The organism is Pseudoflavonifractor capillosus, assembly GCF_016899775.1.
GTDB lineage: Bacteria > Bacillota > Clostridia > Oscillospirales > Oscillospiraceae > Lawsonibacter.
In genome coordinates, this window is the sequence record NZ_JACJJE010000012.1 from 1 (window position 1) to 53,921 (window position 53,921).

Consider the following 53,921-nt stretch of genomic DNA (forward strand, 5'->3'; position numbering starts at 1 on the left):
CCGAACACGGAAGTTAAGCTCGCTTCTGCCGAAAATACTTGCCTGGAGACGGGCCGGAAAGATAGGTAGTGCCAACACAAAAGGTCTGATTTTAAATCGGACCTTTACATGCCTCCTTAGCTCAGTCGGTAGAGCATGCGGCTGTTAACCGCAGGGTCGTTGGTTCGAGTCCAACAGGTGGCGCCAAAACGCGGCTTGCCGCCAAGTTGTTTGACGGCAAGCCACGTTCTTTCCGAACGTAACGTGTGACGGCTTATGGGCCTTTAGCTCAGTTGGTTAGAGCAGCCGGCTCATAACCGGCCGGTCCACGGTTCGAGCCCGTGAAGGCCCACCAATGTAGGGGTATAGCTCAGCTGGTAGAGCAGCGGTCTCCAAAACCGCGTGCCGAGGGTTCGATTCCTTCTGCCCCTGCCAGAGTATTACAGAGCAATCTGTTTTCATAGTTACTTGTTTTAAATGGCTCGGTAGTTCAGTTGGTTAGAACGCCGGCCTGTCACGCCGGAGGTCGAGGGTTCAAGTCCCTTCCGAGTCGCCATTTAAATGTTCCAGCCGCTTGGCTGTTTGGATAAGCCACCGGGGTTTTACCCCCGGGCCAGGAAGATTCCAGGCTTGGCCTGTTCCAAATAGTTCCCATTTGGGAACACATTTGCTGCTATAGCTCAGTCGGTAGAGCGCATCCTTGGTAAGGATGAGGTCCCCAGTTCAAATCTGGGTAGCAGCTCCACGAAAACCCTTGAGCCGCAATGGTTCAAGGGTTTTTCTTTTTCCCTTATCTTGGAGACAATTCTGGTTTTAGCGTCCATTTAGCGTCCATTTTGACAAGGCGATACCACAGAGCACAAAAGCAGCGGCCGGAGATCTATTCCCCGGCCGCTTTTTTCTTGTTCTCTAATTCCGCCGGATCGACGGCTGTCTGCCCTGCTACAACATCGTTGAACCGGTCAAAGGTCTGCATGGCCCTGGCCTGGGCAGAGGCGATAGCATGGGCATATATGTTGGCTGTGGTGGATGTCTGTGCGTGGCCGAGCTGACGGGAGACGACCACCAGCGGCGTGCCGTCCGCGATCATCAACGAGGCGTAGGTGTGCCGCAGGCTGTGGACAGTCACCTTTGGGAGTCCGCTGCGGGCCACGAAAGTGCTGAACCACTGCGTCACACTGTCTGGGAAAATAGGGGCGCCCATATCAGTGGTGAACACCCGGCCGTCCCGATCCTCCCAGGCGTCTCCAAGTTTCTCCCGTTGGGTGTTCTGCCAGTGCTTATACTCCAATAGTATCATCACTGCAGCGGTGGAAATTGGCAGAGGCCGGACGGAGGAGTCGGTTTTTGGAGCGCCTATATAGACACCCATCCCCGACAAATAGTTTGAGGTCTGCCGAACGGTGATGGTGTGGGCATCCAAATCCACATCCTGCCATCGGAGCCCCAGCAGCTCCGCCCGGCGCAGGCCGGAGAGCAGGTCGAAAGTGATGACCGCCCGCCAGCGGATGGGCTCCTTCTGCAGCAGTTCCAGGAGCCGCCGGGCGTCGGACTCCTCCAAATAAGCGGCCTCCCGGCGGCCAAGGGCGGGCTTCTCCGCCGCGTCCGCCGGATTACTCTGGATATATCCCCATTTGACTGCCCGTGAGAGGATGGAGGATAGGGTACGGTGATAGGAGATCACGCTGGCCGGGGCCAGCGCCTCCCTGTGGGTGGTCACGGTGAATGCTTTGTTGAGGGGCATTCCCAGAGCCGCCGCGATAGCTTCGGCGGACTTCTTATTCACTGGCTTCCCCGCTATGGCTTGGTTGATAGTGGCCCGGCTGACGCCGGCCTTGCGGGAGAAGGCGGCCAGAGCGCCGCGCTGGGTGCCGATCTGGGGGCGAAGATCCAGCTTGCAGACAGCGGTGACACGGTTCCGGACGCCGCTCTCCTGGAGGTTGCGGTAAAAGCTGTTGACATGCGCTGTGCGGAGATCGCAGAGCCGGATGTGGCCCATAGCCTGGTTGATCCGCACCAGGTTCTCTGTGTAGGTGCGGACGGTCTTGGGCTTCAGGTAGAGCTTGGCATACTCGGCCATATACTTGGCTGCGAAGTCAGCGAAGCGGATGTTGGCGTTGGCGGAGCTCCCGGTCTTAACCTGCTCCTCGAACAGCACGGCCTGCCGCTCCAGCTCCTTTTTGACCTGCCGCTCCGTCATACCCGGCTCTGGAACCCAGGTCATGTACTGCCGGATGCGCTTGCCATTGTAGTCATAGCCTTGGGAGACGGTAATTTTATAGCCCTTCCCCTGTTTTTGAATGGTCGCCATGGGTATTTTGCTCCTTTCGCTTGCCCACAGCACCCTTCTATGATACAATAAAAGAGCGCTGTGGGTGGGCCTTTATCTGGCCCATGGTAATTCTGCTTTCGTAGTGGTTGGTGGGATTATATACATATGCGCTGCCGTCCTTGGTGCTGGTGACACCGGGGGCGGCTTTTTTTATTGTTGCTTTTGGCGGTAGGCGGTTGGCCTCTCCATCCCGGAGGGGACTTCTTGCCCCCTCCAGCAAGAGGGGGTGGTGCACATGGTTACATACTCAGACCTGTTTCAGTTCTGTCTTGTGGTCATTGGCATTGTCGGTCTGGTTATCCAGATTACAAAAAAGAAGTAACCGCCCTTCAGCTCCCCAGCTTAGCGGTTACTTCTGTGACCTAGCATAAGAGGGGCTGACCGTCTGCCGGCAGCGCCTTTTATGCTTTCTTTTGTACATTCAGTATAACCGCCCATATCTGAATTGTCAAGCCTCTGCCTGGCGCTAGCGTGCTGGGTGGGGGCTATTTATTTTATTGATAATAGTGCATCCAGCATCTGAGTAGTAGCAGCAAGTTTGTTAGTTGGGATGGAAAATACCTTATCGATCAAAGACCACATAGTCTCTTTGACTTGATCTGGGCAAGTGTATTTCTTAGATTTTCCATCTGACCCAATGATAAGAAAATCAGGGTAGAGGGTTTGACCTGGTCCTAAAGTACGAACCTGGGGAACAACAAAGGGAAAATTCGTGCGAAACATAGCAGCATCGGTACCCGGCTCCTCATCGTCGATTAAATAGGATACAGGGACATCAAATAACTGTGCTAAGGCTTTAATTTTGCTTGCTGGTATATCATCAACTCGACCGCACTCCCATTTGCTGACTGCGTTTTTCTTTACACCCAGTCTATCTCCTAGCTCTGTTTGTGTCATCTTTCGGCTTTTTCGGAGGGCTCGAATTTTATTTCCAGTCGTCATAGGAGAATCCTCCTCTTAGAAATTGGTATCTTTATAATACCACAAATTTTCTAAAAAATCAATATTAGTATCTTGACGGCGAGAAAAAATAGGTGTATAGTAACAGTATCCTGAAAAGGTGACTTTTGAGTGTTACATACGAAAGGAGGGGGTACACCATGGAAACGAATGGCCTCAAAGCCAAAATGGTTGAGTATGGCGATACCCAGGCCAAACTTGCTGAAGCCGTCGGAATCAGCCTGTCTAGACTGAATGCGAAGTTAAACGGAACCGATGGCGCGGAATTCACATTAGGCGAAATCAAGAAAATCAAAAAGAGATACGGCCTGGATGCAACTCAAATTGAGCGTATGTTCTTCTGAAAAAAGTATCTTAAAAGGGTGCTTTTTGATTGCGGTTATTGAAGGGAGGTGAGGAAGTTGGATGACAAAGATCCCCTTTATAGGTGGCGTTTCCTGATCTGGTTTATCGTCGGCTGCTTTGCGGGAGTGTTCATTTTGAAAGCCATTCTAGGATAAGACCGCCGATGACAGTAACGGCGACGCCAGAGACGAAGCCGAAAATGCGCTCCTTCCAGCGCTCTATCGCGGTCAACCGCCGGAACTCTTTGTAGTGAAGCCCCTCGTGTTTTAGGGTAAAGGCGATATTGACACGGCCCTTGCTGGAGTTGAGGCCCCAGTAACGGGCGACGCCCTTGGTCACAAGGTAGTCAACCGCCGCCAAGATTTCGCCCTTACCGGCTTCCACGGAGGAGCAGAGCTCTGAGAGCGGGATGTCTGCGTAGCTGTCCCAATCCTCAGAAATAGAGCACCGAGTTTCCGCCCCCTTGGGGGCCATGAATTTTAAGATTCTTTTTGTCAGTTTATCAGGCATTGCAACCACTCCCTTCACGCCCATTGTACCACCGGGGAGGAGAGGGGACAACCCACCAACCACCACTACCGAAGGAGGTATCACCATGTCAGACAAATCCATCCCGCGCATGCGGACTGCGGCCAAAATTGTAGCCGAGCTCAAAGCCCTGGACCCCGGCTGCGAGGTCACGGAGTACTACATCCGCCAGCTAATCCGCGAGGGCACCCTGCCCGTCGTATGGGCCGGCCACAAAGCCCTGGTCAACCTGGACGATGTGATCGACCTGCTCCAGCGGGGGACGCAGCGGCCGGAGGAGGAGCTGGAGACCGTGGGTGAAATCCGGCGGCTCAAGGCAATCTAATTGCTGCAGCACGGCCAACTGCTCCCCGCATGCCTAGATTGGACCGTGAAAAATCGGCCCTTATAGGAGCTGCGATCGGCCGGCCTCTGGCCATGGCCCGTCAGGATACCCGTCGGAAACCGCCGGAAACCGTGCCGCCTACTACACCCACCAACCACTACATCGATAAGGAGATCTGCACTATGGATAGCATTACCCCGTGGGAGAACCCCACCAAGATATCAGACCCGACTATGTATCACTGGCGCTGTGAACGCCTCTGGGCTGCGCGAGATCGCCGCCTGGATCGCCTGGTGCTGCGATGCCTGCGTACTTCTGCCGGTCTGCTGGCCGCGGCGATCTGCCTGGCCTTGCTGGTCGGATGATGTTGGACAACCCCCTGTCCTCCGCCGGGCGTCTGCTCATCGCCCGACACACAACCCTTCTTTGACTGCTGGGCGCCCGCTAAGTAACGGGCGTCCGGCGGAAGGCAGGGGAAACAGCTACAGCCCGTCTGATGATGGCCGCTGCCTGACGGGGCAGGGCCGAAACGCTCCGTAACTGGAGCGTCACGGGATCCCGTCGGCTCCAGGGGAGATCGCCGCCCTGATGATATATACCGTACCTTGGCAATGACATACATCCTATTCCCTGCCGGGCGCTCTGCGGTACAACCCCATTACACACATCGACCGTCCGACTATTCACCCACCCCAACTGCGGAGCGCCCGGCAGAGGGTAGGATACTCTCTTAATGCTGAAAGGAGTTGTTAATTATGATTGAAATCAAGATCACCGGCGCCACGCCCACCGAAGCACTGATTTCTCTGGCCGCCATGGGCCTGCACTGTCAGGCAGATCCCCTGATCGATACCGCTGCCCGCCAGCTGCTGGCGTCCGGCGGTGGGAGCGCGGAAGCTGTCGTGTCCAAGGTGCCCAAGAACCCGTCCATCCCTGCCGCTCCCGCTGCCCCTGCTTCTGCGTTGGCCCCAGCCCCCGTAGCTGCCCCGGTTGTCCCCGCTCCTGCCCCTGCTGCTCCGGCTGCCCCGGTAGCTCCTGGCCCGACTGCGGCCCCTGGTAGTATGCCTGCTGCAGCCACGCCGGCTCCCGCCTACACCCAGGAGCAACTGTCCAAGGCCGGCGTTGAGCTGGTGTCAACAGACCCCGCCAAGATGACTGCACTGTCCTCTCTGCTGGCGCAGTACGGTGTGCAGGCCATCACCCAGCTGGCCCCGGCCCAGTACGGCGCCTTTGCCACTGCTTTGAGGGGATTGGGGGCGCGGATCTGATGAGCACCCGTGCTACTTACTGCCTGGACGCAGCGCGCAAGGGCTGCATCTGCGCCCGGTGCGCCAGGGCAGCGGCGGAACCCGCCGGCTGCTGCGTACGCCACCCTGATGTCTACTGCCCGCCCGGTCTCGCGCCGGGCGGGACCCGACAGAGCTGCCCGGACTTCGTGGCAGCCAAGAGAGGAGGCGGCGACCATGCCCCCCAGTAATCACGCCCTACTTGGGGCCAGTAGCTCTAAACGCTGGCTCAACTGTCCGCCCTCCGCTCGGCTGGGTGAGGGGCTCCCGGACACGCCCAGCGACTATGCCGCCGCCGGCACCTTGGCCCACGCCATCGCCGAGCTGAAGGTGCGCAAGTACATTGAGCCCATGAGCACCCGGTCTTACAACAGCCAGATGAAGAAGCTGAAGGCAGACCCGCACTACGACAAGGGCATGGACGCCGCCACTGATTCCTACCTGGAGCACATCAAGGCCCTGGCCATGTCCTACGGCGCTGTCCAGCCCTTCATCGCGCTGGAGACTCAGGTGGACTTCTCCGACTTTGTGCCGGGGGGCTTTGGTACCGCCGACTGCATTGTGGTCGCACCACCCAGGATGTGCGTAGTGGACTACAAAAATGGCGCCGGCGTGCTGGTGGAGGCGGAGGACAACTCCCAGATGATGCTCTACGCCCTGGGTGCCCTCAAAACCTACTACCCCATTTACGGCGACTCTATCCGGGAGATCCATCTCTCTATCGTTCAGCCCAACGCCGGTGGAATCCGGGAGTGGGACACCACTGTGGAGGCCCTGCGTGAGTGGGGTGAGACGGTGGTGAAGCCGGCGGCGGCCCTGGCCTGGGAGGGCAAGGGGAACTTCGCCGCCGGAGACTGGTGCCGGTTCTGCAGGGCCCGAGCCCAGTGCTCCGCTCGTGCCAAGCAGATGCTGGAGCTGGGCGGGGCTCCCGGAGCTGGGCAGCCCATCGATGGCGCGCTCTACACCGACGAGCAGCTGGGCGACATTCTCACCCGCGGCCGAGCCCTGGCGGCCTGGATCAAGGATGTGGAGACTTACGCCCTGTCCGCTGCCCTCTCCGGACGGCAGATCGGCGGCTATAAGGTGGTAGCGGGCCGGGGCTCCAGGGACTGGGCCGGCGGCACTGACGCCGCCTTCGCCCAGCTGCAGAGCCGCGGAGTTGCCGAGGCGATGCTATATGAGCGCGAGCCGGTATCTGTGGCCGCCCTGGAGAAAGCAATGGGCAAGAAGACCTTTTCCGACACTGCCGGCGACCTGGTCGTCAAGCGGCCCGGCAAACCTGCCCTCGTCCCGGAGAACGATCCCCGCGAGCCATACACTCCTGCAGAGACGGCTTTTGAGGCGGTGACACCGGATGGCTGAAACCGTGTACACCCCGGACGGAAAGCTGCACACCCTGTTGGGCAGCTGTACCATCCAGGAGATCGTCCGTGAGTATGCGGGCGAGGACGCGGCCAAGTTGGTCGAAAACCTTGTCAGCAAAAACGCCCGCGCGGAGGCCATCGTTGAAACAGATCTCCTCAGCTATGAGCAAGATCTCGACCATTGGCACCGCATAGCCCAGGATTGGGCGGACGAGCTGGAGGCCATCTCCAAAAAGCTCGACGGGGACAAAGCGTTCCACAGGGCAGACGCCGCCCAGAGAATCCGTCTGCTCAAAAAACAAATTGAATCTGAATTATGAGAAGGAGGACATATCACTATGCCTATCACGATCTCTGGAGTTCGTTTTTCCTATTGTAATTTGTTCCAGCCCAAGCCGCCCTTCAATAACCCCGCGGGCGAGCCCAAGTACGGTTGCACGATCCTGGTTCCCAAGAGCAACACGGCAGCCAAGGCGGCCATCGACCAGGCCGTGGCCCAGGCCATTGAGGCGGGGGTCGCCACCAAGTGGAACGGCGTGCGGCCGCCCCAGCCCGCTATCTGCGTCCACGATGGCGACGGTCCCCGGCCCAGTGACGGCTCCGCTTTCGGTGAGGAGTGCAAGGGCTGCTGGGTGTTCACGGCCTCCAGCAAGCAGGCGCCTTTTGTGGTCGATAGCCAGGTGCAGCCCATCATCGACCCCACCCAGGTCTACAGCGGCATGTGGGGCAATGTCAATGTCAACTTCTTCGCCTATAACCAGGCTGGAAAGAAGGGGATCGGGTGCGGCCTGAACGGTGTCCAAAAGACTGCGGACGGAGACCCGCTGGGCAGCCACATCACTGCCCAGGACGCTTTCCAGGCGGTGGCTCCTGCCGCTCCTGCGTACCCAGGCTACCCCTCGGTCAACCCCATCACCGGTCTGCCCTGGTAGGAGGTGCGATCTATGAACGCTGTACGGCACCTCTCCATCGACATTGAGACCTACAGCGATGTGGACCTCGGAAAGGCCGGGCTCTATGCGTATGCCCAGAGCCCGGCCTTTTCCATCCTCCTGTTCGCCTACAGTCTTGATGATAGCCCTGTCCAGGTGGTAGACCTGGCGCAGGGAGAGCGGATACCCCAAGAGATTATGGCGCGAATGTTTGACCCTGCTACTATCAAACACGCCTACAATGCCGCCTTTGAGTGGTACTGCCTAAGTCGTCATTTTCGGCTCCACGAGAACATTAGCTATCCGCCAGAAGCCTGGCTCCCCCAGTGGCGATGCACCATGCTCCACGGGATGTATGGGGGATACCCTGCCGGATTGGAGGCCGTTGGCAAGGCCCTGGGGCTCCCGGAGGACCGCCAGAAGCTCTCCACCGGCCGGGCGCTGATCCGCTACTTCTGCGTGCCCTGCACGCCCACCAAGGCCAACGGCGGCCGCACCCGCAACCTTCCCCATCACGACCCAGCCAAGTGGGAGCTGTTCAAAAGCTACAACGCCCAGGATGTAGTGACAGAGATGGAGGTGGAGCGCCGGCTCTCCAGCGTCCCTGTACCTGACCAAGTGCAGGCCCAGTGGGTTACCGACCAGATCATCAACCTGCGGGGCGTGGCGGTAGACTGGCAGCTGGTGGATGGCGCTCTGGAGCTGGACGCCGCCGCCCGCTCCCAATACCTTCAGGAGGCGGTGGAGATCTCCGGACTGGATAACCCCAACAGCGTGGCCCAGCTGACCAAGTGGCTGCAGAAGGAGACCGGAGAGAAAATCACCGATTTGAAGAAGGCCACGGTCAGCAATCTGCTGGCCAAGGATCTGCCCGGTGACGCCGCCCGGCGTATGCTGGAGATCCGCAAGGAGCTGGGCAAGACCAGCAACAAAAAGTACGCCGCCCTGCAGGCCGCGGCCTGCTCCGACGGCCGGGTGCGGGGGCTGCTCCAGTTCTACGGGGCCTCCCGGACCGGGCGCTGGGCCGGCCGGATTGTCCAACCACAGAACCTGCCCCGTACCTATATCGATGGGGCGCTGCTGCCCCTGGCCCGCGACCTGGTCAAGGGGTGTCAGATGGATGCCCTGAAGATCGTGTTCGGCTCTGTGCCGGATACCCTGTCCCAGCTGATCCGCACCGCCTTCGTCGCTGCGCCCGGCTGCACCCTGGTGGATGCTGACTTTAGCGCCATCGAGGCCCGCGTGATTGCTTGGCTGGCCGGCGAGGAGTGGGTGCTGGAGGTGTTCCGCACCCACGGGAAGATCTACGAGGCCACGGCCTCCCAGATGTTCGGGATTCCCTTGGAAAAGATCCAGAAGGGCAGCCCAGAATACAGCTACCGCCAGAAGGGCAAGGTGGCCACACTGGCCCTGGGCTACCAGGGCGGCACCGGCTCCCTGATCAGCATGGGTGCTCTGGACAATGGGCTGACAGAGGAAGAGCTCCCCGACATTGTTTCCCGGTGGCGCAGCACCAACCCCGCTATTGTCCAGTTTTGGTACACCGTGGAGGCAGCGGCCAAGGAAGCGGTCAACAGCGGCCGGCGCATTGAGATCCAGAGCGGCCGCCTGGCTTTTGCCCGAGAGTGCGATCCTGCCAACGGCCTGGACGCTCTGACCATCCAGCTCCCCAACGGCCGGAAGCTCTACTATACACATCCACACATGGGTACCAACCGCTTCGGCCAGGCGGCCCTGTGCTACTACGGCCAGGATCAGACCACAAAGAAGTGGAAGTCCCTGGAGACCTACGGGGGCAAGCTGGCCGAGAACATCACCCAGGCCGTAGCGCGGGATGTGCTGGCCGAGGCCATCGAACGCCTGGAGGCTGTCGGATACCGCGTGGTGTTTCATATCCACGATGAAGTGGTCATTGAGGTGCCAGGCGGCACGAAGCAGGACCTGGAGCGGGTGGTCGAGATCATGAGTCTGGTGCCCGCCTGGGCCGAGGGGCTGCCGCTCACCGCTGACGGGTGGGTGAATCCCTTTTTCAAAAAGGACTGACCGGAGGATCTATGCCTAAGTTTATCCCCAAGGAGCACCAGAAACCCTTTGTGAAGATCTTCGAGCAACTTTGCCGGAGCCGACAGCCATGGCAGGTGTGGGCGGACTTCGTTACGATGTTCGCTATCGCCATCAGCAACAGCCTGGACAGGGATCGAGCGGAGCAGCGGGAGCGGCGGTACCTGGAACTCGCCGCTGGCTACCAGCCGAAGGAGCAGCAGTTGATCACCCAGCTGGTGACCGCCACGGTGGAGGCCCTGGATACGAACCAGGAGCAGGACTTCCTGGGCAACCTGTACATGGGCCTGGGAATGGGGAACCATTGGCGCGGTCAGTTCTTTACCCCGTACCACCTGTGCCAGGCCATGGCGGAGATGTCTCTGGCAGACGCAGACGAGCAGATCCGCCAGCAGGGCTGGATGTCCATCCTGGACCCTGCATGCGGTGCAGGCGCCACCCTGATCGCCACGGCCAACACCCTGCGCAGAGCAGGGATCAACTACCAGGAGCGCGCATTGTTCGTCGGACAGGACATCGACCCCGTGGTGGCCATGATGTGCTACATCCAGCTCTCCCTCCTGGGGTGCCCCGGATATGTTGCAGTTGGGAACTCGTTGACCAACCCTCTGACAGGGCACCCTCTGATTCCAGAGAGCCAATCAGGAGTGGATATTTGGATCACGCCAGTCTTTTTTACAACGAAATGGGCTATGAGGCGGGCGTCTGTCGCCACAGAAGCTGGGGCGTAGTGCTCTGAGTCCCCATGCCCGATGACAGATAGAAAAGGGGGTCCAGTACCCAATGAGCAGATACCCTAATTGGTCCGCTACAGAAGAAGAATATCTGGCTGAAAACTGGGGACGAACCTCAATTCCATCTCTCAGCAAACACCTTGGCCGTAGCCAGAACGCGGTTATTGTACGCGCCCAAAGGATGGGGCTGGGGGCCTTTCTGGAAAGCGGCGACTATGTTACTTACAACCAACTCCTGCTTGCAGTCACCAGAACCACAGCAGGAAGCGGCTATAAGCTCAAGAGCTGGGTAGAGAAGCGGGGCCTTCCGATCCACTACAAGCGTGTTGGGAAAAACCGCTGGAGAGTCGTGTACCTGGATGAATTTTGGGCATGGGCTGAGAAAAACAAGGCATTCATTGACTGGACAAAAATGGAACGCTATGCGCTGGGCGAAGAACCCGCCTGGGTAGAGGAGCAGCGGCGCCACTGTGCCAATTCATTCGCCAACCAGCGCAAGGACCCCTGGACCGGGTTCGAGGACAGCCGGCTGAAGGCGTTGCTGAAGCTGCACCGCTACGGATACGCGGAGCTGTCCAAGGAACTGCAGCGGAGTGTTGGGGCTATTCAGCGGCGTATCCAGGATCTTGGTCTGAAAGAGCGGCCCATCAGAGCAGATAACCACAACCCTTGGATGGCCGCGGAGTTTCAAATCCTGGCGGATGGTATCCGAGAGGGCCGAGGCTATTCGGAGATTGCGGATCAGGTTGGGCGCTCTGAAAAGGCGGTCCGCGGCCGTGTGTTCCAGGTATACAAGACCGAGAACTTGGATAAGGTCCGGGCTATGCTGGGGGCGGGGCCCTGGGGAACTGGCGCCCCAACCCCAACGGCCTGGCAAGATCGTTTCCACAAAGGAACCAGACGGCTGGTGAGCCAGCTGGCCGGACTTTTGGCATACCATCGGAACGAACTCGGATATGAGCCGTACTGGCAAAGGCACATGTGCCAGCATTGGAACCCGGTAAAGGGCTGTACTGCCGGCGAGGAAAACTGCGACACTTGTACTTCTTTCCAGCGGATCCGACCGCAATACTGCAAGCGGTGCGGCGGAGAGTTCCTGGAGCGGCAAGTTCACGACTTCTGCTCCAGATGCCGGGCAGCGCGGAAGAAACAGGCCCAGAAGAAATACGCCGTGCTCCAAGCCAGAAGCCGGCTTTGACACCCACTAACCACTACGAAAGAAGGTAATTGCTTATGTTTGCCCCACAGTTTGAAGTGAAAGTTTCCCTCTACTTCCGCATCCATGATTCGGTCCTGTATGGAGGACCCGGATCGGAAGGTTATGCGGAGTATTCTATGTATGTGAATCCATCTGGCACCGCCAAGCTGGAGGATCTGACCGATCCTTTCGCGGACAAAATCAGGATGGAAATGGCCGAGTTTTGCGGAGTGTCCCCCGACCAAGTGGAGTACATCACCCGTGAGGTATACGAGCAGGAGACCGAGGAGGATGATGACCTCTCGTGCGGTGGGTCGCAATGAAGATCCTATCCTGCGGCGCCGGGATGCAGTCGAGCGCCCTGCATCTGATGTCCTGCGAGAATGTTCTGGCCGCAAAGCGGGGAGAACCGCCTGTGTGGCCCCAGGTGCCGATTTATGACATCTCCATTTTCTGCGACCTCGGCTTTGAGCCTCCATGGGTTGCTCGACAGGTAAAGTTTCTGGAAGATGCCGGCCATTCCTGCGGGGTGCCCCTGGTGATCCTGCGTTCTCCGCTCTACTCCGACTTTATGGAGAATTTCGGGGAGCGAAGAACCATCAGCATCCCCTGGTGGACGCTGAAGCAGGACGGTCACAAAAGCAAGATGCCGCGCAACTGCACCATCGACTACAAGGTGGAGCTGATCTCCAAATATGTCCGCTGGGAGTTGCTGGGCTACCGGAAAGGTCAGAGGCTCCGGGAGGAGGACAAGAAAGCCCATGAGATGCACATGGGCTTTAGTGCGGAGGAGTCCCGCCGGTGCAAAGAGAGCCCGAACCCGATGTTTGTGAACCGATTTCCATTGGTCGATATGGGCCTCACCCGGGCGGACAACTACGCCTACATCAAGGATGTGTGGGGGCTGGAGACTAAGGCGAGTGCCTGTACCTTTTGCCCCTTTCACAAAAATTATTTTTTCCTATATCTGAAAGAACATGAGCCGGAGCAGTATGCCCAGCTGGTGGAATTGGACGAGCTGTTGCGGGATAAAACGCCAAAGCCGCCTATGGACAGCGACTTATTCATCTCGAGAAGCAGGAAGCGCCTCGCTGACCTCACCCCGGAGGACTGTTGCGATGCTGAATGCTTTGAATACTGTGGAAAGCAAATTTGGAATGGCTTTTAGAAGGAGACGATGAAGAAATGTGTAAAATCAGAACCGTGCGTTGCGCGAACTACACGGCCAACCTTGGAGAGACCTTCCGTTTTTCTCTTCTTCGGAACGATGGTCGCCCGCGGCTGTTGGTTCAGACAGGGACGGTGCAGCGGATCCACAGGGCCGGAGGAAAAATGGCCATTGATATGCGCATTCCGGCACTGAACTGCACCCACAGCTACTTTGCTTCGGAGATCTATTACCGGGGCCTGCCAAAGGAGGAGTAACTGCCATGCATGTGATCTATAAAGCGCCTGAGTGTCCGCCGGAGCCGCGGGACATCCCCAACACCCTGGAGGAGCTGCAGGCCACTGTGGGCGGATATATTGAGACCGTCACCCTGGCCGCAGACGCGGCCATCATCTGCAACGAGGAGGGCCGGCTCCTGGGGCTCCCGTATAACTGCCGCTTTTTAGGTGTCGATTTTGTAGGGCCGATCCTGGTGGTCGGCGTAGCTGGAGACAAATTTACCGACCTAGACCCAACGGCTATGGGTATGCTGCTGCATGACCTATCGGAGGTTTCAAAGGCATGATCAATACACATCCAACCCGCTGTAATATCTGCGGCGGGCCTGTAGTTTTTTGCTCAAATGCCCGTGTATATGGCCGGGAATATGGGAGTGGCTATTGCTACCTCTGTCAGTCCTGCGGGGCTTATGTGGGGACACACAGACCCCGACCACGAGAGGCACTAGGCATCCTGGCGGATGAGCCAATGAGGGCAGGGAAAAAGATGTGTCACGCACTCTTTGACCCTCTCTGGAAGGGAAAGCCGAACGCACACAAAAAGCGGAATGATCTGTATGCCTGGCTGGCCGAACAGATGGGTATTCCTGTAGAGAACTGCCACTTTGGCTATTTTGATGTAGCCCAGCTTCGGCAGGCGTATAGCATCCTGTGCAGTATACAAGGCTGTCAAATGAGATACGACAACTGCGGGAAGCTCCACTTTGAGCTTGGCCGATGAAGCAGAGAGAAATTGACTATAATGAATCACCGCCGTACAGCCTGCCGGGATTTGGTCCTTATCCCCCATCCCGGCGGGCCCACGGCCCCATACGCCCATCAGCGGCCGCGCGAGGCCGCCCAGGGCCCAAAGAGAACGCTGCCGCTTTAGGAGGCACCGACTATGACAAATGACAGACTAATCACCATTACTGTAGGGGCCAGCCGCCGGGCCATCCAGTGGAACCCACAGACCCTGCTGATTTCAGAGTTGTACGAGAAGCTGCGCCTGCCGGCCCGCAGCACAGAAACCATGGCCCAGTACCTGGCCCTCTCCAAAGGGCAGCAGGACGACCTGAAGGATGTGGGCGGCTTTGTGGCCGGCACCCTGAATGGCCCCCGCCGCAAGGCCAGCGCAGTCACTGGGCGGGATGTGCTGACTCTGGATCTGGACAATATCCCCGCGGGGGATACAGAGTCTGTATGCGCCAGGGTGGCGGCACTGGGATATGGCTACTGTATCTACTCCACCCGTAAACACCGCCCGGACGCCCCCCGGCTGCGTGTGCTGCTCCCACTGGATCGCGCCTGTACCGCTGACGAGTACGAGCCCATTGCGCGCAAAGTAGCCTGGTACATCGACTCGACCATGGCGCTGTTTGATCCAACGACTTTTGAACCCAGTCGGCTGATGTACTGGCCCAGCTGCTGCGCGGATGGTCAGTATGTCTACTACTGGGACGATAAGCCGATGCTGTCTGCAGACCGCCTGCTGGGGGACTATGCGGACTGGCGCGATACTACCGCCTGGCCGACCATACCGGGGGCTGTGAGCCCCGCCAGGCTGGCGGCCAAGCAGGGGGACCCACTGGCCAAACATGGCATTGTAGGGGCATTCTGCCGCACCTACGATGTGCCAGCGGCCATGGACAAGTTCTTGCCCGGCCTCTATGAGCCGACGGTCATACCGGGCCGCTACACCTACACCGGCGGCTCCACTACCGGCGGCGCGGTGCTCTACGACAACGGCAAATTCTTATACTCCCACCACGCCACAGATCCCTGCAGCGGGAAGCTGGTCAACTCCTTTGACCTGGTGCGGCTCCACTGCTTTGGGGGCAAGGACGACGAGGCCCAGCCCGATACCCCCACCAACCGCCTGCCCAGCTACACGGCCATGTGCGAGCTGGCCGCCCAGGATCAGCAGGTCTCTGGCCTGCTGCTGGACGAGCGTTGGCGGAATGCGCAGGCGGCCTTTGGCCCGGCCGGCGCGCCCGATCCGGCGGACGATGGCAGCTGGAGGCGGCCTCCCATCATGGAGGTGGACGCCCAGGGGAAGCCCGTCAAGTCCATGAAGAACCTGCGCACGGTGCTGGAGAATGACCCAAATCTGAAGGGGAAGCTGCAGCTGAATCTGTTCTCCGGCCGCATTGATGTGACCGGGGAGCTGCCCTGGAGGCGGCCGGGAAATGTACAGACCTTTGGGGACGAAGACGCGGCCCAGCTCCGTATTTACTTGGAGCCTTTCTTTGGCAAGGTGGCCAAAAACGATGTTCTGGACGCAGTGGCCGCCTGCGCCAGTGATCAGGCGTATCATCCGGTGCGTGACTACCTGAACAGCCTCCAGTGGGATGGTGTGCCACGACTGGATATGCTGCTTGTGGACTACATGGGCGCTGAAAATACTCCGTACATCCAGGCGGTGACCAGGAAGGCCTTCACCGCGGCCGTGGCCCGCGTTATGACGCCCGGCTGTAAGTACGACACCATGCTGGTGCTGATCGGGGGCCAGGGGCGGTATAAGTCCACGCTGTTCAGGGTGATGGGCGGCTCTTGGTTCAGCGACAGCCTGCGCACCTTTGGCGACAAGGACTCCATGGAGACCATTCAGGGCACCTGGATCAACGAAGTGGCCGAGATGCAGGCGCTGGCCAAGTCAGAGATCAACGCGGTAAAAATGTTCCTGTCAAAGAGCAGCGACTACTACCGGGCGGCCTATGGCCGATACACCGCAGACCGGCCCCGGCAGTGCGTTTTCTTCGGCACCTCGAACACCAAAGAGTGCCTGACCGATACGACCGGAAACCGCCGGTTCTGGCCGGTGGACATCGACCAGCAGACGAGGAAAAAAGATGTCTGGTCTGAGCTGGCGACGGAGCGGGATCAGCTCTGGGCCGAGGCCATGGTGCGCTGGCGCCTGGGCGAGTCGCTGTCTCTGCCCCCGGCGCTGGAGAGAGAGGCCCTGGCCGCGCAGGAGGCTCACCGGGAGCGGCACCCTTGGGAGGGCATTATCGCGGACTTTTTGGAGGAAGAGATCCCCGTGGACTGGCCGAAGTGGGACATTGCCAAACGGCAGATGTGGCGGGCCGGCGGGATGAAGTACACTGGCCCGACGGCACCCAGGAGCCGGGTGTGCGCCGCAGAGATCTGGTGCGAGGCCCTGGGGAAGCCGAAGGGAGATATGCGCCAGCGGGAGGCGCGGGAGATCAACGGCCTGCTGGCACGGGCGCCCGGATGGACTTCGATGGGCCCAGCAGGAGCGGGAAAGCCCTATGGAGTACAGCGGTGCTTTGAACGCGAATAGCCACCAGCGCAATGTTTACACCTGCAAAAAAGTTTACACTTTGGATTTTACAGATTAACAGGAGTAAAACGCGGGTGTAAAGGCGTGAGTAAAGGCTGAAACCATTGTGCCGCAAGGGATAGAACGCAAAATTTACACATTTACAGATTTATATATAGAGAAAATAGAATTAGGTAATTAGAGGGGTATATATGCGCCTACACGCCTAATGCGCACGCGTATATAGGAAATCTGCGAATCTGTAAATACCGGCTTCAAGGACAAAAGGAGGACATAACGATGAAAAAGGCAACAGAATACTTGTGGGCTGGTCTGGATCTGGGGCGCTTTGCGGTGGTGGCCATCTGGCCCCAGAATGCGCGGGACGCTGTGGTGCTGATGCGCAGCCGAAAGACCGGCGATCCCCAGCCCTGGTGCCTGGAGTATCGGGGCAGCGGTTACTACTTCGGGACTGCGGGGGAGGCCATGGAGTACTGCGAGCGCCGCGGCTTCAAGATGGAGGCCGCGTTGTGAAAGAGTCAGAGCTGGAGCTCCGCTTAGTGCGAGGGGTGAGCCGGCTGGGCGGCCGGGCGTACAAGTTTGTGAGCCCCGGCAATGTCGGGGTGCCGGACCGTCTGGTGGTTCTGCCGGGCGGGATAGTGCTTTTCGCAGAGCTGAAGGCCGATGGCGGCCGGCTGCGCAAAATGCAGTTGTACCAGATCGCCCAGCTGCGCCAGCTGGGGGCAGTGGTGCAGGAAGTGAGAGGCGAAGCAGGGGTACAGAGTTTTCTTCTGCTGTGCCAGGAGTACATGAGAGGGGCGGATATTCCGTGATTTTTAACCCGCATAACTATCAGCGATATGCCATTGACCGGATCATCGCCGATCCGTATCTGGGCCTCTTCCTGGATATGGGACTTGGCAAGACGGTGATCACTCTGACGGCCATCAACGAGCTGCGGTACAACCGCTGGGCAGTGGCCCGGTGCCTGGTGGTGGCACCGAAGAAGGTGGCCGAGGCCACTTGGGCGGCGGAGGCTGCCAAGTGGGAGCACCTGAAGCACCTGCGGATCGTCCCAGTACTGGGCAGCGCCGCGAAGCGGCTGCGGGCCCTGAACACGCCGGGAGATATCTGGGTGATCAACCGCGAGAACATACCGTGGCTGGTGGACTACTACCGCAACGCCTGGCCCTTTGACATGGTGGTGCTGGACGAGTCCTCCAGCTTCAAAAATCCCCAGAGCAAGCGCTTCAAGGCCTTAAAGCTGGTACGGCCTCGGATCAGCCGCCTGGTGGAGCTGACCGGTACGCCGGCGCCCAACGGCCTGGAGGATCTGTGGGCGCAGATCTATCTGCTGGACGGCGGGGCCCGGCTGGGGCGGACGATCTCCAGTTACCGGGAGGCGTTTTTCACCGAGGACCGGGCTTATCCAGGACAGCAGTACCGCACATACAGCCCGCAGGCAGGGGCGGACGGCAGAATCCGTGAGGCCATATCCGACATCTGCGTCAGCATGAAGGCAGAGGACTATTTGACCTTGCCCGACTACATCGAGGACATCGTGCCGGTGTCCTTGGACGACAAGGCCAAGAAGGCCTACAAAAAGCTGGAGCGGGATATGCTGCTGCAGGTAGATGATCAGACGGTCACCGCCGGAACCGCGGCCGTGTTGAACGGGAAGCTGCTGCAGCTGTGCAGCGGAGCCGTCTATGACGGGAACGGCGTAGCGGCCGAGGTGCACAACTGCAAGATCGAGGCCTTCATGGAAGTCGTGGAGCAGCTGCACGGGGAGCACGCACTGGTGTTCTACTGGTTCCAGCATGAGCGTGACCGCCTGCTGGCCGCGTTGGAGAAGTCTGGCCTCCGGGTGAGGGTATATCAGGGAGCCGCCGATGAACAGGCATGGAACGCCGGAGAGGTGGACCTGCTGCTGGCCCATCCGGCGTCTTGTGGGTACGGGTTGAACCTTCAGGCCGGCGGACACCACATCGTCTGGTATGGGTATCCCAACTGGGCGCTGGAGATCTACCAGCAGGCCAATAAGCGCCTGCACCGGCAGGGACAGCAGTATCCGGTCATTGCCCACCACCTGGTGGTCCAGGGCGGTATGGATGAGGCCGTGGTGGCTGTACTGCATGACAAAGGGGACTGTCAGGAGGCACTGATGCAGGCACTGAAGGCCAGGATCCGGAAAGCGAGGGAGGCAGCATGAGAGATTCTTTTTCCTACCGCCTGCGTCAGCTGCGGGAGAAAAATCACCTGACCCAGAAGGCATTGGGGGAGCGGTGCGGTTTGAGTAAAAACATCATTGGCCAGTACGAAAAAGGGGAGAAAATACCGTCCCTTGTAACCCTGATTGAACTGGCAGACATTTTCGATGTCTCACTCGACTACCTCGTGGGCCGAAAAAATTATTTTTGAGCGTCCCACCAGTGGTGGGAAACTTGGCGCCGAAGTGTGTTATCGTAAAAATAAGCGAGGGCGTTTCGTATGAAGCCGTTTGCCAAACAGTTTTACAAATCCAAGGCCTGGCAGAGGTGTCGGGCCGCGTACATCGCCCAGCGGCGATTGGTGGATGGCGGCCTGTGTGAGAGCTGCAGGCGAGAGCCTGGGTACATCGTCCACCACAAGATCGTCCTGACTCCGGAGAACATCCACAATCCGGAGGTGGCCCTGAATCACCGGTATCTGGCCTATGAGTGCAAGGCCTGCCATGATTTCCATGAAGGGCATGGGGTGGGGAGGAGTAAACCGCTGTGTGTCTTTGATGAACATGGTGAGCCGGTGGATCTCCGCCGGAGCTGACCGGGGTACTCCCCCCTATCCCAAAACCGGGAAGGCCCCCCTAAGGGACCGGAGAGGGTGAGGTATTTAACAGCGGGCGCGACGCGGGAAGGGGGTGTAGTTATGGCCAAGAAAGTTACGAAAAAAGAGCTGGGGCGCTTTGCAGATCCCTATTTCGCTGCGGCGCCGGATAAGCAGTCCATGTGCTTGCAGCTGATCACCAACGCAGTGTTCATGGAGGAGCAGCTCACCAAGCTGCAGGCCGACATCCGGGCCAACGGAGTGGTGTCTGAATACAAGAATGGCGAAAACCAGTATGGGCTTCGGAAGTCCCCGGAGGTGGATGTGTACAACTCCATGATCAAGAACTACACATCCGTCATCAAGCAGATCAACGACATCCTGCCGGACGCGCCGGCTCCGGACGATGAGCTCACCGCATTTCTGAAAGGCAAGGGCGTCGGTCGCGGATGACCGATCTGGAGCGCTATTTCACCGCACTCCTGGACGAAAAGATCCCAGCCTGCCGGCGGATGAAACAGGTGGCCGAGCGGCTCCTGACTGCCCTGGCCTGCCCCGGGGAGTTCCACTTTGACCCGGACATTGCCCAGCGGCACATCGAGTTCATCCAGCGTTTCTGCCGGGTGCCCTCCGGCCGGCTGGGGGAGCCCCTGCGTCTGGAGCTGTTTCAGCGGGCCCGGCTTCAGGCCGTCTTCGGCTTTGTGGACGACAACGACCTGCGCCAGTACAACGAAGTTCTCATCGTGGAGGGCCGGAAGAACGGCAAGACCACCGAGACCGCCGCCGTGGAGGTGGATTTGCTGGTGAACGACGGCGAGGGCGCGCCCCAGATCTACAACCTGGCCACCAAACTGGAGCAGGCCAAGCTGGGATACGACGCGGTCAAGAAGATGGTCCACCAGTCGCCCATGCTCTCCCGGCACCTGCGCCGCCGGGTGGCGGACATCTACAACCCCATGAATCTGGGCTTTATCAAAGCCATGGCCTCCAACACCTCCAGCCTGGACGGCCTGGATGTCCACGGGGCCACCATCGACGAGCTGGCCGCCATCAAGAACCGGGACATCTACGACCTGATCAAGCAGGCCATGGGCGCCCGGAGCCAGCCGCTGCTGTTCACCATCACCACCAACGGTTTCATCCGGGGCGGGATCTTTGACGCCCAGTACCAGTACGCCTGCGACATCCTGGATGGGAAGGCGGACAACCCCAGGTTCCTACCCTTCCTGTACGAACTGGACGACCGGGACGAGTGGGACAAGCCGGAGTGCTGGGAGAAAGCAAACCCCGGCCTGGGCACTATCAAGAGCCGGGGTTACCTGGCCCAGATGGTGCAGAAGGCCAAGGACGACCCCAGCTTCAAGCCCACCGTGATGGTCAAGGACTTCAACATGCCCCAAACCTCGGCCAGCGCCTGGCTGCGGTATGAGGAGCTGAACAACGAGGTGGTCTGGACAAAAGATCCGGAGCTGCGCTTTGACTACGCCATCGGTGGCTTCGACGCGGCGGACACCACCGACCTGAACGCGGCCAAGGCCATCTGTATGCGGCCGGACGACCCGCACATCTATGTGCGTTCCATGTACTGGATCCCCCAGGCTGTGCTGGACAAGCAGGAGGCGGAGGGAAACCGCCGGGAGCGGGACAATGTGCCCTACTCCCTGTGGATTCAGCAGGGCTATATGCGTACCTGTCCCGGGAACAAGTGCGACAAGCGGATCTTCCTGGAGTGGTTCAAGGAGCTGCGGGACACCGAGGACCTGTATACCCTGTTCATCGGGTACGACCCGTGGCACATCGACGACACTCTGCTGCGGGAGTTCCAGGCGGAGTTCGGCGCCAACAGCATGATCCCCGTACGCCAGGGGGCCATCACCCTGTCCCAGCCCATGAAGGATCTGCGGGCGGACTTTCAGGCCCATCTGGTGGTTTACGACAACAATCCGGTGGACAAGTGGTGTCTGATCAACACCGAGGAGAAGGTGGACATTAACGGCAACTGTCAGCCGGTGAAGTCCCTGGACCCCCGCCGGCGGATCGACGGGACGGTGGCGCTGCTGTGCGCTTATACGGTGCTCCGGGACAAGAAAGACCAGTATATCAATCTGAACTGAGGTGAGCGCGTGGGGCTGTTTGAAAAGCTGTTTCCCAGAAAAGTATCGGAGGCGGCTGTCTATACCTATTTTCGTACTCTGGGCGGTTACATGCCGGTCTACACCTCCTTCGACGGGGGCGTGTACGAGATGGCCCTGACCCGGGCCTGCATCCACACCTTTGCCACCCATGTGAGCAAGCTGCGGCCAGTGGTATCAGGGCCGGGGAGCACTCGGCTGGATCGGACGCTGACCTACCGGCCCAACCCCTGGATGGACACTAAGAAGTACCTGTACCGGTTGGCCACCATCTACAAGACGGAGAATACTGCCTTCATCGTGCCGGTCTACGCCGACGAGCTCATGCTCCGGCTGGAGGGCTTCTATCCCGTTCTACCCAGCGAGGCGGCCATTGTGGAGCGCTCCGGCGTGCCATATGTGCGCTTCCGCTTCCCTGGGGCCGGCACGGCGGCGGTGGAACTGGATCACACCGGGATTTTAAGCCAGATGCAGTACCGGGACGACTTCTTCGGGGAGGACAACCGGGCCCTGCATCCCACCCTGGAACTGGTGAACGCCCAGAACCAAAGCATTGTCAACGGGGTGAAGGCCTCTGCCTCCGTCCGCTTCCTGGCCAAGTTGGCCCAGACCCTGAAGCCGGCGGCCATCAATGAGGAGCGGGATCGTCTGGTGCGGGACAACCTGGACCCGGCCAACGCCGGGGGCGTGATGATGTTCGACGCCAAGTATGCCGATGTGAAGGAGATCACCACCAAGCCCTATATTGTGGACGATAAGCAGTCGGCCATGATCCGGGAGAGCGTCTTTGACTACTTCGGCATGAACGACGCGATTCTCCAGAGCAAATATACTCCGGACGAGTGGGCGGCCTACTACGAGGGGCAGATCGAGCCCTTTGCCATTGAAGCGTCCCTGGTGCATACCAACATGGCCTACACCCCGGCAGAGGTGGCCAGGGGGAAGCAGATTGACTTTACCGTGAACCGGCTGCAGCACATGACCATGGCGGACAAGCTGAACACGGTGACCCAGCTCTTCGACCGGGGAATGATGACCATCGACGAGGGCCGGGAAGTGTTCCAGATGCCCGTTCTGGGTACGCCGGAGGCCCAGCGGTACTACATCCGCCGGGAGTATGCGGAAGTAAACGCCCTGAACCGTCAGGACGGAGTGACAGAAGGGAGTGAGGGAATTGCCGGTGGTAATCAATCGGGAGTACCGAACGATGCCGTTGCTGGCACCGGCGGCGGCCAATAAACGGTTTGACACTGACTTCTATGTGGAGGGGTACGCCACCACATTCGACGATCCCTATGTGCTCTATGAGTGCGACGGGATCCAGTACAAGGAGATCATCGACCGGCATGCCCTGGACGGGGCGGATCTGTCCGATGTGATCATGCAGTACGACCACGGCGGCCGGGTGTTTGCCAGAACCGGGAGGAGCAATACCCTCCTGGTAGTGCCAGACGACCACGGCCTGTTTATGGCGGCAGACCTGTCCAAAACGGAGCAGGCCCGGTCCATGCACGAGGATATTTCCGCCGGGCTGATTACCAAGATGTCCTGGGCGTTTACCGTCCGGGAGGACAGCTATGACCGGGAGACACACACCCGGCGTATTTTATCCATTCAGAAGGTCTACGATGTGTCCGCGGTGTCTATGCCCGCGAACCCAGCGACCGAGATCTCTGCGCGTTCCTGGCTCGACGGAGTGATCGAGGCGGAGCAGCAGGAGCGGCTGGCGGCCCAGACCGCAGCGCGGAGAAAGCAGCAAATCATCCGAATTTTATTGGAGGCAAGACGATGAATCAGAGAAACGATGTGACTATGATCGGCCGGACCCTGGAGGCCGGCCACACCCGCCGCCACCCCGGCAAGCTGTCCGGGATCGGCCTGCAGTTCTTCGCTGCTCCGGCGGATCGGCTCTCGGAGATTGAGGCCCGGCTGGCGGCCATCCCCGCCGAGCTGGAACAGGAGGGGGCTGACCTGGACGCTCTGGAGAAGGAAGTAAAGGAGCTCCAGGAGGAGCGCAAGCAGATCACCGGCGCCGCTGAGCGGCGGGCCGCTATCCTGAAGGAGATCGGCACCGGTGTCAGCGGCCGGGTGACCCGCACCTTCCAGACCAGTGCCCAGGAGCAGCGCACCTTCGGGGTGGATACCCCAGAGTATCGATCCGCCTGGCTGAAGAACCTGCAGGGCAAGACCTTGGACGCGGAGGAGCGGGCGGCGGTGACTGCCAGCGCGGCCATCCCCACCCAGACCATGAATCGGATTATCCACCGCCTGGAGCTGACCCCCATGATCGCAGCGGTGGATGTGACCTACATCCCCGGTAATGTGACCTTCCCCATTGAGGGCACCGTCAACGCCGCCAGCTGGGTGGCCATGGGAACCGCCGCCACCGACAGCGCCGACACCATCACCTCCATCACCCTGGGGGCCTATAAGCTCATCAAGACGGTGGAGATCACCGCCGATGTGATGGCCATGGCCATCGACGCCTTCGAGACCTGGCTGGTGGAGCGGCTGGCCAACAAGCTGTCTGTGGCGGTGGACGCCGCCATCTTCACCGGAACCGGCAGCAGCCAGGCCACCGGCCTGCTGAAGGAGGGGGAGATCACCCAGAAGGGCACCTTCACCAAGGCGGCCATGACCTACAAGGACCTGCTGACCATCATCTCCACTCTGCCCACCCAGTACCTGACCAACGCCTCCTTCGCCATGCCCAGAGCCCTGTTCTACAAAGAGGTGCTGGGAATCACCGACACCAACGGCCGCCCCGTGGTGGTGGCAGACCCTCAGGCGCCGGCCAAGTTCAACATCCTGGGCTACCCCGTCATCGTAGACGACAACTGCACGGCGGACAACCTGCTGTTCGGCGACTTCAAGGAGGCCTACAAGTTCAACTTCGCCCAGGCCCCCGCGGTGGAGAGCGACAAGTCGGTGGCATTCCGCTCCGGTTCCACAGTTTACCGGGTGATGGCCCTGGCCGACGGCAAGCCCGCGGAGAAGAAGGCCGTGTGCCTGTTTACCCGCGCCTCAGCCTAAGCGCTGCTGAAACATAGAAGGGCGGCCTTCGGGTCGCCCTTCCAGAGAGGAGGGAACCCCTGTGCTGACAGTTCAGGAACTCCGGTCGTACCTGCGCCTGACCAGCGAGAAGCTGGACAGCGAGATCCAGGGTACTATGGATGCCGCCAAGCTGGATTTATCCACATCCGGCATGGGTGATGTGGATAATGCGTTGACCGATATGGCTGTAAAGCTGTACGCCCGTTGGAAGTTCAATTACGCGGACAAGGGGGACCAGTACCGCCGGGACTACCTGGAGCTGAAGACCGCCCTTGCTCTGGTGTATCCCCAGAAGGAGGAGCAAGATGTGTGACTTCGACACGCCGGTGACGCTGATCGCCGTCAAGGTTACTGGCCGGGACGACATCGGCAACCCCATTCGGGTCGAAAAATCCTCGGAGGCCTGGGCGGAGCTGAAAAGCGTCACCCGGGCGGAGTTCCAGGCCGCCGGCGCCATGGGCCTGAAGCCCTCCTTCCTGGTAGTAATTCCTGATGTGGACTATCACGGAGAGACGCTGGTGGAACTGAAGGGGGATCGATACTCCGTGTACCGCACCTTCTTGAACGGCGAGAATCGGGAGTTGTATGTCATGAGGAAGGGGGGCGAGGCAGATGGCGGTGACGGTGGATAAGCTGGGGGACGCCATTGCCGAGGCCCTGGAGGAATACGCCGGGCAGGTCACCGATGTGGTCAAACAGGCGGTGGACCAGGTAACCGACGAGTGTCTGCAGGAGATCCGCCAGAACTCCCCCAAGGACACTGGGGACTACCAGAAGGGCTGGCGGAAGAAGAAAGTCTATGAGAATACCACCCAGCTGCGCAATGTGGTCCACAATGCCACTGACTACCAGCTGACCCACCTGCTGGAAGATGGTCACGCCAAAGACGGCGGTGGCCGGGTAGAGGGAATCCCCCACATCGGCCCGGCAGAGGCACATGCAGAGAAGTCCCTGGAGGAGAAAATTAGGAGAGGGGTGCCCGGAGGATGACGCTGCAGCAGCTGAAAGCTGTGCTGGACGGCACCGGCCTCCCCTGGGCCTACCGCCAGTGGGAGGAGGGGGAGGCCCCGGCCCTGCCCTATGGGGTCTTCTTCGCTGGGCGCAGCAACCCCTTCGGGGCGGACGGCGTAGTCTACTCCTCCAGCCAAAGGTACACCTTGGAGCTCTACTCCAGGGACAAGGACCCGGAGTCCGAGGCGGTCGTGGAGGGAGCCCTCACAACTGCCGGGATCTTTTACACCAAGGACGAGGCCTATATTTCCAGCGAACGCATGAACGAAGTGATCTATGAGATCGAGGTGTGAACCATGAGTAAGAACAAGGTAAAATACAACATCAAAAATGTCCACTACGCCCCCATGACTGCGGAGGGGACGGACACCAGCTGGCCCACCTATTCCACCCCGGTACCCTGGCCTGGCGCAAGATCTATCTCCCTGGAGCAGCAGGGCAGCATCAGCAAGTTTTACGCAGACGGCATTGTCTATTGGCAGTCGGCGAAGAACAACGGTTATGAGGGGGATTTTGAGTCCGCCATGGTGCCCGACTCCTTCCGACAGGACTGCCTGGGGGAGGAGCTGAATGAGACCGATAAGGTCTATCTGGAAAAATCCACCGCCGCGAGCAAAGCCTTCGCGCTGCTGTTTGAGTTTGAGGGGGACGCTTCCGGCGTCAAGCATGTGCTCTATAACTGTACGGCCACCCGGCCCAACATTGAGAGCGAGACCTCCGAGGACGAGATCGAGCCCAGCACGGAGACCCTAACTATCTCCGCTGCATCTCTGCCCAACGGCTATGTGAAGGCCAAGACCGGAGATGAGACGACTCCCGCCGTGGCCAGCGCCTGGTACGACGAGGTCTATACGCCCACTGCGGCCGCGGGATAAGGAGGAGCTATGGTAAAGACGCTGACCATTGACGGCCGGCCGGTGACCTTCCGGGCCACCGCCGCCGTCCCCCGGCTCTATCGGATCAAGTTCCGCCGGGACATCATGCAGGACATGGGGGAGATCCAGAAGGCCCTGAAGCAGGCAGAGGAGAGCGACAGTCCGGAGAGCAATATCCCGCCCCGCCTGCTGGAGATGTTCGAGGATGTGGCCTTCATCATGGCCCGCCATGGAGATCCGGAGAACACACCGGCCACCCCGGAGGAGTGGCTGGATCAGTTCAACACCTTCTCCGTCTATGAGATCTTCCCGCAGATTCTGGAGCTGTGGGATCTGAATCTGGAGACCCAGGCAAATCCTAAAAAAAAATAAGACCCATCGACCGGGAGCTGTCCACGCCCATCTTCCTCCTGCGGTGCGTCCAGCTAGGAATCAGTCTGCGGGATCTGGAGCTCCTAACTGTAGGTATGGTCAACGACATGTATACGGAACAGCAAAATGATGAGTATAAGTATCCACAGTTGGCCACGCAGGAGGATTTTGACCGCTTTTAGGAGGTGTTTCTATGCCTGACCGTATCAAAGGCATTACCGTGGAGATCGGCGGCGAGACCACCGGTTTGAAAAAAGCCCTCCAGGGCGTCAATAAGGAGATCAACAGCACCCAGTCCCAGCTGAAGGATGTGGAGCGGCTTTTAAAACTGGACCCCACCAACACCAACCTGCTGGAGCAGCGGCAGCGGCTCCTGGCCCAGGCGGTGGAGAGCACCAGCAGCAAGCTGGAGGCCCTGAAGGACGCTGAGGCCCAGGTTCAGCAGCAGTTCCAACGGGGCGAGGTCTCCAGGGAGCAGTACGAGGCACTCCAGCGGGAGATCGTAGCCACCGAGCAGAAACTGGAGAGCTTGCAGGCGGCAGCCTCCAAGAGCAGCGTGTCCCTGCAGAAGATGGGGCAGCACGCTTTGACGGTCTCTGAGGGGGCGGACAAGGTGGCCTCGGCTACCGCCCCCCTGACCAAGGGTATTCTGGGCCTGGGGGCCGCTGCTGTGGCCACTGTCCCGGCCACCGAGGAGCTGCGCTCTGACCTGTCCAAGCTGGACAACAACGCCCGGCAGGCGGGGGTGGGTGTCGACGCGGCCCGGGAGGCGTTCAGCGCCTTCAATGTGGTGTCCGACGAGACGGACAGCAGCGTGGAGGCCACGGCCAACCTGCTTCAGGCCGGTTTTACCGAAAGCAACCTGCAAAAGGCGGTAGAAGGGCTGGCTGGAGCTTACTTGGCCTTCCCGGACACCATGAAGATCGAAAGCCTGGCGGACAGCCTGCAGGAGACCCTGGCCACCAGCACCGCCACGGGACAGTTCGGGGAGTTGCTGGATCGCCTGGGCATTGGAGCGGACAACTTCTCCGCCGCTTTGGCTGAGTGCTCCACCGAGGCAGAAAAGCAGCAGCTGGCCCTCCAGACCCTGGCGGACGCCGGTCTGATGGACTCGTACAACGCCTGGAAGGAGAACAATGCCGCCCTGGTAGAGGGAAAAGAGGCCTCGGCAGATCTGCAGCAGGAGATGGCGGCCCTGGCGGAGGCCATTCAGCCGGTGGTGACCTCGGTGACCCGGCTGGCAGCCCAGTTCCTGGCCTGGTTCAACAGCCTGTCCACCGGACAAAAGACCGCCATCGCGGCACTGCTGGCTCTGGTAGCGGCCATCAGCCCGGTGGCTACCGCCATTGGTACTGTGTCGTCCGCTCTGGCCATTTTCAGCGGGGCAGCTACTACCGGCTCGGCGGCCGCTACCGGTTTGGCCAGTGTGATGACCTTCCTTACTGGTCCGGCCGGAGTTGTAGTGGCCGCCATCGCTGGAATCACCGCAGCCATTGTACTGCTCTGGAATAACTGCGAGGCTTTCCGGGATGCGGTAACCGCCGCTTGGGCGGTGATTCAATCCGCGTTCCAGGTATTCCTGGAGTGGTTGCAGGAGACATTCTCCCCGGTCTGGACAACCATCATCACCACCATGCAGTTGCTGTTTCAGACCTTCCAGGAGGCCCTGGCCATTGCCTGGGAATCTATCACGATGATCTTCCAGACCTTCCTCACCTTCCTGCAGGAGGTCTTTGGCGTCAGCTGGACAGATATCTTCACCATGCTGCAGACGGTGGTCTCCGTGTTCGCCACTGCCATCCAGACGGCGATCCAGGTGGTGACCACCGTGTTTCAGACCCTGCTCACCTTCCTGACTACGGTGTTTCTCACCGGCTGGCAGTCCCACTGGACGAACATCCAAAACCTGTTTTCGGCGTTTACCACCAGTATCTCCAACCTGGTGGACAGCATCAAGCAGATCTTCCAGGGGATCATCGACTTTGTGGCCGGCGTCTTTACCGCCGACTGGGAGCGGGCCTGGCAGGGCGTCCAGGATGTGTTTGCCGGAATCTTCAACGCCCTAGTGGAGATCGTGAAGGTGCCTTTGAACGGGATCATCAGCATGCTGAACAAGGCCATCGGGTTTATCAACAGTCTGATTTCCGGGATCAATGAGATGATCGCGGTGCTGAATATGCTGGGTGCCGGGCTTCCCATGATCCCCACGATTCCGGAGATCCCCCTGCTGGCCAAGGGCGGTATCCTGGAGGCCGGCAGCGCCATTGTGGGCGAGGCAGGGCCGGAGCTGCTGTCCCTGGTGAACGGAAAAGCGCGTGTGACGCCGCTGAACGCGGCCAGCTCGTCCGAGGGAGGAAGCACGGCAAGCGGCGGGGCCGCCGGATACCAGCAGACCCTAAATTTCTACACGGCGGCCATGACGCCGGCTGAGGTGGCCCGGCAGACCCGGAACGCAACCAGGAAAATGCTTGCGGGGGCGAGAACATGAGAATCGTATGTGAGCGCGGCAGCCGAACCATCACCTTTGCCCACACCCGGCCCTACTGGCTCTCCTCGGCGGAGGGCCTGGGTGAGGCGGACTTCGATGTGAGCAGCCGGCAGGCCGCCGGCATGGACGGGGAGCTCTACCAGGGCTCCACCGCCAACAAGCGGAATATTGTGATCAAGGCCACGGTGATTCCTCCGGAGGGGACAACCCACGACCAGATCCGGGAGGAGTTCTTCGCTTTCTTTGTTCCAAGGGAGACGGGAACCCTTTACTTCTATGACGGCGACAGGGCCCGGAAGATCGACTATAAGACGGAGAACTGCGAGTTCGACCTGGACGGGATTTTTCGGGATGTAACGATCTCGCTGATCTGTCCTGATCCGGTGTTCCGGGACGCCCAGGACGAGCGCACCGATGTGGCGGAGATCGAGGGCCTGATTGAGTGGCCGGTGGAGCTGGAAGCGGAATTTGAGGTGGCCATCAAGCATGACACCAAAATGGCTACTGTTCACAACCCCAGCAGCGTCAGCCGGGGGCTGACGGTCACCTTTACTGCCACTGGTGAGGCGTCCAACCCAAAGCTCATCGAGGTCAACCGGCAGCAGTCCTTCCGGATTTTGACCACGCTCCACAACGGGGATGTGCTGGTGGTGACCACCGGCCCCGGCAGCAAGCGGGTGAAGCTGATCCGGGACAATGTGGAGAGCAACATCAATTACTGCTGGGAATTCGGCGGCACCTGGCTGCAGGTGGAGCCGGGAGAAAACCTGTTTACCTATGAGGCGGACAGCGGATCAGGGGCCCTGTCTGTGACCCTGGCCTCTACGCCGCTGTACTGGGGGGTGTAGCCTGTGGAGCTGTATGTGTATGACCGCACCGACGGCCTGGTGGATGTGCTGGAGCGCACCACCAGCGTCCGGTGGCGGAGGAAATACTTTGAGCCCGGAGAGGTGGAGATCCATGTGCCCGCCACCCTGGAAAACCGGGAGCTGCTGGCCGAGGGGCGGATCATCCGGCGCACCGACCGGGAGGAGTCTGCCATCATCGAGGAGATCGACATCGACGAGGACGATCTGGCCGTCACCGGGAGAATGTTGTCCTCTCTACTGGAACGGGCCATCTTATCCCAGCGCTATACCCTGCATATGCCCCCAGAGCAAGCCATGCTGGCCCTGATCCCGGAGGGAACCCGTGTAGTACCTGAGCTCTCCGCCGCCGGGGCCGCCGGCGTGGGCAGCCCGGACAACATTGAGACGCAGGTCACCTACAAGAATCTGTTGACAGCGGAGGAGCGGCTGGCCCGGGCCTCCGGCTTGGGCTTCCGGGTGCTGTTCCAGCCTGGGGCGATGATCTTCCAGGTTTATGAGGGAGTAGACCGGACAGTTCTGCAATCCCAGCGGCCCTTTGTTCTGTTCTCTGACGAGTTCGGCAACCTGGCGTCCCCGCGGTACACCAAGACCTCCAAGAACTACAAAAACCGGGCCTATGTGGCCGGGGCTGGGGAAGGGGACGACCGCGTGGTGGTAGTCGTGGATCTTTCCCAGGGCGAGGAGGTGCGGGAGCTCTATGTGGACGCCAGAGACATCCAGCAGGACGCGGACACATCCCTGGAGGAGTACCAGGCCCTCCTGCGCCAGCGGGGCTTGGAACAGCTTGCCTCCTGCGTCAAGGTGGAGTCCTTTGAGGGGGACGGCGAAGATGTGGAAAACTTCCGTTATCGGGTGGACTGGGATCTGGGCGACCTGGTCTCCGTCCAGTACACCCGCCTGGGAATCACCATGCACGAGCGGATCACGGAGGTGGAGGAGGTCTACGAGAAGGGCGTGTTTACCTTCACTCCCACCTTTGGCTCCCCGCTCCCGGAAAAATTGGATTTGGGAGATGATACCGAATGAGCGAGAGCAGCGGCTTTTTTGTATCCCAGGGCGGCGACCGCAAGTATACGCCGGACTGGCTGGCCAAGTACATCAAGGCGCTGGTGACCACAGGTGTCTATAAGGACGAATGCGGGGTAAGCGCCGGGACTGGAATGACGGTCTCTGTGGCCGCTGGCCGGGCCTGGATCGAGGGCTATCTATATCTACTGGATACGGCGAAAACTCTGACCGTTGCCAACGCGGACGCCAGCAACGAACGCCGGGACATTGTGGTGCTGCGTCTGAATCTGACCGCCCGCACCATCACCGTCCAGGTAGTAACCGGCACGCCGGCGGCGCAGCCCGTCGCTCCGGCCATCACCCGGAACGCGGATGTCTACGAGCTGGAGCTGGCGGAGATTTCTGTACCCGCCGGCACCTCGTCCATTACCCAGGCGCTGATCACGGACAAGCGGCTGGACGACACTGTGTGCGGGATCACGGTGAGCGCGGTGCAGCATATTCCCACCGCTTCTTACCTGGAGCAGATGCTGGCGGCGTTCAACGACTGGTTCGACGGAGTGCGGGATATTCTGGGGGAGGACGAGGCGGGAAACCTCCTGCTGATGATCCAGACCTTGTCCTATACCACCCGATTCACCGCTTCGGACTGGGTAGCGGGAGAGGGCGAGTGTACCCTTACCATCCCCGCAGCGACTCACAAAATGACCGGGAATGTGGTTACCTGCAGGGCCTTTTCCTCCGTCTCCGGTGTGTACCGCCCTGGAAGCTGGGCTGCTTTGGAGACCTATGCCACTGCAGCGGAGAACGGGGACATTGTGCTCCACTACCCGGACACTTCCGGCTATGACGGGCAGGCGGTACTGTCCATGTATACCGCCCCGGATACCCCCAGCGGATGACCCAGCTGGAGGAGTTTCGGGCCCAGATGGACAAACTGAAGGCCCGGCGGGAGGAGTACAAGGGGCGGCTGCGCTCCGCCGGCTCCGCCTCGGAGCGGGAGGCCCTGCGGCAGAAGCTGCGCACCTACGGCACCATGATCCGGGAGCTCCAGGAGCAGATCGACCACCTGGACCCGCCTAAGGAGCGCAAGGCCCGCGCCCGGAAGAACAGGAGATTGGACATTGGTGCCATGTCCTTCGATTTCTTCGAGCGCTCCGGTGCCTGCTGGAGCGACCTGGAGGGCCACTCTTGGGAACAGGTGGAGGCAGGCGACCCGGTGGAGCTGGGAGCCAGTATGGAGCAACTGCAGCAGTGGATGGCTGAGGGGAGTGAACGGCTCACCGACCGGCAGAGGCTTTACCTGGACGCCTACTACAATCAGGGCCTCTCCCTGGAGCGGATCGCCCAGGAGTATTGTGTGACCAAGTCCACGGTGAGCCGCTGCGTAAAGCGGGGCCTGGACCGGATGCAGGCCTGGGTGGACTCCAAGCGGCTCATTGCCGACTGTGCCGACGGCCGGGGCGGGTTTGATTGGACAAAGTACCTCTCCAAGGTTCCTGTGCTCACTGACCGACAGCGTCAGCTGATGCTGCTGGTGCTGTCCAAGTGGCCGAAGACCCAGGAGGAGCTGGCAGACAAGCTGGAGCTGGAGAAGAGCACCGTCAGCCGCACCTTGACACGGGCGGGAAAGACTGTCCAGCAGCTGGGGGCCAGGGGCGAGGCCACCACCCGGCCGGAGATCCGCAACTGGGAGGGGGCGGACAAATTTTCTCTGTGCATTCAGACTGGTATGCGTCTGTATTTCTATTACCGATTTTGCTTCCGGGGCGAAAAAATCGGGGGTCTAAGCCGGTACAACTACGAGCTGGCCCGCCGGCGAGAGGCGGGGGACAGTGTGGACCAGGTGGCCCAGGAGCTGGGCCTGAAGCCCCAGACCGTGCGTGCGGCCTATTGCCGGCTGAAGCGGCTGGGCGTCCAGGTGGGGCAGCTCCCAGCGCCGGAGGGGGACACCATCGGGGCCCGGCTGGACCCGGAGACCTATGTCCGGCTGCAAAGGTTGGTGACGGCCCATGTTGATCCATAAACAGACCATGGGGGTGCTGCAGACATACTGGACAGGAGCCCACCGGGTCGTGCCAGGCAGCGCGGTTCCGGAACCGGTGATGAAGGAGTACACCTTCCGGGCCGCTCCGGAGTTGTCCCCGGAGGAGTGGTGGGAGGTGCCGATGTCCAGCAAGCTGGGCCGAAAGATCCGGATGTATTATCCGTGGATTACTCCGGTGGTGGATGAGCTCGGAGAGCTGACTGATGTGGAGATCCAGCGGGAGGTCCCAGACGGAGAAGCGGAGGCCAGAAGGATCGCCTTGAAAGAGGAAGCCGCCCGGCGGGGTTACCGGACGGCGGGGCGCGTGAGGCCCAGAAACATGATGCCGTTTTTGGCAAAATGAAAGGAGTCAGCTGTATGAGCTTATACGGAGACAAGTTCAAGATCGGTAGCCTGTCCTGCGGCCTGGTGCTGCGGGGCGGGGCCAACGGGGAGTACCGAGTGGTATTCGAGCGGGAGTTCGCCTCCTTAGAGCAGATCGAGGCCCTGAACTGGGACCCCCCCACCATCGAGGGGGAGTGTATCCTGCCCGCAGGCTACGGCTTCACGGTCAAGGACATCCAGTACAGCGCCTCCACCCGCAGCTACCATGTGGTGCTTCAGGTGGGAACGCAGTACCTGGGGGATGTAACCGGCTACCAGGCCCAGGTGACGGAGCTGCAGGGCACCATCCAGGAGCAGGCGGGCACCATTCAGACCCAGCAGAATACCATTGCGGAGAAAAACAGCACCATCGCCCAGCAGGAGGAGACCATCCAGAGCCAGACGGCCACCATTGACAGCCAGGCGGCCGCCATCGAGGAGCTGGAGGCAGCGGGCACTGCTGAGACAGTCAAGGCCGAGCTGAGCGCGGCATACACGGAAGGGGTGGAGAGCAATGGCTGATATTGTGACCATGGCCAAGGCCGAGCTGAAGGCCCGCGGCAAGGCGGACGCTGCGGCTCTGGCGGCCAGGGCGGTCTCTGGAGAGGCGGACGACCAGGAGCTGCTGGACAACCAGAGCATGATTCCCACCTGGCGGGCCAGAGATTTTACCGGCGTTCCCGTGGGCACTCCCTACCAGTGGGAGGGGACGATCTACAAGCTGGTGCAGGCTCACGACGCTACCGGCAATGAAGGCTGGACGCCCCCGGAAGTGCCGGCCCTGTGGGCGGCGGTGTCCAAGCCCGGGGAGACCGGCACACAGGACAATCCCATCACCGCCGCCCGTGGGATGGAGTACACTTATGGCCTCTACTACCGAGATCCGGAGGACGGGAAGCTCTACCAGTGCAGCCGAAACGGTGAGTCGGAGGGCGGAAAGATCACCCTTCAGTATCTGCCCCATGAGCTGGTTGGACAGTATTTCACGGAGGTACAGAGCTGATGGACTGGACAACCTTGGCCGTGGCCGGAATGTCCCTGATCGGTACCCTGGCCGGTACTTTCGGGGGAATCCTGGTGTCCAATAAATTAACCACCTACCGGATCGAGCAGTTGGAGAAAAAGGTCGCTGCCCACAACAGCCTGGTGGAGCGAACCTATAAGCTGGAGGGGCAGATGACCGAGGTTCAGCACGACATCCGGGATTTGAAAGCGGAGAGGGGGTGAGAGCGTGGAGCAGATGTACAAGCGCCTGGCCAATCTGCTGAGCATCAAGAGCTTGGTCACTCTGGTACTCACGGCGGTGTTTGCCTACCTGACCTGTTCGGGCGGCGTCACTGCGGACCAGTTCCTCACGGTGTTCACCGTGGTTATTGCGTTCTACTTCGGTACCCAGGCTGAGAAGAACGCCAATAAACCAAGTACCTAATTGACAAAAACACCCCTATTTTGATAATTGAAAGGAGAACCTACTATGAAAGCAAGCGAATATCTGTGGAAGTACATCGACCTGCAGAACCATCTGGAGGGGGAGGCCCCTGAACAGGCGCAGGGAGAGCTGCGGCTGGCCATGACCCAGGCCGGGGATACGGAGATCGTCTCCGACACCACCGGGGAGACCTTGACCGAACGGGAGGCCATGTCTGTGCTGGGCCGCAACGAGCGGGATCTGCGGGAGGCCTACAAGCTGGGCAATCGGGCCATCTTTGAGAAGATCTGCATGGATCAGCAGATCAGTGACGATGAATGGCATGCGGCCAAGGAGGAGGCCGGAGCTGAGGGCGACGGCGACGCCGGTGAGGACGAGGCCAGCGGCGAGACTGAGACCGAATGAGTAACAGTCCGCTGGTGACCTGTACCAGGATCAGCCCCAACCGTACCAGCCCCCGGAACCACGCCATCGACCGCATCACCATCCACTGCTATGTGGGCCAGGTGACAGCGGAGCGGGGGTGCTCCGGAGCCAGGTTCACTACCTATGACCCCGTTGGCGGGGCCTCCTGCAATTATGTGGTAGGCTGTGACGGGAGTATCGGGCTGTGTGTTCCGGAGAGTGACCGGAGCTGGTGCTCCTCCAACCGGGCCAACGACCACCGGGCGGTCACCATTGAGACGGCCAGCGACACTGTCCACCCCTACGCGGTGACAGAGGCGGCTTACGGCGCCCTGCTGGATCTGGTGACCGACATCTGCCGGCGCAACGGCAAGCGCAAGCTGTTGTGGATGGAGGACAAGGCCAAAGCCCTGGCCTATATGCCGGCGGCCGACGAGATGGTGCTGACCGTCCACAGGTGGTTTGCGGCCAAGGCCTGCCCAGGGAAGTACCTGCTGGACCGGCACGGAGAGATCGCCGCCGAGGTTACCCGGCGGCTTCAAGAGGGGGTGTATGACATGACCGAGGATCAGATCCGGCAGATCGTCCGGGACGAGTTGGCCAAGCTGGAAGCAGAGCGGGCCGCGCTGCCGGCGAGCGGCTGGGCGAAAGAGCTGCTCCAGGAGGCTGTGGAGATGGGCATCACCGACGGGAGCCGGCCCCAGGCCGGCGCCACCAGAGAGGAGACGGCCGTTATGGTCCGGGCCGCTGTGAGGGCGGCCAAGGGGTGAGTAAACAGCCCTTTATCCTAGCGCCCATTTAGCGTCCGTTTAGCGTCCATGGACGCTAAAACAAGCAAAATTTATGAAGCGTTACAAAAATTAAAAAGCCCGTATCCCTTGCGGCGCAAAGGCTACGGGGAAATGGTGAAAGCCGCAAAACAGGCCAAAACCAATTGGTAAGGATGAGGTCCCCAGTTCGAATCTGGGTAGCAGCTCCAAAAATCCCCGAAAACTTCGGTTTTTGGGGATTTTTTGTTGCAAAAAGTTGCTTTGTGGGTTGGTCAAAAATTTCTGACCCACACCGTGACCCACACGCGGAAATGAAACAACGGAACCAATGGACATAAGAGCGCCGGACAGGAAGAAGGGCTTCCTGTCCGGCGTATTTTTCTTTCTGTCTTTATCGGACCTGCTCCATGAAGCTGCCCATGGCGGTGGCCGCCTCGTCCTGCTTTTGACGCGTGGCGTGGGTGTAGGTCCGCAGGGTGAACCCGGCGTCGAAGTGGCCCAGCATAGAGGATACTGTTTTCACATCCACACCGTTCTGCAGGGCCGTGGTGGCGAAGGTGTGACGGAGATCATGGAATCTGAGGTGCTCCAGCCCAGCGTCCATCAAGATCTTCTTGTGGAGGTTCACCACTGAGTCGGGATGGTACATCTCTCCGGTGAGGGGCGAGGGGAACATGTAGGGGCTGTCCGGGTGCTTGGAGTGCTCTTGGATCAGCAGGTCTACCGCCGTCTGCGGAATGGACACCAGCCGTACGGAGTTCTCCGTCTTGGGTCGGGTCAGTTCCAGGGAGCCGTCCGGGTTGCGGACGTACTGCTTGCTCACGGAAATCGTCCGCTGCTGGATGTCCAGGTCATCCCACCGCAGGGCTACCAGTTCTCCCTTCCGTAGGCCGCTGACCAGTTCCAGGTAGAACATTGGGAGCAGTCCTCTGGCCTCTGCCGCCTCCAGGTAGGCTTTTATATGCTCCGGAGGCAGGATCTTCATCTCCAGTTTCCTGGGCTTGGGTACGATACAGTCCTCACAGGGATTTCGGGGGATGAGCCGCTCCTTCACCGCACGGTCCAGGGCACAGTGGAGCATTAAGTGAACGCTGTGGACGGTGGTGGAGCTCAGCCCCTTATCCTGGTTCTTTCCGACATGTATTCTGCCGCTCTCCAATAACTCTTTGTAGAGCTTCTGCAGGTGCCGGGTGGTCAGTTTCTTCAGTTTAATGTGTCCAATACGGGGGATGGTGTAGGTCTCGATGATCAGCTCATACCGGTTGGCCGTGGCGGTGCGGACATTGGGCTTGGCATAGAGCTCGTACCAGGTGCGCAGCCAGCTTGTCACGGTATACTCATCCGCCGCCTTGCTGACATCTAAACCGTTGGTTTCTTCGAGTGCTTTCTTTAGCTTTTCTTTGACCTCTGCCTGTGTTTTGCCCAGCACATTTTTGATGATCCGTTTCCCGGTCTTGGAATCGTATCCGGCGGTATACCGGCCCTCCCACCGGCCGTCCTTCCGCTTGCGGATGTTACCTTCTCCGTTGGCCCGTTTCTTTGCCATGCTGCTCGCCTCCTTTGCAGCAACACAACATACCACACCTTCTCGTGGATAGCCATATCAAAAGCTCAGAGTTATCAATTTATTATCAATTTGTCTGCGACCTTTCTTTGCCAACGGCGTATTACCTTCCGTTTCGAGAGGAGGTTCTTCTCTTTGTTTTATAGCGGCGCAAGATCTGAGGGGGTGGCTGAAAAGGGCCAGGCCCCGCACTGGCTTTTGGCGTGGGGCCTGGCTGCCTGTCAACCCATCTGCTGTCCCTCCTCGTGGTCATCGGCCTTGTGGCCCATAGCGATCTTCTTTGCCTGCTCCTTGGCCAGGGCCTTTCGGTCGCCGTGCCGGGGACGGGCAGTGGCGTCTATAACTTCCGCTTCAGTGCTGTCCTCCAGCCTGGCCAGCAGATGAACGATCTGCTCCGTCACAGAAGCAGCCGCCACATCAGGACGCTGACCGCCGCTGACAGGATGCCCGATGCCAGGAGTGTCAGGAGGATCTTGCCCTGGAAGCGGGCCGAGGCCTCGTCCCAGTTCCTGCGGAACTGCTCCTCCAGCTCGGAGAGCCGCCTCATAAATTCTTCGCGCCGCTTCCCAGCCTGTCTCCCCTCCTCCTTCATCTCGGAGACCGTCTGCCGCAGATCCTGGCAGATCTCCTGATGGATCTTGTCGGCCCGCGCCAGCCAGTCCGCCAGCTGCTCCTCCGTGGCCAGCGGCTCCAGACTTTTTTTGGTAGCCAGAGTATCCATCCCGGTCCGGATAGTCTCCTGGAGCGCCAGGGTGCTCCGCAGGACCTGCTCCAACCGCTCCACTGTCTGGAGCGGCATGGTGTAGAGGATGTTGGCCTGCTGGCCCGTCAGGGTTGGCATGGTTTGTGACACCTTCTGCCTCTGCTTCAGGGCGTCCAGTGCGCTGTTGCGCTGCTCGCTGCCGGATTCGAAATTCATGCTCCATCTGCTCCTTTCTGAATTTCAGTTCGTGCAATTTGTCATCTCTGCACTTTTTCCCCGTGGGGGTGGTGTAGGTGATGCTCTTTCGCCCCTCCTCCCAGCGCACCTGATAGCCCTGCTGGTTCATTTCACGCAGGAACTCTTCCCGCGTCCCGGCCCGCTTCATGACTTCCTCGATGGCGATGATCAGCTGGAACTTCCAGCTCTCTCCCCGGCTGGCCGCCTGGTATTCCCCTGCCATCAGGCCTTGGGTGCGCCGATCCTGTTGGTATGGCTTCAAGGTGCTGAGGCTGTGCTCCTCGCAGAGCTGGTCGCTGACCTTCCGCATCTGCTCCAGAGTGTTGGGTGTGAAGTGCAGCTTTTTCCCGGTGTCCGGGTGAACCGAGTTGACGATCAGGTGGGAGTGCAGGTGTTCCGCGTCGATGTGTGTGGCCACCAGAACCTCGCAGCCTGGGAAGAACCGCTCCGCCAGCTCTTGGGCGATTTGGTGCGCTTCCGCAGGCGTGACTTCCTCTTTGGGAGAGAAGGACTGGACGTACTGGTAGAAGAAGGTTCCGTTGGCCTTTCCGTAGAGGTTCTTGGTCGCCAGGAAACTTTTCTGTGCCAGCTCCGGCGTGCAGTTGATACCGGAGAGATGGCGGCGGCCGGTTTCATCCATCGTCTTTTTCTCCTGTGACACATAGCGGATCACCCGCCCCATGGCGCCCGCCGTCTGCGTCCGCTCTTTGATGTAGCTACAGGTCGCCAGAGGAGATCACCGGTCCTTTCTCTGTGAGCAGACCGTTCAGCGCCTCATAGGTCTTGCCCAGCGCTTCTGTCAGTTCGTTCAGATACACCGTCTGGATATGACCCGTGTGAGCCAAGACGGTGAGCTGGTTCAGGTTTCTTCCCCAGGCGCGCAGCTCCGTCAGGATGGGCTTGAGTTCGTGGATCACAAGAATCGGTTGTTCCAGCGCGGCTCGGAGCAGGTACTCCTGCTGGCTCAGGCCGGATCGGCGCACCTTCTCACGGATCTTCCTTGCCTCTGCCGGAGTGACCCGGAAGGCGATCACCTGGTTTCTGGTTCGGACTGCCATGTTCCATCACCTCCGCATAAAAATTTGGTATGCCGCCGCTCCCATTCCGGGAACGACAACATACCAAAAATTTTTGTGGATAGCCATACCAAACGGACGGAGTTATCAGAAAGTTATCAATTGGCCCCGCGGGGCAGAAAAAGTGGGCGCGGGCTTCTGCCCGAAAAAGGCGTTTGGCAGCCGCTCGCGGCAAGCCAAACGCTCTGCTTGCCCCACCCGAGGGTGGGTAAAATCCGCTCCCCGGCCGTGCAAGTACTGGCGGCACAAGCGCTCTCCGCACTGCGAGGAGATGTGGTATGGTTTTTCCCGCACTTTTTTCGACCGTCCATTTCTCCCTCATCGGCGGGGCAAATCGCTCCGGGCTTGTGGCACAAACCGGTCGCGGATGGGAACCAGGGCAACGGGCCAGCGCCGGGCACACGGCCCCCACACGCCCCTGTTCCGCTCCGCCGGGGTTACGGATGCCATCCTGTCTCCAGGGAGGCACACAGGAGCGCACAGGGGGAAGTAGGAGACGCATCGGTGTTTCCGATAGCAGAGGAGCAGAGCCGTTTTCTTTGTATTGCATATCAAAATCTGACCGGCCAGGGCGTTTCTGGCAAACGGTTCCGCCTACAGAATTTACCGCAGATATTTGTCTGCTCCCCCGGAAAAATTCCTTTGGAATTTTTAAAATTACCGGTATAATGGACATACAATTGGGGAGGAGGGAGACAGATGCCGGACACCACAAGCGAACTGTTTCACAGACTGAAAAGCTGGGAGAGCGGAAGGAAACTCCTGAATCAGGAGGAGACGGTCTCCACCTGTTCACAGGTACTGCTGGAACTGCTGGAGAAAGCGGGCCTGAGCGCCCCGGAGTGGATGACTGCGGCTGACGTGAGCAAATCCTACGGCTATCAGATCTTGCGGGGGGAACGGGTTCCGGGGCGGGATATCCTGCTGCGCACCGCCCTGGCCCTGGGCCTGTCGCTGAAGGAGACCCAGCGCCTTCTGGCGGTGGGTGGATGCGGGGCACTCTATCCCCGCGTGCGCCGGGACGCCGCCGTGATCTTCGCGCTGAACCAGAAGATGAGCCTGCTGCAGGCGGAGGAGCTGCTCTCCTCCCTGCCGGAGCGGAGCCTCTATGCCGGGGAGCACTGACATGGGAGAGCGGGAACAGTTTTTGAAAGAGTACCAGGAGCAGGTGCTGGACACCCTGACTCTGCCCCCGGAGTGGAGTGTGCGGTACACGGTCCAGTCCTGTCTGAAGGATGGGGAGCGGCAGGTGTATCTGCTTCGGGATCAGGCTGGCCGGCAGGCGGTGCTGAAGACACAGCCGGCGGGGCGGGAGGACACCCTGCGCCGGGAGTATGACCTGCTGCGGGAGCTCCATCACCGCCAGATTCCTCGCCCACTGGACTATCTGGAGTGGGAGGGGAGGGAGTACCTGGTCCGGGAATATGTAGAAGGAATTAGCCTGGCGGAGTGGGTGGACACCCGGGGGCCGCGTCCTCCCAGGCAGGTGCGGGAGACGGCCCTGTCCCTGTGCCGGGTTCTGGAAGATCTCCACAGCCAGAATCCGCCGGTGATCTGCCGGGATGTGAAGCCCCAGAATGTGATCCGGGACGGGGCGGGCCGCTGTCATCTCATTGACCTGGGAACGGCCCGCCGCTACCGGGCGGAGCGGCGGGCGGACACGGTGTTCCTGGGCACCCAGGCTACCGCGCCGCCGGAGCAGTTCGGCTACCAGCAGACGGACCAGCGCTCCGATGTGTACAGCCTGGGGATGCTGATGCGCTTTTTGCTCACCGGCGGCTATGATCTCCTGCCCCGGCTGCCGGGGCGGGGCGCACTTGCCCGGATCATCCGTCGGTGTACGGCCTTTGATCCCCAGGATCGCTACCCCTCGGCCCAGGCCGTGTCCCGGGCGCTGCAGGGCCGCTGGCGGCGACGGACGGCCGGAGTGGCCGTTTGCGGCGTGTGTGCGGCGCTGCTGTTCCTTCTGTTGGGGCCCTCCGCCCATGAGGATGAAGTGCAGGTCTCCTCTCCCCTGCTGGAAGCGGCCCTGTGCCAGGAGCTGGGGCTGGAAGCCGGGGAGCCCATCCCGGCGGAGCGGCTGGGGGAGGTGGAGCAGCTGCTGGTGTGCGGCCAGCAGCGGATGAGCACCCTTCAGGAGCACGAGGCCCATGCGGAAGAAGCCCACGACTTCTATGTGGTGCAGACGCCCCACGGGGACATCGGCGATGAGGATCTGGAGCTGTTGGCGCGATGCAGCGGCCTGCGGGTGCTGATTTTGGACTACCAACAGATCTCCGATCTGTCTCCCTTGGCGGAACTGCCCCTGGAATATCTCAGCCTGACAGGAAACCAGGTGTCCGATCTCAGCCCGCTGGCTGGTCTGACGAAGCTGCAGGTACTGAATCTGGGCGAGAATCCGGTGCGGACAGCGGAGGGGGTGGCCCAGCTGTCGATGCTTCGGGAGGTAATACTGGAGGCTACCGGTGTCACCTCCGTGGCGGCCTTTGCCGGTAGCGACATCCAGTATTTGAACGTGCGCACCACCTGGGTGACGGACTACACGCCCCTGGAGACGTGCCCCAGCCTCACCCGGCTGGTCACCGGCAGTATGCCAGAGGGGGCCGCGGAGACCATGGCGGGGCTGACGGGGCTGGAGGAACTGCGGCTGTACTCCACCGATGGGCTGGATCTGTCTCTTTTTCAGGCGCTTCAGCGCCTCCGGGAGGTGGACTTCTCCGGCAGCGCCGTCTCCCACCTGGAGGCTTTGACAACACTTTCCTCTCTGCAGTATGTCAATCTGACGGAGACCGGGACGCGGGACCTGGCATTCGCCGCATCCATTCCAGCCTTGACGGAGCTGGATCTGCGGGATAACCATCTCACCGACCTGACGCCCCTGCTGGATTGCCCCTGGCTTACGCGGCTGGTGCTCAGCTCCCGCCACCAGGGGCTGGCCCGGGAGCAGCTGGCCCAGGCGCCCTTTGAGATCGTGTATCAGGGATAAGTGCGCAGCCTGCGCACCACTTTTGACCTCCTGTATGGTATGCTGGAGGCAAACCGGCGAAAGCGGAATTGCAAGGAGGTCAACAGCATGAACAGAAGGAAATGGATCGCCCTCTGCCTGGCGGGGTGCCTGTTGCTGGCGCTGAGCGCCTGCGGAAATCCGGGAGCGGACGCGGAGAACTCCGGCGGAACGGAGGAGCCCACTCAGACCGAGGAACCTGCCCAGGCCGAGGAACCCACCCAGCAGGAGACGCTGGTGGAGTATGCCGTGGAGGGACTTGGCACCTTTACGCTGCCCGAGGGCTTCACCCAGGAGGCGGGAGAGATCGCTGAGCCTCTGCCCACCACCTACGCCACCTTTGAGAAGGACGGCTATTACATCCAGGCCAACCGCTTTGGCACGGATGCCTATGAGATGGCGGGGGTGCCCCTGCCCGCCGACCTGGAGGACTACTCCACCCGCAGCGGCGTCCAGGACTCTGTACCGGAGGGGACGGTATTCGACTATGACGACTACGGCAATTACGCCGCCCAGTTCATCCAGGAGGACGGTCAGCTGTGCTACTATGTGCTGCTCCAGGGGGAGGAGTCCTTTGGCAGTATCTACCTCACCGCCCCGAAGGATCAGTTTGACGCGGACACGGTCGCCCAGTGGTTGAGCGGCTCAGTGCTGGAGTGAGGCTATGAAAAAAAGAGTTCTGGCGCTTGCGCTGCTGGTCGCCGTGCTGACGGGCTGCGCAGGGCAGGACGCCTCATCCCCGGTGACAGGCGGCGCGGCATGGAGTTTCCCGGAGGGACCCGCTCCGGCTGAGGAGTACGAACGCTTTTTCTGGTATGGCTTCGGGGAGGAGAACCCTGATCGCGACCCCAGCGCCGCAGCGACAGAGAAGGAGATGGCTGACATGCTGGCCGCTGTCATCGAGGCGGCCGGCGGGGACGTGGAGGGCTGGCGGGAGCTGACTGCCCACGCCTCGGACGAGGGGATCTATCGCGACTACTGCGCGATGTTTCTGCTCTACGCCGCCGAGCACATGGACGCCACGGAGTTTACGATGGGCTTCGCGCCCTATCTCCTGGGCGGTCGGACGGATGAGAACTGGGACGCCTTCGGTACGGACATCCGGGGCGGTTACCGGCTCTTTGAAGAGTTCGGTGAAAACTGGGATCGCGTCTGCGTCTCGGTGTCCAGCCAGATGGAGGACAGGCAGGAGATGAATTACCTGAACGCCAGCCAGAACTTCGTTGTCAGCCGCCTGTCGCTCATCACCGGCGAGCCGCTACTGGACTTTGACTACGGGACTTTCACCATGCATCTCACGGAGCCCCTGACCTATGAGGACGCCGCCGTGGCCGCAGTGCGGCTGTTTGAGAGCTTGCCCGAGACTGCCGAACGCTTCCCGGAGGATCAGGCGGTCACTGCCCGGGTGGAGGAGCTGCTCCAGGCTGGCCGGGACCGGCGGGACGCCGTTTTGGCCTCTGAGACCGCCATTGCGAAAGGCGACACATTTGTGCCCGGTGAGACCTATACCGGGACAGCCTACTATGTCTCCAACAGCGGGGACGATGCCAATGACGGTCTCAGCCCGGAGACCGCCTGGGCGACCATCGACCGCCTGAATGCCCAGCCGCTGCAATACGGTGATGCAGTGTTCTTTGAGCGGGGCGGCGTCTGGCGGGCGGCGCAGGTATACACTAAGCCAGGCGTCACCTACTCCGCCTACGGTGAGGGAAACAAACCGGGGCTGTACGGCTCCGTGGAAAACGGCGGCGGCGCGGAGAAGTGGACGCTTTGGCACGAGGGCGAGGACGGCAGCAAGATCTGGGTCTACGACCGCCCCATGCTGGACTGCGGCTCCATCGCACTGACTGACACGCTCGGGGCTGTAAAAGTCCAGGGCTTCTGGAACGGGGAGTGCTTCCAGCCGGTGAGCGAGCTGTGGAGCACTGACCGGACGGAGGAGGCGATGGCGGAGCAGGCCGCAATGCCGGAATTTGACCCGGCGGAGCAACTGACCGAAAATCTCACCTTCTTCTGCGAGGCCGGCAGCGGCCTCCCTGACTCGCTGCCCATCTACCTGAGCGGCTGGGTGGATACCGGGGAGCGGGAGCAGTACTGCCTTACCGCCGATGGGCCGCTGTATCTGCGCTGCGACGGGGGCAACCCCGGCGAGCTATACCCGGACATGGAGTTTCTCTCCCCCTACGCGCCCTTCGACGGTGTGGCGGACGACGTGGTGATCGACAATCTCGCCGTACTCTACACGGGGCGGAACATTCTCTCCGTCTCGCCGGAGTGTGAGGGCGTCTTGGTGCAGAACTGTGAGCTGGGCTGGGGCGGCGGCTGTGCCGCGTCGTACGCGCTGGACACCATCACCGGCTACGCCGCGGGCGTGCAGCGCAACGGCGGCGTGGGCGGAGCCAGCTCCAGCCGCAACACCTTCCGCAACAACTACGTCCATGAGACCTATCAGGAAGGGCTGGGACTGGAGACCGCCATCGAGTTCAGCGGCCAGGTCTTTGATGTGACGGATGTGACCATCGAGGGCAATGTGTTCTACCACTGCGGCTCGGCGCTCATCTATTTCAACTGGGACGAGGAGGCGAATCCCGACCACCAGTTCAGGCGCGTCAGCTTCCGCGGCAACCTGGTCTTTTACAGCACCATGAGCGACTGGGTGGACACCGGCGAGGACGTAGACGGCTTTACGACGGGGGCATTTACCATCGATGGCGGCCCCAATATGCAGGACGGCACCGTGGAGGTTCGGGACAACGTGTTCTTTGCCGCCCGGGAGTGCCTGGTGTATATCAGAACCTATGTGCCGGAGTACCTGCCGGACTTTGAGGGCAACATCTACGCGCAGTTTTCCGACGGTGTGTTCCTCTCCAGCGTCTCCGCCCCCAACTATTGGAGCGCCAACGCCGCCGAAGGCGTCCGCGAAACACTGTTCGATGAGAGCGGAGAGGCTCTGAGCCTCTCCCGGAGCCGGTGGGGTGAGGCGGACTGGTAACAGTCCGGTTGCGCCGGAGGAGCAATGGCTGGCTCGCGGCGGCCTTTGACCCACACTGTGACCCACACGGGGAAACGAGCGGACGGAGACAATGGACACAAGAGCTCCGGAAAGGATGGCACCCCGGAGTGAAGAGGGTGCAAAAGGGTCTGAAAGCAGCAAACCCTATCCTCCCAATCAGTTGGTAAGGATGAGGTCCCCAGTTCGAATCTGGGTAGCAGCTCCAGAAATCCTCGAAAACCTCGGTTTTCGGGGATTTTTTGTTGCAAAAAGTGATGAAACGGTGTGGGTCAAAATGTGGGTCAGCGAGTTGACCCACACCGTGACCCACACGCGGAAATGACTTAACGGAAACAAGAGCGCCGGACAGGAAGGTGGACTTCCTGTCCGGCTTTTCTCTCTGCCTTACATGACCTGTTCCATGAAATTTCCCATAGTGGCTGCCGCTTCGTCCTGCTTCTGCCGGGTGGCGTGGGTGTAGGTGCGCAGGGTGAACCCGGCGTCGAAGTGTCCCAGCATGGAGGACACGGTTTTCACGTCTACCCCGTTTTGAAGGGCGGTGGTGGCGAAGGTGTGCCGGAGATCGTGGAACCTGAGATGCTCCAATCCGGCATCTTTTAGGATCTTCTTGTGAAGATTCACCACGCTGTCCGGGTGGTACATCTCTCCGGTGAGGGGTGAGGGGAACAGGTAGGGGCTGTCCGGGTGCTTGGCGTGCTCTTGGACCAGCAGGTCCACCGCCGTCTGCGGAATGGATACCAGCCGCACGGAGTTCTCTGTCTTGGGCCGGGTCAGTTCCAGGGAGCCGTCCGGGTTGCGGACGTATTGTTTGCTCACGGAGATTGTCCTCTGTTGAATATCAAGGTCGTCCCACCGCAGGGCCACCAGTTCTCCCTTTCGTAAGCCGCTGACCAATTCCAGATAAAACATAGGGAGCAGGCCCCGCCGCTCCGCCGCCTCCAGGTAGGCTTTCATGTGCTCCGGCGGGAGAATCTTCATGTCCAGCTTCCGGGGCTTGGGTACGATGCAGTCCTCACAGGGGTTCCGGGGGATGAGCCGCTCCTTCACCGCCCGATCCAGGGCGCAGTGGAGCATCAGATGGACGCTGTGGACGGTGGTGGAGCTTAGTCCCTTATTCTGGTTCTTTCCGATGTGTATTCTCCCACTCTCCAACAACTCTTTGTAGAGCTTCTGCAGATGCCGGGTGGTCAGCTTCTTCAGCTTAATGTTCCCAATGCGGGGGATTGTGTACTGCTCGATAATCAGTTCATAGCGGTTGGCCGTGGCGGTGCGGACATTGGGCTTGGCATAGAGCTCGTACCAGGTGCGCAGCCAGGTGGCTACCGTGTGTTCTTCGCTGCGGCTCACATCCAAGCCCTGACATTCCTCCAGAGCGATCTTCAGTTTTTCTTTGACCTCTGCCTGTGTTTTGCCCAGCACATTTTTGATGATCCGCTTGCCGGTCTTGGAGTCGTACCCGGCGGTGTACCGCCCCTCCCAGCGGCCGTCCTTGCGCTTTCGGATGTTACCCTCGCCGTTGGCCCGCTTCTTTGCCATTGCAGCTGCCTCCTTCCTCATGCGCCATAGTCAAGCTGCCATCGTTCTCGTCCAGGGCCTCAATGGCGATCCTCATCCCCAGCCGGAACCCCAGAATAAAATTCTCCAGAGCCATGGTGCTGCTGATCTCATTCTCCGCGTTGAGGAGCCGGAGCAGCAGGGTTTTCTCCTCGCCCTCCAGCAGGGTGGTGAGCTTTTCTTCACACTGTTCCGCCCGGTCCATTGCGTCTGCTAGAACAGAGCCCGGGGTGATATCTTGCTCATTTGGAGTGATGTTTCCGAAGTACAGATTCTCCAGGGTGTCTCTCATATGTGCCGCCTCCTTTTCAACGACACAACATACCACAGAAAACAAAAATATCCAGTGATACAGCGCACAATTATCAAACTATTATCATTTAGACACTCCGGCCTGTCGGAGTATTCATTGTTAACGGCATCGCAGTTTTAAAATATAGGGATCTTTCTTTGTATCTGCAACACAGATCTTGACAGGCCTACCACCCCTTCATAGTGATACCCTGACTTTGTTCCTCCTCGTGGTCATCCGGTTTGTGGCCCATAGCAATTTTCTTTGCCTGGATTTTTCTTCTCAGTTTGCTGTCCACCTGCAGACTGGTGCTGGACTGGGGCAGGGAGTGGTCCTGGAAGATCCGGCTCATGTGGTAGAGCAGCTGAGTGACCGCCAGCATGACAGAGGGTGGACGGAGGTCATTCAGCCGTTCCAGGAAGAACTGCGCGTACTGGTTTCCCTGGGCGGCGGAACGGCTGAACCACACCATCGCTTGGACCTGATCCTGGGCCACTCCCTGTCCAGTCAGGTATAACTTGCCCAACATGTACTGGGCATGCTGATTGCCCGCCTCCGCCGACCGGGTGAACCACTCCGCCGCTTTGGTGGTATCCTTAGTCATCGCCAGACCGGTAAGATACTCTTTCCCCAGCCGGTAGGCGGCAAAGTGGCTTCCATTTTCCACCGCCTGCCTCAGCCAGCGGATGCCCTCGTCCAGATCCCGCACCTCCCAATCGTCGGAGAGAAGCAGTTTTCCCAGGGCGTACTGTGCTTCCGTCAAACCCTGTATCGCCGCCTGAGCAAGCCAGTGCTTTGCCTTGCGGTTGTCCGGAATCAGCAGAGGGCCGTCCCGATAGAGCTGCCCCATTAGGTACTGGGCATGGGTGTCTCCTCGCTCTGCCAACTGCGCCAACTCATCCGCCGCGCCATCCCGTTCCTCCAGCGGAAGCCTTTCATCCCGGATGATTTGCCGCAGTTCCCAGCAGGCATAGGACTCGCCCTGCACTTGTTCCGGTTCGTCGTAGCCGGTCAGGTCAGCGTCCTCGAAGGTGATTTCTCCCAACCGTATCCGCTCCGCCTCCCGGATGACAGCGTTCTTGATCTGCCGGAACTCTTTCTCCTGGGACAGCTTTTTCTTCTCTCTGAGGTTGTCGTGGTAGTAGCTCTCCACCTCACCCTGGAGCCTGCACCACTGGTCGTAGCACGCGCGGACCATCGGCAGCTCCTCCAGCTTATCCACCACCTCATCCACGGTTTTTTTCACCGGCTTGGACAGGTAGCCGTAGGACTTCTTACCCTTAACCGTTTCCAATTGTGCAGAGAGCGTTTGCATCAACTCTTCCACGTCTGGATGAGTGCAGACGCTCCGTGCCATCTCCTGGGTGAGTTTTCGGATGGCCCTGCGTGCCTCCCGCACCAACTCATCCCGCGACTGGGACTTCTGCTCGTAGGTGTGGAGCATCTCCTGGCGGAAGATTTGGTTGGTCAGCTTCGATTTGATATTTCGGATACCCTCCCGTGTCAGGTAAGCTTCCTCTGGCTCCGTTGACCACGCCATCATGTGGACATGGGGATGCTCCTCCTCATCGTGGAAAGCGGCGTACCAGCGGAAGTGATTGGGCGGGATGTTCATGGCGGCGGCGAGGTCATTGCGGTTGGCCCGGAGCAGGTTCCGCCACGCCTTGGCGTTGTCATAGCCAAGGCGGGCGGCATCCTCCCGTTTCAGGGAGATGATGTGGGTCCACACGTTGCCGGTGTAGTGGTCCAGCTCGTCCATAGCGTTTGCCAAGTCCACGCCCTCCTCGTCCCCAAAGAGGCCGTGATCCCCCAGCCGTTCCGCCCTGGGCCGGGTAGCGATGTACTTCAGGTAGCCGTCCGACTGCTGCACCACCGACCAGTTTTCCTCCAGCGCCCTGGTAATGAACGCAGAGGCGTTTGCTTTTGTGGGCTTGGCTTTGTAGTCAGAATACTCGTCCAATTCTTTTGCCTTCGGAAAGTCTTTTGTCAGTTTTCTGACCAGCTGCTCCTGCTTTCTAGTGGGTGGACGGTCATCCGGGAGCAGTTCTACTCGCTCTCTGGTCCCGATGTACCGCAGGTAGCCGCTGGCAGAATTACTCCTGCCGCATTTGAGGTACGGGCTTTTGACGATCAATCCTGCCACGCATTGTCCTCCTCCCAGGCTTCCCGTACCCGCTGCTCCAGCGAGATGCGGCCGTTGGTTTTCTTCACGTTGTTGACACTCTCAGCCCGACGCCGTCGCAAATCATCTCTGCTGAACTGAAACGCATCCGCCAGGATACCAGCTACCATGTCCTGTTCCACCGCCTGCCGGAAAGCCAGGGAGGACAGCCGAGCCTCCAGTTGTCCCAACCGTCCATCCAGACAGGACTTGACAGAGGTGGGAAGGAACAGCCCAGCGTTGTTGGCGCTGAGGTAGTCCAGGTAGAAGTCCACGGCGTTTTCGATGAAGGCGGTGAGACTGCGGCTTCCATCCTCTCTGTAACGCCGTTCCAGAAGCGCTTTTTTCTCCGGTGTTAGATAGAGAGCAAATTTCTCTTTTTTGCTCAAAATAGCCTCCATTCCGGGGTATGACCCCTGATTTTCTCTTGCAGCAGTAAGGATTCGGGGAATACGACCGCAAGAGGAAATTTCCCTTCTGGATTTGACCCCAATTCCGACCATCTGGGAAACGCCCAGAGCTGCCCGCACTGCGGGCAGATGTGACTGGGCAGAGCGGCGGTCTTGACGCCTGCCCTTTATCCTGCTTTATCTTTCGTCCTCCGCCGAGTCCTCGAAAGCGCCCTAAATCCGGCTCAAAACCGCTGGGATGGGCAGGGACTCTGCCCATCCCATGATCGGGGCACACAGCGGTTTACAGGCGGTCATGCAGGGGATTTTGGTTCTTGCAGGCGCTTCGCCATGCGCTCTCCACATCCTCTTTCAGGCGATTCATTGCCTGTTGATAAAACGCGTCCGTCGCCTGCTGAATAGGCAGGATGGTGTAGCAGTTGTTGCCGGTCCACTTCATACCTTTGTCATCCATGTAGCTGGTGTGTTCCATTGTGATGAGCTGTTTATCCACCAGTGTGGCGATGTGCTTCATCACAGTGTTGACGGACAGGCCGGTGGCATCTGTGATGGTGTTGTAGCTGGGATGGCACTGGTGCGTGCGGCGGTCCTCACAGCAGAGCAGATAGGCATAGACCGTGATTGGTCCGTGACCGAGGTTCAGATAAAAGAGTTCATCCGGTAGAGTGAAAAAGTTTCCGCTTTTCGGCGGTGACCAGGTTGGGAGCAGGCTGCATGTCACGAATCCCCGGTCTACCAGAACGTCCACTTGTCGCTCTGCCATTTGGATACTCATTTTTGCGCGCATGGCCAGCTCCCGGATAGCAGGCACGCCGTGGATCTTCCGGCAGGACCGGTACTGGAGATAGGCCAGGATGGCGAAGGCGGCGGGCTTGAGGTTCCACTGCCAGATCTCATTCGGGAGTGGGAACCGGTACGTACTTGGATGGCGCCGTATGGCGAGCGGACTCATTGGCAGTCACCTCCTTGTATGTGAGCAGACACCCACTGTACGAATTGTTCCTTGGGGGCTACCATGCGGCTGCCGATGCGCAGAGTGGGAAAGCTAGGTTCGTGCATCAACTCGTAAGCGCTGGAGGATGACACACCCAGTACCTTCCCTACTGTTTCAGCGTTGAGGAACAGCGGCAGGTCGTCGTAGCTTTTGTAGACGGATGTTTTCAAGGATACCTCGCCTTTCTTGTTGGTTGGATGGATTCTTTTTCTACCAATCAGTTTCGTTTTCCCTCTTGACAGTACGGCCATTTCAGATTAGACTAATGAAAAATAAAATTATTAAAATTAGTCCTTTTTCAATGTAACAGATTATCACACCCATGTCAAGTCTAAAATAAAAATAAATATAATACTTGGTCTAATTTGAGGTGACATGTATGAATCGATTCTCGTTCAAATCATATCTTCTGGACAACCAGGAGTACTATCAGTACACCTATGATCTGAAAGAACCTGAGATGCGGGCGGTGCAGGATATCCCGTTTCCCGAAAGCTTGACTTCTTTTACCTATCTGGAGGAGGAGCGCTATCGCCCCATTTTGGAACGATTAGACGGAGCCCTGTCTGTACTCAGTGAACAGAGAACAGACGCAGCGGCGGAAACAGCATCAGAGCTTTTGATGAAGCTGGGGAAGGTACACATCTATTTTGAACTGTTTCGCTTGGAGTGGCAGGAGCGTCTGATGGACGCCGTAGAGAACGGATTTGCGGACGTGGTGACGCGGCTTCCTCGTGCGGAGCTGGCCGCTCTCCCGGTAGAGATCCAGAGCTGGCAGCAAAAGCTGCGGAGTATTTTTGACGATGAGTTGGACATGGATGCTGTGCCGAAGAAAAAACCTGTACGCATCACCCTCAGTGAGGGATGCAAGCCGATCCCGTGGTTTCCCGTTCAGCCTCTGACTGTCACCTTTGAGCAGACCGCCAATGGACAATACGTGGACGTACTGCTGCCGAAGCGCATGTTTGACCTGGTAGACTACCATCTGCGGGAGTGCCTGAAACAAAAGGTGCGGATGCGGGTATGCCGGAGCTGCGGAAAGTATTTTGCGGTGATGGGGCACTCCACGGCGGAGTACTGCAATCATCCCTTCGATGCCAAGGGACGCACTTGCCGCCAGGTGGCGTCCATTTTGCAGTGGAACCGGAACCGGGCGACGGACGAGGTATTCAAATCCTACCGCCGGGAGTACAAGAAGCGCTTTGCCCGGATGAAGGCCGGGACCATGGTAGCAGACGACTTTTACGCCTGGAGCGAGAAGGCCAGAGAGAAAAAGGCGGAGTGCGACGCGGGGCAGCTGACACGGGAAGAGTTTGAATGCTGGCTAAAAAACTCATAAAATAAAACTGCGCCGACAGAGCAAGTACCCTGTCAGCGCAGTTTTTCAAATTGACTTGGTTTTGAGATGAGCTGCACTGGTTATTAAGAGACTGGAAAATCAATATGCTCTGGTCATTCCACCGTCCAAAAGAATGGTCTGCCCGGAGATATAGGTGTTGGCCTCAGAGCACAGGAACGCTGCCAGACGACCATATTCTGTAGGCGTGCCATAGCGTCCCAGGGGGAAGGACTTCAGGTCCTCTTTTTCGTACTCCTCCACGGAGATACCTGCTTTTTCCGCCCGCATAGCATTCAGACTGGTAATTCGGGCAGTGCCGATGCGGCCAGGACCGATGACATTGATGAGAATGTTGTCCTTGCCCAGCTCGGAGGACAGAGTCTTGCTCATGCCCACCACGCCCATGCGCATGGTGTTGGACAGGATTAGGTTGTCCAGGCAGTCTTTGACAGAAGAACTGGTGGAATTCACGATGCGGCCGCCACCCAGCTTCCGCATGGAGGGCAGGCAGGCACGGATGGTGCGTACATAGGACAGCAGGCACAAATTGAAGGCGTTCTCCCAGTCGGCATCCTGGAAGGAGTCGAAGGGACCGGGCTTGGGACCGGGGCACATATTGACCAGTGCCCAGATGTCGCCCAGAGTAGCCACAGTGTGATCCACGAGTTTTTGAATATCATCGGCCTTGTTTACGTCGGCCAGAAAAGCTTCTGGCCGATTGCCAGTCTCTTGTTCGATTTCATCCTGAGCCGCATAAAGCTGATCTTTAAAGGGTTCAGCTGTGCAGATCATTACCTTGGCTCCTTCACGGGCCAGCTCGGTGGCGATACCCTTGCCCAATCCAGCGGCAGAAGCCATAACTAACGCAACTTTTCCGTTTAAACCGAATTCCATATTGCGATTCTCCTTCTATTTTTTGCCATTGTTATTCAGAAAATACTGTTGAAAATACGCTGTTTTGAATTTTCAATACCCCATCTCTGGGTGGAGCTTCAGGTCGGCCACCGGGTTCACCAGGGGCTCCATGGCGAAGCCGCCGGGGCCCACGATGCGGCACTCGGCCACGTCCCCGTCCTGGATGTGGAAGGCCCGGGGGGTGCCGGTGGCCAGGATGTCCCCGGCGTACCAGCCCTGGATCTGGCTGTGGAGGGACACCAGCCGGTCGGGGGTGTGGGTCATATGGTCCACGGTGTT

General features: G+C 59.7%; 65 protein-coding genes, 5 tRNA genes and 1 pseudogene (1 of these 71 running past the window's edge). 54 read left to right on the top strand and 17 right to left on the bottom strand.

What is annotated here, in order from left to right:
- Positions 1-110 precede the first annotated feature (110 nt).
- The 5 genes from H6B31_RS05370 to H6B31_RS05390 all read left to right on the top strand — a co-directional run bounded on the left by H6B31_RS05370 (position 111) and on the right by H6B31_RS05390 (position 724).
- Positions 111-186 (top strand) — tRNA-Asn (locus tag H6B31_RS05370).
- 71 nt (positions 187-257) lie between these two features.
- Positions 258-334 (top strand) — tRNA-Ile (locus H6B31_RS05375).
- A 4-nt stretch (positions 335-338) separates the two neighbouring features.
- Positions 339-414: transfer RNA gene (locus H6B31_RS05380), tRNA-Trp, on the top strand.
- A gap of 44 nt (positions 415-458) precedes the next feature.
- A tRNA-Asp gene (locus tag H6B31_RS05385) sits at positions 459-535 on the top strand.
- 113 nt (positions 536-648) lie between these two features.
- A tRNA-Thr gene (locus tag H6B31_RS05390) sits at positions 649-724 on the top strand.
- A gap of 135 nt (positions 725-859) precedes the next feature.
- On the opposite strand, the gene H6B31_RS05395 is transcribed toward H6B31_RS05390, so the two are convergent.
- On the bottom strand, positions 860-2,290 hold the full coding sequence (locus tag H6B31_RS05395; protein WP_204897570.1) for a site-specific integrase: 1,431 nt from the start codon (positions 2,288-2,290) through the stop codon (positions 860-862).
- 510 nt (positions 2,291-2,800) lie between these two features.
- Complete coding sequence (locus tag H6B31_RS05400; RefSeq protein WP_204897571.1) at positions 2,801-3,253, bottom strand: helix-turn-helix domain-containing protein; 453 nt, start codon at positions 3,251-3,253, stop codon at positions 2,801-2,803.
- A 158-nt stretch (positions 3,254-3,411) separates the two neighbouring features.
- Here H6B31_RS05400 and H6B31_RS05405 point away from each other — a divergent pair, with 158 nt between their 5' ends.
- Positions 3,412-3,615: a helix-turn-helix domain-containing protein gene (locus tag H6B31_RS05405; RefSeq protein WP_204897572.1), complete on the top strand. Its 204-nt coding sequence runs from the start codon at positions 3,412-3,414 to the stop codon at positions 3,613-3,615.
- A gap of 130 nt (positions 3,616-3,745) precedes the next feature.
- Here the strand turns inward: H6B31_RS05405 and H6B31_RS05410 are convergent, their stop codons facing one another.
- Positions 3,746-4,126, bottom strand: coding sequence for a hypothetical protein (locus H6B31_RS05410; protein ID WP_204897573.1), 381 nt, complete (start codon positions 4,124-4,126; stop codon positions 3,746-3,748).
- 85 nt (positions 4,127-4,211) lie between these two features.
- Between H6B31_RS05410 and H6B31_RS05415 the strand changes: the two genes are divergently transcribed.
- The 43 genes from H6B31_RS05415 (at position 4,212) to H6B31_RS05625 (ending at position 36,380) form a co-directional block, all read left to right on the top strand.
- On the top strand, positions 4,212-4,469 hold the full coding sequence (locus H6B31_RS05415) for a hypothetical protein (RefSeq protein WP_204897574.1): 258 nt from the start codon (positions 4,212-4,214) through the stop codon (positions 4,467-4,469).
- 182 nt (positions 4,470-4,651) lie between these two features.
- Positions 4,652-4,834 (top strand): hypothetical protein, encoded by a 183-nt coding sequence (locus H6B31_RS05420; RefSeq protein WP_204897575.1) that lies wholly within the window; start codon positions 4,652-4,654, stop codon positions 4,832-4,834.
- A gap of 390 nt (positions 4,835-5,224) precedes the next feature.
- On the top strand, positions 5,225-5,737 hold the full coding sequence (locus tag H6B31_RS05425) for a hypothetical protein (protein ID WP_204897577.1): 513 nt from the start codon (positions 5,225-5,227) through the stop codon (positions 5,735-5,737).
- Positions 5,738-5,932: 195 nt separating this feature from the next.
- Positions 5,933-7,117, top strand: a complete 1,185-nt coding sequence (locus H6B31_RS05430) for a DUF2800 domain-containing protein (protein ID WP_204897578.1) — start codon at positions 5,933-5,935, stop codon at positions 7,115-7,117.
- A complete protein-coding gene (locus H6B31_RS05435) occupies positions 7,110-7,439 on the top strand; it encodes a hypothetical protein (RefSeq protein WP_204897579.1) in 330 nt (109 codons plus the stop codon). The genes H6B31_RS05430 and H6B31_RS05435 overlap by 8 nt, the downstream gene beginning before the upstream one ends.
- An 18-nt stretch (positions 7,440-7,457) precedes the next feature.
- The gene (locus tag H6B31_RS05440; RefSeq protein ID WP_204897580.1) at positions 7,458-8,051 is read left to right on the top strand and encodes a DUF2815 family protein; all 594 of its coding nucleotides are present in this window, start codon (positions 7,458-7,460) and stop codon (positions 8,049-8,051) included.
- 12 nt (positions 8,052-8,063) lie between these two features.
- Positions 8,064-10,094 (top strand): DNA polymerase, encoded by a 2,031-nt coding sequence (locus H6B31_RS05445; RefSeq protein WP_204897581.1) that lies wholly within the window; start codon positions 8,064-8,066, stop codon positions 10,092-10,094.
- An 11-nt stretch (positions 10,095-10,105) separates the two neighbouring features.
- Positions 10,106-10,843, top strand: coding sequence for an N-6 DNA methylase (locus H6B31_RS05450; protein WP_204897582.1), 738 nt, complete (start codon positions 10,106-10,108; stop codon positions 10,841-10,843).
- Between the two features lie 52 nt (positions 10,844-10,895).
- A complete protein-coding gene (locus tag H6B31_RS05455; protein ID WP_204897583.1) occupies positions 10,896-12,044 on the top strand; it encodes a hypothetical protein in 1,149 nt (382 codons plus the stop codon).
- A gap of 35 nt (positions 12,045-12,079) precedes the next feature.
- Positions 12,080-12,367, top strand: coding sequence for a hypothetical protein (locus H6B31_RS05460; protein WP_204897584.1), 288 nt, complete (start codon positions 12,080-12,082; stop codon positions 12,365-12,367).
- A complete protein-coding gene (locus H6B31_RS05465) occupies positions 12,364-13,212 on the top strand; it encodes a hypothetical protein (protein WP_243418862.1) in 849 nt (282 codons plus the stop codon). Before H6B31_RS05460 ends, H6B31_RS05465 begins: the two co-directional genes overlap by 4 nt.
- 17 nt (positions 13,213-13,229) lie before the next feature.
- Positions 13,230-13,469 carry a hypothetical protein gene (locus H6B31_RS05470; RefSeq protein ID WP_204897585.1) on the top strand — a complete coding sequence of 80 codons (240 nt, stop codon included), beginning with the start codon at positions 13,230-13,232 and terminating at the stop codon, positions 13,467-13,469.
- A 5-nt stretch (positions 13,470-13,474) separates the two neighbouring features.
- Positions 13,475-13,777 (top strand): DUF3846 domain-containing protein, encoded by a 303-nt coding sequence (locus H6B31_RS05475; RefSeq protein WP_204897590.1) that lies wholly within the window; start codon positions 13,475-13,477, stop codon positions 13,775-13,777.
- Positions 13,774-14,211, top strand: a complete 438-nt coding sequence (locus H6B31_RS05480; RefSeq protein ID WP_204897592.1) for a zinc-finger-containing protein — start codon at positions 13,774-13,776, stop codon at positions 14,209-14,211. The genes H6B31_RS05475 and H6B31_RS05480 overlap by 4 nt, the downstream gene beginning before the upstream one ends.
- Positions 14,212-14,373: 162 nt before the next feature.
- Positions 14,374-16,773 carry a virulence-associated E family protein gene (locus H6B31_RS05485; protein WP_204897594.1) on the top strand — a complete coding sequence of 800 codons (2,400 nt, stop codon included), beginning with the start codon at positions 14,374-14,376 and terminating at the stop codon, positions 16,771-16,773.
- A gap of 279 nt (positions 16,774-17,052) precedes the next feature.
- A complete protein-coding gene (locus tag H6B31_RS05490; RefSeq protein ID WP_204897596.1) occupies positions 17,053-17,286 on the top strand; it encodes a hypothetical protein in 234 nt (77 codons plus the stop codon).
- Positions 17,283-17,585 (top strand): PDDEXK family nuclease, encoded by a 303-nt coding sequence (locus H6B31_RS05495; protein ID WP_204897598.1) that lies wholly within the window; start codon positions 17,283-17,285, stop codon positions 17,583-17,585. Before H6B31_RS05490 ends, H6B31_RS05495 begins: the two co-directional genes overlap by 4 nt.
- The gene (locus tag H6B31_RS05500; RefSeq protein WP_204897599.1) at positions 17,582-18,964 is read left to right on the top strand and encodes an SNF2-related protein; all 1,383 of its coding nucleotides are present in this window, start codon (positions 17,582-17,584) and stop codon (positions 18,962-18,964) included. The genes H6B31_RS05495 and H6B31_RS05500 overlap by 4 nt, the downstream gene beginning before the upstream one ends.
- Positions 18,961-19,173: a helix-turn-helix domain-containing protein gene (locus H6B31_RS05505; protein ID WP_204897601.1), complete on the top strand. Its 213-nt coding sequence runs from the start codon at positions 18,961-18,963 to the stop codon at positions 19,171-19,173. Before H6B31_RS05500 ends, H6B31_RS05505 begins: the two co-directional genes overlap by 4 nt.
- 69 nt (positions 19,174-19,242) lie before the next feature.
- Entirely contained in the window at positions 19,243-19,557 is a 315-nt protein-coding gene (locus H6B31_RS05510; RefSeq protein WP_204897603.1) for a hypothetical protein, read from the top strand.
- A gap of 102 nt (positions 19,558-19,659) precedes the next feature.
- Positions 19,660-20,010 (top strand): hypothetical protein, encoded by a 351-nt coding sequence (locus tag H6B31_RS05515; RefSeq protein ID WP_204897605.1) that lies wholly within the window; start codon positions 19,660-19,662, stop codon positions 20,008-20,010.
- The gene (locus H6B31_RS05520; RefSeq protein WP_204897607.1) at positions 20,007-21,671 is read left to right on the top strand and encodes a terminase large subunit; all 1,665 of its coding nucleotides are present in this window, start codon (positions 20,007-20,009) and stop codon (positions 21,669-21,671) included. Before H6B31_RS05515 ends, H6B31_RS05520 begins: the two co-directional genes overlap by 4 nt.
- A gap of 9 nt (positions 21,672-21,680) precedes the next feature.
- A complete protein-coding gene (locus H6B31_RS05525; protein ID WP_204897608.1) occupies positions 21,681-22,928 on the top strand; it encodes a phage portal protein in 1,248 nt (415 codons plus the stop codon).
- Complete coding sequence (locus H6B31_RS05530; protein WP_243418863.1) at positions 22,897-23,481, top strand: HK97 family phage prohead protease; 585 nt, start codon at positions 22,897-22,899, stop codon at positions 23,479-23,481. Before H6B31_RS05525 ends, H6B31_RS05530 begins: the two co-directional genes overlap by 32 nt.
- Positions 23,478-24,722, top strand: a complete 1,245-nt coding sequence (locus tag H6B31_RS05535; protein WP_204897612.1) for a phage major capsid protein — start codon at positions 23,478-23,480, stop codon at positions 24,720-24,722. The genes H6B31_RS05530 and H6B31_RS05535 overlap by 4 nt, the downstream gene beginning before the upstream one ends.
- 61 nt (positions 24,723-24,783) lie before the next feature.
- Positions 24,784-25,056: a hypothetical protein gene (locus H6B31_RS05540; RefSeq protein ID WP_204897614.1), complete on the top strand. Its 273-nt coding sequence runs from the start codon at positions 24,784-24,786 to the stop codon at positions 25,054-25,056.
- Positions 25,049-25,375 (top strand): phage head closure protein, encoded by a 327-nt coding sequence (locus tag H6B31_RS05545; protein WP_204897616.1) that lies wholly within the window; start codon positions 25,049-25,051, stop codon positions 25,373-25,375. Before H6B31_RS05540 ends, H6B31_RS05545 begins: the two co-directional genes overlap by 8 nt.
- Positions 25,356-25,733, top strand: a complete 378-nt coding sequence (locus H6B31_RS05550) for an HK97 gp10 family phage protein (protein WP_204897618.1) — start codon at positions 25,356-25,358, stop codon at positions 25,731-25,733. The genes H6B31_RS05545 and H6B31_RS05550 overlap by 20 nt, the downstream gene beginning before the upstream one ends.
- Positions 25,730-26,047 (top strand): hypothetical protein, encoded by a 318-nt coding sequence (locus H6B31_RS05555; protein WP_204897619.1) that lies wholly within the window; start codon positions 25,730-25,732, stop codon positions 26,045-26,047. Before H6B31_RS05550 ends, H6B31_RS05555 begins: the two co-directional genes overlap by 4 nt.
- A gap of 3 nt (positions 26,048-26,050) precedes the next feature.
- Positions 26,051-26,629, top strand: coding sequence for a major tail protein (locus tag H6B31_RS05560; protein WP_204897621.1), 579 nt, complete (start codon positions 26,051-26,053; stop codon positions 26,627-26,629).
- A 9-nt stretch (positions 26,630-26,638) separates the two neighbouring features.
- Positions 26,639-27,001, top strand: coding sequence for a hypothetical protein (locus H6B31_RS05565; RefSeq protein ID WP_204897623.1), 363 nt, complete (start codon positions 26,639-26,641; stop codon positions 26,999-27,001).
- Between the two features lie 193 nt (positions 27,002-27,194).
- Complete coding sequence (locus H6B31_RS05570) at positions 27,195-29,489, top strand: phage tail tape measure protein (RefSeq protein ID WP_204897625.1); 2,295 nt, start codon at positions 27,195-27,197, stop codon at positions 29,487-29,489.
- Positions 29,486-30,337: a phage tail family protein gene (locus tag H6B31_RS05575; protein WP_204897627.1), complete on the top strand. Its 852-nt coding sequence runs from the start codon at positions 29,486-29,488 to the stop codon at positions 30,335-30,337. The genes H6B31_RS05570 and H6B31_RS05575 overlap by 4 nt, the downstream gene beginning before the upstream one ends.
- Positions 30,338-30,340: 3 nt before the next feature.
- Positions 30,341-31,384: a Gp37-like protein gene (locus tag H6B31_RS05580; protein ID WP_204897629.1), complete on the top strand. Its 1,044-nt coding sequence runs from the start codon at positions 30,341-30,343 to the stop codon at positions 31,382-31,384.
- Positions 31,381-32,268: a hypothetical protein gene (locus H6B31_RS05585; protein ID WP_204897631.1), complete on the top strand. Its 888-nt coding sequence runs from the start codon at positions 31,381-31,383 to the stop codon at positions 32,266-32,268. Before H6B31_RS05580 ends, H6B31_RS05585 begins: the two co-directional genes overlap by 4 nt.
- Complete coding sequence (locus H6B31_RS05590) at positions 32,265-33,392, top strand: sigma factor-like helix-turn-helix DNA-binding protein (protein WP_204897633.1); 1,128 nt, start codon at positions 32,265-32,267, stop codon at positions 33,390-33,392. The genes H6B31_RS05585 and H6B31_RS05590 overlap by 4 nt, the downstream gene beginning before the upstream one ends.
- Positions 33,379-33,756: a hypothetical protein gene (locus H6B31_RS05595; protein ID WP_204897635.1), complete on the top strand. Its 378-nt coding sequence runs from the start codon at positions 33,379-33,381 to the stop codon at positions 33,754-33,756. Before H6B31_RS05590 ends, H6B31_RS05595 begins: the two co-directional genes overlap by 14 nt.
- Positions 33,757-33,770: 14 nt before the next feature.
- A complete protein-coding gene (locus H6B31_RS05600; protein WP_204897637.1) occupies positions 33,771-34,298 on the top strand; it encodes a hypothetical protein in 528 nt (175 codons plus the stop codon).
- Positions 34,291-34,779, top strand: a complete 489-nt coding sequence (locus H6B31_RS05605; RefSeq protein ID WP_204897639.1) for a carbohydrate-binding protein — start codon at positions 34,291-34,293, stop codon at positions 34,777-34,779. Before H6B31_RS05600 ends, H6B31_RS05605 begins: the two co-directional genes overlap by 8 nt.
- On the top strand, positions 34,779-35,003 hold the full coding sequence (locus tag H6B31_RS05610) for a hypothetical protein (RefSeq protein ID WP_204897640.1): 225 nt from the start codon (positions 34,779-34,781) through the stop codon (positions 35,001-35,003). Before H6B31_RS05605 ends, H6B31_RS05610 begins: the two co-directional genes overlap by 1 nt.
- Before the next feature lie 13 nt (positions 35,004-35,016).
- Complete coding sequence (locus H6B31_RS05615) at positions 35,017-35,205, top strand: hypothetical protein (protein WP_204897680.1); 189 nt, start codon at positions 35,017-35,019, stop codon at positions 35,203-35,205.
- A gap of 45 nt (positions 35,206-35,250) precedes the next feature.
- Positions 35,251-35,610: a hypothetical protein gene (locus H6B31_RS05620; protein WP_204897642.1), complete on the top strand. Its 360-nt coding sequence runs from the start codon at positions 35,251-35,253 to the stop codon at positions 35,608-35,610.
- Positions 35,607-36,380 (top strand): peptidoglycan recognition protein family protein, encoded by a 774-nt coding sequence (locus tag H6B31_RS05625; protein ID WP_204897643.1) that lies wholly within the window; start codon positions 35,607-35,609, stop codon positions 36,378-36,380. The genes H6B31_RS05620 and H6B31_RS05625 overlap by 4 nt, the downstream gene beginning before the upstream one ends.
- Before the next feature lie 90 nt (positions 36,381-36,470).
- On the opposite strand, the gene H6B31_RS05630 is transcribed toward H6B31_RS05625, so the two are convergent.
- The 6 genes and pseudogenes from H6B31_RS05630 to H6B31_RS05645 form a co-directional block, all read right to left on the bottom strand.
- Positions 36,471-36,716, bottom strand: coding sequence for a hypothetical protein (locus tag H6B31_RS05630; RefSeq protein ID WP_204897645.1), 246 nt, complete (start codon positions 36,714-36,716; stop codon positions 36,471-36,473).
- 55 nt (positions 36,717-36,771) lie between these two features.
- Complete coding sequence (locus tag H6B31_RS05635; RefSeq protein WP_204897652.1) at positions 36,772-37,926, bottom strand: tyrosine-type recombinase/integrase; 1,155 nt, start codon at positions 37,924-37,926, stop codon at positions 36,772-36,774.
- Between the two features lie 239 nt (positions 37,927-38,165).
- A complete protein-coding gene (locus H6B31_RS17130; protein ID WP_243418864.1) occupies positions 38,166-38,345 on the bottom strand; it encodes a hypothetical protein in 180 nt (59 codons plus the stop codon).
- The gene (locus H6B31_RS17135; protein ID WP_243418865.1) at positions 38,342-38,863 is read right to left on the bottom strand and encodes a hypothetical protein; all 522 of its coding nucleotides are present in this window, start codon (positions 38,861-38,863) and stop codon (positions 38,342-38,344) included. The genes H6B31_RS17130 and H6B31_RS17135 overlap by 4 nt, the downstream gene beginning before the upstream one ends.
- 349 nt (positions 38,864-39,212) lie before the next feature.
- Positions 39,213-39,566, bottom strand: a pseudogene (locus H6B31_RS17795) (relaxase/mobilization nuclease domain-containing protein); the annotation flags it as partial.
- 34 nt (positions 39,567-39,600) lie between these two features.
- Entirely contained in the window at positions 39,601-39,942 is a 342-nt protein-coding gene (locus H6B31_RS05645; RefSeq protein ID WP_204897656.1) for a plasmid mobilization protein, read from the bottom strand.
- Between the two features lie 717 nt (positions 39,943-40,659).
- Between H6B31_RS05645 and H6B31_RS05650 the strand changes: the two genes are divergently transcribed.
- The 4 genes from H6B31_RS05650 to H6B31_RS05665 all read left to right on the top strand — a co-directional run bounded on the left by H6B31_RS05650 (position 40,660) and on the right by H6B31_RS05665 (position 45,956).
- A complete protein-coding gene (locus tag H6B31_RS05650; RefSeq protein ID WP_087289706.1) occupies positions 40,660-41,085 on the top strand; it encodes a helix-turn-helix transcriptional regulator in 426 nt (141 codons plus the stop codon).
- Entirely contained in the window at positions 41,069-42,946 is a 1,878-nt protein-coding gene (locus H6B31_RS05655) for a protein kinase domain-containing protein (RefSeq protein ID WP_204897657.1), read from the top strand. Before H6B31_RS05650 ends, H6B31_RS05655 begins: the two co-directional genes overlap by 17 nt.
- 87 nt (positions 42,947-43,033) lie before the next feature.
- Entirely contained in the window at positions 43,034-43,624 is a 591-nt protein-coding gene (locus tag H6B31_RS05660; RefSeq protein ID WP_087289704.1) for a hypothetical protein, read from the top strand.
- 4 nt (positions 43,625-43,628) lie between these two features.
- Entirely contained in the window at positions 43,629-45,956 is a 2,328-nt protein-coding gene (locus H6B31_RS05665) for a right-handed parallel beta-helix repeat-containing protein (protein WP_204897659.1), read from the top strand.
- 405 nt (positions 45,957-46,361) lie between these two features.
- Here H6B31_RS05665 and H6B31_RS05670 read toward each other — a convergent pair whose 3' ends face one another.
- From H6B31_RS05670 to H6B31_RS17145, 6 genes are all read right to left on the bottom strand, one after another.
- The gene (locus H6B31_RS05670; RefSeq protein WP_204897660.1) at positions 46,362-47,513 is read right to left on the bottom strand and encodes a tyrosine-type recombinase/integrase; all 1,152 of its coding nucleotides are present in this window, start codon (positions 47,511-47,513) and stop codon (positions 46,362-46,364) included.
- A complete protein-coding gene (locus H6B31_RS05675) occupies positions 47,482-47,823 on the bottom strand; it encodes a DUF6809 family protein (RefSeq protein ID WP_204897661.1) in 342 nt (113 codons plus the stop codon). Before H6B31_RS05675 ends, H6B31_RS05670 begins: the two co-directional genes overlap by 32 nt.
- Before the next feature lie 187 nt (positions 47,824-48,010).
- On the bottom strand, positions 48,011-49,966 hold the full coding sequence (gene mobP3 / locus H6B31_RS05680; RefSeq protein ID WP_204897662.1) for a MobP3 family relaxase: 1,956 nt from the start codon (positions 49,964-49,966) through the stop codon (positions 48,011-48,013).
- Positions 49,954-50,373 carry a hypothetical protein gene (locus H6B31_RS05685; RefSeq protein WP_204897663.1) on the bottom strand — a complete coding sequence of 140 codons (420 nt, stop codon included), beginning with the start codon at positions 50,371-50,373 and terminating at the stop codon, positions 49,954-49,956. Before H6B31_RS05685 ends, mobP3 begins: the two co-directional genes overlap by 13 nt.
- A 304-nt stretch (positions 50,374-50,677) precedes the next feature.
- Complete coding sequence (locus H6B31_RS05690; RefSeq protein ID WP_243418867.1) at positions 50,678-51,346, bottom strand: helix-turn-helix domain-containing protein; 669 nt, start codon at positions 51,344-51,346, stop codon at positions 50,678-50,680.
- Positions 51,343-51,558, bottom strand: coding sequence for a helix-turn-helix transcriptional regulator (locus H6B31_RS17145; protein WP_243418868.1), 216 nt, complete (start codon positions 51,556-51,558; stop codon positions 51,343-51,345). The genes H6B31_RS05690 and H6B31_RS17145 overlap by 4 nt, the downstream gene beginning before the upstream one ends.
- A gap of 209 nt (positions 51,559-51,767) precedes the next feature.
- Here H6B31_RS17145 and H6B31_RS17150 point away from each other — a divergent pair, with 209 nt between their 5' ends.
- Positions 51,768-52,727, top strand: coding sequence for a DUF6076 domain-containing protein (locus tag H6B31_RS17150; RefSeq protein WP_243418869.1), 960 nt, complete (start codon positions 51,768-51,770; stop codon positions 52,725-52,727).
- A gap of 99 nt (positions 52,728-52,826) precedes the next feature.
- Here the strand turns inward: H6B31_RS17150 and H6B31_RS05700 are convergent, their stop codons facing one another.
- Together H6B31_RS05700 and H6B31_RS05705 are read right to left on the bottom strand one after the other, a co-directional pair.
- Complete coding sequence (locus H6B31_RS05700) at positions 52,827-53,621, bottom strand: SDR family oxidoreductase (protein WP_204897664.1); 795 nt, start codon at positions 53,619-53,621, stop codon at positions 52,827-52,829.
- Positions 53,622-53,693: 72 nt separating this feature from the next.
- Positions 53,694-53,921: the 3' portion of a fumarylacetoacetate hydrolase family protein gene (locus tag H6B31_RS05705; RefSeq protein ID WP_204897666.1), read on the bottom strand. The gene runs 702 nt beyond the window's last position; the window shows 228 of its 930 coding nt (coding positions 703-930); its start codon lies off the right edge, out of view; it ends in the stop codon at positions 53,694-53,696.

Excerpts from the sequence above, each read along its gene's own strand:
- H6B31_RS05675 (WP_204897661.1), bottom strand. The coding sequence starts at position 47,823 with ATGAGAGACACCCTGGAGAATCTGTACTTCGGAAACATCACTCCAAAT.
- H6B31_RS05475 (WP_204897590.1), top strand. The coding sequence starts at position 13,475 with ATGCATGTGATCTATAAAGCGCCTGAGTGTCCGCCGGAGCCGCGGGAC.
- H6B31_RS05480 (WP_204897592.1), top strand. The coding sequence starts at position 13,774 with ATGATCAATACACATCCAACCCGCTGTAATATCTGCGGCGGGCCTGTA.
- H6B31_RS17135 (WP_243418865.1), bottom strand. The coding sequence starts at position 38,863 with ATGAATTTCGAATCCGGCAGCGAGCAGCGCAACAGCGCACTGGACGCC.
- H6B31_RS05650 (WP_087289706.1), top strand. The coding sequence starts at position 40,660 with ATGCCGGACACCACAAGCGAACTGTTTCACAGACTGAAAAGCTGGGAG.
- H6B31_RS05655 (WP_204897657.1), top strand. The coding sequence starts at position 41,069 with ATGCCGGGGAGCACTGACATGGGAGAGCGGGAACAGTTTTTGAAAGAG.
- H6B31_RS05535 (WP_204897612.1), top strand. The coding sequence starts at position 23,478 with ATGAATCAGAGAAACGATGTGACTATGATCGGCCGGACCCTGGAGGCC.
- H6B31_RS05505 (WP_204897601.1), top strand. The coding sequence starts at position 18,961 with ATGAGAGATTCTTTTTCCTACCGCCTGCGTCAGCTGCGGGAGAAAAAT.
- H6B31_RS05435 (WP_204897579.1), top strand. The coding sequence starts at position 7,110 with ATGGCTGAAACCGTGTACACCCCGGACGGAAAGCTGCACACCCTGTTG.
- H6B31_RS05515 (WP_204897605.1), top strand. The coding sequence starts at position 19,660 with ATGGCCAAGAAAGTTACGAAAAAAGAGCTGGGGCGCTTTGCAGATCCC.
- H6B31_RS05560 (WP_204897621.1), top strand. The coding sequence starts at position 26,051 with ATGAGTAAGAACAAGGTAAAATACAACATCAAAAATGTCCACTACGCC.
- H6B31_RS05415 (WP_204897574.1), top strand. The coding sequence starts at position 4,212 with ATGTCAGACAAATCCATCCCGCGCATGCGGACTGCGGCCAAAATTGTA.
- H6B31_RS05575 (WP_204897627.1), top strand. The coding sequence starts at position 29,486 with ATGAGAATCGTATGTGAGCGCGGCAGCCGAACCATCACCTTTGCCCAC.
- H6B31_RS05395 (WP_204897570.1), bottom strand. The coding sequence starts at position 2,290 with ATGGCGACCATTCAAAAACAGGGGAAGGGCTATAAAATTACCGTCTCC.
- H6B31_RS05490 (WP_204897596.1), top strand. The coding sequence starts at position 17,053 with ATGAAAAAGGCAACAGAATACTTGTGGGCTGGTCTGGATCTGGGGCGC.
- H6B31_RS05555 (WP_204897619.1), top strand. The coding sequence starts at position 25,730 with ATGACGCTGCAGCAGCTGAAAGCTGTGCTGGACGGCACCGGCCTCCCC.
- H6B31_RS05530 (WP_243418863.1), top strand. The coding sequence starts at position 22,897 with ATGCCGTTGCTGGCACCGGCGGCGGCCAATAAACGGTTTGACACTGAC.
- H6B31_RS05455 (WP_204897583.1), top strand. The coding sequence starts at position 10,896 with ATGAGCAGATACCCTAATTGGTCCGCTACAGAAGAAGAATATCTGGCT.
- H6B31_RS05620 (WP_204897642.1), top strand. The coding sequence starts at position 35,251 with ATGAAAGCAAGCGAATATCTGTGGAAGTACATCGACCTGCAGAACCAT.
- H6B31_RS05670 (WP_204897660.1), bottom strand. The coding sequence starts at position 47,513 with ATGGCAAAGAAGCGGGCCAACGGCGAGGGTAACATCCGAAAGCGCAAG.
- H6B31_RS05440 (WP_204897580.1), top strand. The coding sequence starts at position 7,458 with ATGCCTATCACGATCTCTGGAGTTCGTTTTTCCTATTGTAATTTGTTC.
- H6B31_RS05410 (WP_204897573.1), bottom strand. The coding sequence starts at position 4,126 with ATGCCTGATAAACTGACAAAAAGAATCTTAAAATTCATGGCCCCCAAG.
- H6B31_RS05635 (WP_204897652.1), bottom strand. The coding sequence starts at position 37,926 with ATGGCAAAGAAACGGGCCAACGGAGAAGGTAACATCCGCAAGCGGAAG.
- H6B31_RS05445 (WP_204897581.1), top strand. The coding sequence starts at position 8,064 with ATGAACGCTGTACGGCACCTCTCCATCGACATTGAGACCTACAGCGAT.
- H6B31_RS05600 (WP_204897637.1), top strand. The coding sequence starts at position 33,771 with ATGAGCTTATACGGAGACAAGTTCAAGATCGGTAGCCTGTCCTGCGGC.
- H6B31_RS05590 (WP_204897633.1), top strand. The coding sequence starts at position 32,265 with ATGACCCAGCTGGAGGAGTTTCGGGCCCAGATGGACAAACTGAAGGCC.
- H6B31_RS05630 (WP_204897645.1), bottom strand. The coding sequence starts at position 36,716 with ATGTCCATTGGTTCCGTTGTTTCATTTCCGCGTGTGGGTCACGGTGTG.
- H6B31_RS05510 (WP_204897603.1), top strand. The coding sequence starts at position 19,243 with ATGAAGCCGTTTGCCAAACAGTTTTACAAATCCAAGGCCTGGCAGAGG.
- H6B31_RS05625 (WP_204897643.1), top strand. The coding sequence starts at position 35,607 with ATGAGTAACAGTCCGCTGGTGACCTGTACCAGGATCAGCCCCAACCGT.
- H6B31_RS05450 (WP_204897582.1), top strand. The coding sequence starts at position 10,106 with ATGCCTAAGTTTATCCCCAAGGAGCACCAGAAACCCTTTGTGAAGATC.
- H6B31_RS05465 (WP_243418862.1), top strand. The coding sequence starts at position 12,364 with ATGAAGATCCTATCCTGCGGCGCCGGGATGCAGTCGAGCGCCCTGCAT.
- H6B31_RS17150 (WP_243418869.1), top strand. The coding sequence starts at position 51,768 with ATGAATCGATTCTCGTTCAAATCATATCTTCTGGACAACCAGGAGTAC.
- H6B31_RS05615 (WP_204897680.1), top strand. The coding sequence starts at position 35,017 with ATGTACAAGCGCCTGGCCAATCTGCTGAGCATCAAGAGCTTGGTCACT.
- H6B31_RS05470 (WP_204897585.1), top strand. The coding sequence starts at position 13,230 with ATGTGTAAAATCAGAACCGTGCGTTGCGCGAACTACACGGCCAACCTT.
- H6B31_RS05690 (WP_243418867.1), bottom strand. The coding sequence starts at position 51,346 with ATGAGTCCGCTCGCCATACGGCGCCATCCAAGTACGTACCGGTTCCCA.
- H6B31_RS05485 (WP_204897594.1), top strand. The coding sequence starts at position 14,374 with ATGACAAATGACAGACTAATCACCATTACTGTAGGGGCCAGCCGCCGG.
- H6B31_RS05405 (WP_204897572.1), top strand. The coding sequence starts at position 3,412 with ATGGAAACGAATGGCCTCAAAGCCAAAATGGTTGAGTATGGCGATACC.
- H6B31_RS05550 (WP_204897618.1), top strand. The coding sequence starts at position 25,356 with ATGGCGGTGACGGTGGATAAGCTGGGGGACGCCATTGCCGAGGCCCTG.
- H6B31_RS05700 (WP_204897664.1), bottom strand. The coding sequence starts at position 53,621 with ATGGAATTCGGTTTAAACGGAAAAGTTGCGTTAGTTATGGCTTCTGCC.
- H6B31_RS05610 (WP_204897640.1), top strand. The coding sequence starts at position 34,779 with ATGGACTGGACAACCTTGGCCGTGGCCGGAATGTCCCTGATCGGTACC.
- H6B31_RS05585 (WP_204897631.1), top strand. The coding sequence starts at position 31,381 with ATGAGCGAGAGCAGCGGCTTTTTTGTATCCCAGGGCGGCGACCGCAAG.
- H6B31_RS05520 (WP_204897607.1), top strand. The coding sequence starts at position 20,007 with ATGACCGATCTGGAGCGCTATTTCACCGCACTCCTGGACGAAAAGATC.
- H6B31_RS05605 (WP_204897639.1), top strand. The coding sequence starts at position 34,291 with ATGGCTGATATTGTGACCATGGCCAAGGCCGAGCTGAAGGCCCGCGGC.
- H6B31_RS05545 (WP_204897616.1), top strand. The coding sequence starts at position 25,049 with ATGTGTGACTTCGACACGCCGGTGACGCTGATCGCCGTCAAGGTTACT.
- H6B31_RS05665 (WP_204897659.1), top strand. The coding sequence starts at position 43,629 with ATGAAAAAAAGAGTTCTGGCGCTTGCGCTGCTGGTCGCCGTGCTGACG.
- H6B31_RS05660 (WP_087289704.1), top strand. The coding sequence starts at position 43,034 with ATGAACAGAAGGAAATGGATCGCCCTCTGCCTGGCGGGGTGCCTGTTG.
- H6B31_RS05430 (WP_204897578.1), top strand. The coding sequence starts at position 5,933 with ATGCCCCCCAGTAATCACGCCCTACTTGGGGCCAGTAGCTCTAAACGC.
- H6B31_RS05460 (WP_204897584.1), top strand. The coding sequence starts at position 12,080 with ATGTTTGCCCCACAGTTTGAAGTGAAAGTTTCCCTCTACTTCCGCATC.
- H6B31_RS05595 (WP_204897635.1), top strand. The coding sequence starts at position 33,379 with ATGTTGATCCATAAACAGACCATGGGGGTGCTGCAGACATACTGGACA.
- H6B31_RS05565 (WP_204897623.1), top strand. The coding sequence starts at position 26,639 with ATGGTAAAGACGCTGACCATTGACGGCCGGCCGGTGACCTTCCGGGCC.
- H6B31_RS05570 (WP_204897625.1), top strand. The coding sequence starts at position 27,195 with ATGCCTGACCGTATCAAAGGCATTACCGTGGAGATCGGCGGCGAGACC.
- H6B31_RS05420 (WP_204897575.1), top strand. The coding sequence starts at position 4,652 with ATGGATAGCATTACCCCGTGGGAGAACCCCACCAAGATATCAGACCCG.
- H6B31_RS05645 (WP_204897656.1), bottom strand. The coding sequence starts at position 39,942 with ATGGCAGTCCGAACCAGAAACCAGGTGATCGCCTTCCGGGTCACTCCG.
- H6B31_RS05400 (WP_204897571.1), bottom strand. The coding sequence starts at position 3,253 with ATGACGACTGGAAATAAAATTCGAGCCCTCCGAAAAAGCCGAAAGATG.
- H6B31_RS05425 (WP_204897577.1), top strand. The coding sequence starts at position 5,225 with ATGATTGAAATCAAGATCACCGGCGCCACGCCCACCGAAGCACTGATT.